The organism is Thiohalocapsa sp. ML1, assembly GCF_001469165.1.
Lineage (GTDB): Bacteria > Pseudomonadota > Gammaproteobacteria > Chromatiales > Chromatiaceae > Thiohalocapsa.
In genome coordinates this window covers 1-53,983 of record NZ_JABX01000042.1, presented here as the reverse complement: position 1 = coordinate 53,983, position 53,983 = coordinate 1, and the positions used below count along the sequence as shown (strand labels likewise).

Below are 53,983 nucleotides of genomic sequence, written 5' to 3'. Positions count from 1 at the left end.
GGCGTCTGAGCTGATCAGAGGCCACATGCGCGCTCGTCCGCCCGGCGACGCGTCATGGGCAACCGCCCGGCTCCCGCGCCGCAGATCGCGCGCCGGGGCATCGAGCCCCCGGCACGCGAAGCCGGCTGAAAGCCGGCGCTCCCAGCTGCTAAGCAAGCGCGACAGCGTCGGCGGCCTCGGGCGCATGCGCAAGCGCGCGCATCTCAGCCAGCGTGCCGGCGAGGGCGTCGCGCAGCTCGGCCAGCGCCGCCGGGTCGAGCGCCTCGCCGCGGCGCAGACCATCCTCCAGCGTGCGCGCCAGCGCCCCGGCCCGCACCGCGCCGAGCATCGGGGCGGTGCCGCGCAGCAGATGGAGCATGCGTGCCAAGGCCGCCCCATCGGGGCCGCCGACGGCGTCAAGCGCCGCGAGCTGCGGCTCGAAGCCGTCCACGAAGGCCCGCGCCAGCAGCAAGCGCTCGCGGCGGTCGCCGCGGGCGGCGTCGAGCAGCACCTGCGCGTCCACCCAAGGCACCGTCGCCGGGGGGCGCGCCGCGGGCACATCGCTCAGCCTCAGCGGCAGCCAGCGCGCCAGTGTCGCGGCAAAGGCGTCGCGCTCGAAGGGCTTCGCGATGTGGTCGTTCATGCCGGCCGCTTCGCAGCGCCGCCGGTCTTCGGGCAGCACATGGGCGGTGATGGCGACCACCGGCAGCTCTGCGAGCCGCGGCTCCGCGCGCAGGCGCCGCGTGGTCTCGAAGCCATCGAGGCCCGGCATCTGCAGGTCCATCAGCACCAGGTCGAAGTCGTCGGGTCCCGCCGCGAGGCGCGCCAGCGCGGCAGCGCCGCTCGCCGCGGTGTCGGCGGCGATGCCGAGCTCGCCGAGCAGGGCGCAGAGGATGCGCCGGTTCAGCGCGTTGTCCTCCACCACCAGCACCCGGCCGGACACGGCAGCGGTGGCCGGCCGCGCCGGATGGGGGAGCGTGGGCACGACGTTGCGCGGCGCCGCCGCGGCCGGCGCGCGCTCCAGCGGCATGAGCACCCGAAACCGCGCCCCCTGCCCGGGCGCGCTGTCGGCGGTGACGCTGCCGCCCATCAGCTCCACGAGCCGCTTGACGATGGCGAGCCCGAGCCCGGTGCCGCCATGGCGGCGCGCGAGCGAGCCGTCGCCCTGCTCGAAGGCCGCGAACAGCGACGGCAGCGCGGCGGCGTCGAAGCCGATGCCGGTGTCGCTGACCTCAAAGGCAATCATCGCGCGCTCCGCTGCGGCGGCGCTGTCCGGCGCCACGCTGATGCGGACTTCGCCTTGGTCGGTGAACTTGAGCGCGTTGCCGACGAGGTTAACCAGCACGCGCTCCAGCTTGTGGCCATCGCCGAGCCAGCGCCCCGCCAGCGTCGGCGCGAGCTCGGTCTCAAGGCGGAGCCCCTTGGCCTGCGCCAGTGGGCCGGCGATGAGAACGACACCGGCCAGGACCTCGGCCAGGTCCAGGGGCTCGCGCGCCACCGGCTCGGCGCGGCTCTCCAGCCGCGAGAAGTCCAGGATCTCGTTGACCACGCCGAGCAGCGAGCGCCCGGCGCGCTCGATCTCCGTCATCCACGCACGCAAGCGCTCGGCGTCGCCGCCGCGGCTGCCGAGGGCGGCGAGGCTCAGCACCGCGGTCAGGGGCGTGCGGATCTCGTGGCTCATGTTGGCGAGGAACTCGCCCTTGGCGCGGTCCGCGACCTCGGCGGCCTCCTTGGCGATGCGCAGCCGGCGGTTGAGCCGCCCGAGCTCCCACTGGCGGTGCCCGAGCACGGCCGCAACGACCGCGAGGACGGCGAGGATCTGCAGCAGCCAAGCGAGGTCGAGCCGCTGCTCGATGCGGAAGGTGGTGCGCCGCTCGGCGATGCGGTCGTGCTCGGCGGGTGTCGTGGCGTTCACGGCCTTCTGCAGGATCCCGAGCAGCTCGGGCTCGTCGTTGCGCACGGCCACGGAGATGGGATAGGGCTCGTCCAGCTTGCCGATGATGCGCAGGCGCCCGAGGCCCTCGTCGACGAGCTCCGCCGCGTTCTCCAGCGCCACCACGGCCGCATACATGCCCCCTTCGCTCAGCAGCCGCAGGCCGTCGGCCGGGCTGCCGAAGGCGACGAAGGGCTGCTGCGGATAGCGCGCCTTGAGCTGGGACTCGATGGCCGAGTCCAAGGGCACGCCAATGGGCTTGCCGGGCAGGCTCTCGATGCCGGCGACGAAGGGGGCATCCGCGCGCGCCACCAGCACGTGGGTCAGGCTGACGTAAGGCGACGTAAAGGCCAGGTAGCGCTCGCGCTCGGCAGTACGCACGGCGCCGGCCACTAGATCGCACCGGCGCTGCTCGGCGAAACCCAGCGTCTCGGTCCAGTCCTGCGTGGGCAGCGGCGTGAGGCTGACGCCGAGCTTGGCGGCGAAGAGATCCAGGTAGTCCTTGAAGATGCCCCGGTGCTCGCCGTTGTCCAGGTAGTCGTAGGGCGCCCAGTAGGGGTTCAGGCAGTAGGTGAGGCGCCGCCCCTTGCGCTCCAGGTAGGCGCGCTCGGCAGGGCTCAGGTCCGGCACGCCCGCCGGCAGAGCGGGATCGAGCGGCGGAAAGTAGCGCCTGCGGATGGCGAGGCGCCCATCCGGCCCCAGGGCGCTCAGCACCTTGTCGATGGCGCTCGCCAGGTGCGGGCGGTCCTTGCGGATCGAGAACACGAGCAGGACGGGGTCGGCAAACACGAAGGCCGGCTCGACGCCGGTGATGTTGCGCTCGCGCAACCAGAAATTGAAGGCGTTGCCGCCCACCAGCGCATCGACCGCCCCGGAGAGCAGGCCGTTGGCGGCATCGCTGCCCGAATCGAAGGCCACCGGCTCGGCGCCGGCGCTCTCGCGCACGCGCTTCTCTTCGCTCAGGTTGCCGCGGAAGATGCCGACCCGCCGCCCGGCGAGATCCGCGGCCGAGTGTAGCCGCAGCGGATTGCCCGCCTTCACGTAGACGGACTTGTTGGCCTCCGCGTAGGGCGCCGTGAACAGGAAGCGCTCGGCCCGCTCCGGGTGGTATGCCGACGAGGACAGTCCGTCGATCTCGCCGCGCTCGGCGCGCGCCACCATGTCGGACCAGCGCCCGACCTCGAAGCGGATGCGGGTGCCGAGCACGCGGTCGATGAGCGCTGCGGTGTCGATGTCGATGCCGGAGAGCCGGCCGTCGGCGCCGACGATGACGAGTGGGGCCCAGTCGCGGTCGGTGCCGAGCACCAGCTCCGGCGTGGCGGCGATCGCGGCGCGCTCGGCGTCGGTGAGGGTTACGCGCGCCTGCAGGCGGGCAACGGTGTCGTCGCCGCCGAACCAGCGCGTCCAGATCCGCTCGCGCTCGCTCGGGTCGAGGCCGTCGATGGCCCGATCGAGGCGTCGGGCCAGCACCTCGTTGTCCGCGTGCACCGCGAAGAAGCTCGCGCTGACCCAGAACCCGTCGCCAAAGTCCGCGGTCCCCGTTTCGGCGACATTGGGGACCATCCGCTCGGCGATGAGATGACGCCCTAGGCGCTGCTCGCTCACATGGGCGTCGGCGCGCCCGTCCGCCACCGCGCGCAGGGCCTCCTCGAAGTCCGGCAGCTCCAGGATCCGGGCAGCGGGGACCCGCTCGCGGAGCCGCGGCAGCAGGAATTGGCCGCGCGCGGTCGCGACACGCAGCCCGGCAAGGTCGTCGAGGCCGCGCGGGGCGTCGGCCCCGGGCCGGGCGAAGATGCCGAACTGGATGTCCACCGAGCGCCGGCCGAAGCGCAGAAAGTCCGGCGCCTCCGGCCAGCTCACGGCGTTCAGCATCAGGTCGGCGGTGCCGTCGCCAAGCCCCGCAAGCGCCGCGCCGAGGTCCAGCCGATGCAGGTCCAGCGCGAGTCCCGCGCGCGCCGCGGCCCGTTCGAGGAGCTCGACGCTGTAGCCCTCGGCACGGCCATCGACTTCCTCCGCATAGGGCGGGGCCGAGTAGTAGACCGTGCGCAGGGTGCTCTGGCGCCGCGCGTCGGCAAGCTCGGCGGGACTCGGCTCGGCAGCGGCGGCGTTACCTGCCGTGGCGGAACCGGCACCGACAAGGGTGGCGAGCAGAAGCCCGATCAGGGCGAGGGGCAATGCCATGGGCCAGGCGGAATGGGGGTGGATATTCAGGCGCCTGTCCCGCGCTCTGGGCGCTCTGGTGCGGCGTTGCGCGAGTCCCGAGGCGATCCGCGCCGTTGTCGGTCGTCAAGCGTCGTATTCGACGACGACAACGACCACGAAGCAACCCCCGGCTCGGCTTTTTCCGAGCGGAGCGCTTGGTGAGGCACGGAAATAACGCTCCGCCGCTCGGCCGTCAAGGCGGCGCACCGATTCCCGACATCGGGGCTCGTTCTCGGTTGCGTGCCGACGCCGACGCGGACGCCGGCGCCCGGGTCAGATCTCGGGCGATCAAGCCACTCGATTGCGCGCGTCGCCCGCGGCAAAGGCGCGGATATTCGCGGCAACGCCATCGATGAGCCGCTGCCGCGCGGCGCGGCTCGCCCAGGCGACGTGCGGCGTGATGGTCAGGTTGGGGATGTCCGGCGCGAGCAGCGGATGCGCCGGCGGCGGCGGCTCCCGGCCCAGGGTGTCGAGCGCCGCGGCGCCGAGCCGGCCGGTGCGCAGGGCCGTTGCGAGCGCCGGCTCGTCAACGAGCCCACCGCGGGCGGTGTTGATCAGGAGCGCATCTGGGCCGAGCAGATCCAGCTCGGCGGCGCCGATGAGGTTGCGGGTATTCTCCGCGAGTGGGCAGTGCAGGCTCAGCACGTCCGCGGCGGCGAGCAGCGCCGACAGCGGCAGGCGGCCCGGCGCGGGCGCCGCATCACCCGGGCGCTCTGCGATCAGCACGCGCATGCCAAAGACCGCCGCCGCGCGCGCGACGGCGCGTCCAAGCTCGCCGTAGCCGACGATGCCGAGCGTCAGCCCGGCCAGCTCGCGGATCGGCGCATCGCCCGCGGCGGTGCCCGTCGCCGCCCCCGGCAACAGGCAGAAATGCGGGCTCGCCGACCAGGCGCCAGCGCGCACGGCATGCACCCGCGGGCGCAGACCGCAGGCCCAGTCCAGCAGCAGCGCGAAGACGTGCTGCACCACCGATGGCGTTGCGTAGCCGGTGACATTGGTGACGGCCACGCCGCGCGCGCGGGCGGCGTCGAGGTCAATGTTGTTGGTGCCGGTGGCGGCGACGCAGATGAGCCGCAGCGCCGGCGCTGCGGCCAGCTCGACGGCACCGAGGACGACCTTGTTGCTGACGACGACAGCGGCATCGGCAATGCGCGCGGCGGTGTCGGTCGGGTGCGTCGCGTCGAAGTGCCGCCAGCCGGTGCAGGCGGCCTTGAGCGCGGCAAAGTCCAAGTCGCCGGCGTCGAGGCTGCCGCGGTCGAGCAGCACGGCCGGCCCGGGCAGGTCCGATGGCGCGCGTGGTGTATTCATCGAAACGTAAGACAAACAGTGTTTACTGCGGGTCCCCGCGTGCACAAGCGGCCGGAGGCGCTTGGTTCCGGCAACAGCATACCCGCGCGGGCATGGCCGAAGTCACCGCCTTCACGCCGGCCCCATGCCGAGCACGCATTCGGGGCTGCTGCTGATGACCGGCGTCAGCGCGGGTCTCGGCGCGCTCACGATGGCGAATGCGGCGACGGCGGCCTATGCGATCATCTTGAGTCTCGCGACGGGCGCGCCGCCGGCAGTGATCGTAAAAGCGACACTGCCCGAGGCCCAGCAACCCGGCCTGTCCACACCGGCGGGCGGCCGGCCAGCCGTGCGCTTTGGCAGGCGCGGGCTAACGGCCATGGCGACCAGCGCCACCCCGGAGGATGAAAGGCGCTGCTCGCCATGGCCGTTTCCCTCACCCCGGCCCTCTTCCAGGGGGACAGGGGGACAGGGGGACTAAGGAGCTCGCTGCGCGCGACTTTCATGGTAAGCGCCCGGACGGCGGCGCGATCGGAAGCAGCGTCGCGGCCGGTTCCCCGGGCTCGCCAGCCGGCGGGCCTTTTCACTGAGCAGATGTTCACTGAGCAGAGGTAGCAACATGAGTATTCTGGAGTTCGAAGACCGCCTGTCCGTTCTGGAGATGGTCACGGAGATCGCCTCCAAGGCAGCGCAGAACCCGAACGTGGAAGACATGGTCGGGTTCCAGGAAGAGCTCGTCGAGCGGCTGTACCGCAAGATGACGTCGCTGCTGGAAGAGGATGCGCTGGGAGACGACGACGACGAGGATGACGACTGACCCGAGGGCGCCCGCGCACCACCGCGGCGCAGAGGGCCGTGGTGGGCGCTGCCCCCAGCGCGCGCAGCAGTTCAGCGCTGCGCCCGCTGACCGGGCTGCCAGCGTCGCCACAGTTGGCAGACACACGTCCGCAGGCCGAAACAGCGCTCGTCCGGCCGCGGCGCATGGGAGTTTGCGGGGTCGCTCAGGATCAGATACGCGATATACGGATGCATGACTGGACTCCGGTTAGGGTGTTGCGGGGTCGAGGGCTGTTGACGGCGTGCCCTGTGACCAAAGCCTAATCGGCCGACGGCGCTTGTAACATAGCCGTAACAACTCGTACGGCCGTCGGCATGTCACAGCGCTTCGCTTAGGCGCGCCTCCCCACCCGCGCCGGCTGCGGACCGGCCTCGGGAGGCCCCGGACAGCCGGCGGGACGCAGCCGAGGGCATGTCCGCCGGCACGTCCAGCCGCGGCTTATCGGCGGCGGAGTAGACTTTCCGGGTGGTCGGCAACGCCGGAGACATCCATGTCCACGCGCAAGAAGCTGCCCATCGGCATTCAGACCTTCCGCGAGATCCGCGAGGGTGGGTACTACTACATCGCAAGACGGGCTTCGCGCTCCGGCTCATCGACGCGGGCAAGTACTACTTTCTGTCCCGGCCAAGGCGCTTCGGCAAGTCGCTGTTTCTGGATACGCTGGCGGATCTCTTCGCGGGCAGCGAGGCGCTGTTTACGGGGCTGGAGGCGCACGCGCGCTGGGATTGGTCGCGGCGGTTCCCGGAGGTGCAGCTCAGCTTCGGGGCGGGCGTGGTGCAGAGCCGCGCCGAGTTGGAACGGCGCATCCGCGCCCCGTTGGCGAGGAACGCGAGCACGCTCGGTCTCGCATGCAGCGACGCCGATGATATCGCCGGCTGCTTCGCCGAACTGATCGAGCAGGCCCACGAGCGACATGGCGCGCCGGTCGTCGTGCTGGTGGACGAGTACGACAAGCCGATCCTGGACAATCTCACCCGCCCCGAGGCCGCCCGCGACATCCGCGACGGGCTGCGCAATCTCCCGTCATCAAGGACAGCGACGCGCACATCCGCTTCGCGTTCCTAACGGGCGTGAGCAAGTTCAGCAAAGGTCAGCCTGTTCTGAAACGCCAGGTCGGTCTGCTGGAAGCGGGGCAAGGTCGTGCCCGCCTGCTGCAGGAACGTATGCCAGGGTGCGTGCGCGCGCCAGTGCGCCTGCAGTTGCGTCGCCACCGCATGGGAGATGTCGTAGGTCTCGACGCAGCGCCGCGCCTGTTGGCGGAACAGCGCAATGCCCTTGCGCAGATCGCTGCCATGGTCGCAGACGATCTGCACCGGCATGCCCGTGCGCGCGCTCACCTGTTTCAGCACCGCCGCCACCCGCACCCCCATACTGTTCGCCATCACCTCCACGGCCAGCACCGTCATGTCGCTATGGCAGGGCGAATACCCGGTCTCGGGAAACCGACTGGCGGGGATGCCGAGCACCACCAGACATTTCAGCGCGCCCAGGGCCACCGTATGGTCGATGACGAAAATCCAATCGTCATGCCGCGGCACGGGCCGCTGCAGGACGCCCAAACCCAACCGAAAGCACCAATTGAGCACGGTGGTCGCGGCCGGCACGCCCGGCGGCAGGTGGCCCGCCATCGCGCGCAGGACCGCGCCGACCCCGCGACAACCGAGGCCGACATGCAGATACAACTGCAAGCTGAGCCGCATCACCGCCAGGCAATGGCGGTGGTTGGCGACCCGCGTCGGCACCGGCGTCGCCATGGGGGAGGCTCCTCGTCACCGTCCTCGCCGTCGCCGCCGTCGGCTGCGGCGCGCGCCGACGCGCCGCCCTCAGCCGCCAACGCCCGCGTTTTCCAGTAGCTACGGCTGTGTTCCAAGTCGCGAATACGCACCTGCGCGGCACGCAGGCGCTGCTGGCGCTCCAGCGCTTTGTCTTTCCAGCCGTCGCGTGCGCTGCGGGCGAGCCGCAGCAGTCGCGCGACGGGGGTCTTCAGATCGTTCATGCCGGTCGAGCCTCAGGTCGCGTGTCCACCACGCACAGCGCAGTGGAATCCTCGCAGACCCAGGGACTTTCAGCGCTTCCGCCGGCTTCTTCAAGTCCGTCCTCGGCTTTGCCTGCCAAGCACCTGTTCTGCACGAACGATTGCGGGCGGTTCTGGGGGAGATTCAACTACCGAGCTCCGGGGTCAGCGGTAGTTCAGTAAACTGTGCCCGGATCTCCCATTTCTCCACTGGCGAATTAATGGTGGTCTGTCCCTGAGGTGTCCTCAATATCTCTGCCATGCGACGGTTCGGCTCCCGGCTCGGAGCAGTAGGACTTGGAGTGTTACACCATCCGGCTCCCGGCCCGAGCCTTTCGCCGTGGAACAGGGGAGCGAGTCCAGCGCCATATCGACTCCGCGCGTGCGGCTTCCGCCGCAGCGCCGAGCTTGCCGCGCACCGCCACAGGGCGGGCACGCCGACGGCGTGAAACGCGCGGGCATGGTGGTCACGGACTTAAGTCCTCGCGGTGTAGGGCCGTGTTTCACCCGCGCATTGTCTCGGGCCGCCACCCGCAATGCTGACCGCGCATGACCGGGCGTCACAGCTCGTATGGGTGGCTCCGACTTCCACGCATCACCGCCCGTGTCCTCGCTTTTACGCTTGTTCGCGGGTGCCCGCTTCCCGCGGACCGATGCGCGGATCTCCCTGGTTACCGCGTGTTCTCGATCTCAATATCCACACGGTCAGGCTCGACACGGCCTCGGACCCCGGGGAGTATCCGTGCCGCTCGCCAGAGCGCGACACGGATTGTTGCCTGCCGGCGGGACAAACCCGTCGGCACTCCCGACCGTTCTTTTCGGGGCTCAACACCTTCAGGGCCGGCTTCACCCGTTACCTTTGCACCTCGCCTGCGCATCAGCCGAAGCATCGACGCGCCTGTTACCAGTCACGCCGCAAGGCTCGATACTGGGCTCGCGGCTCACGATTACCCAGGCGGGACTCGCACCCGCTAGAACACGCGGCCTTGCCAGGCCGCACTGTCCCCATTTCTCCTTTGTCCCCATTTCTCCTTTCCATTTCTCCTTTCCATGAGATCGTCGCTGGGACGCGCGTATTGGAGCTGATTCAGAACCTTCCCGGCGGCTTCCAGTTCTTGGATCAGGATGGCGAGGTTGTCACTGAGGGCCTTGGGGTCCACCTGGGGCTGATGGTGCGTATCCATGTGCGTGCCTCAATCGTTGAGGTTGTTGTTTTGAGATCTGTTGTTCGACTGCCCCGGCTCGAGCGAGACAGGGCGCCTGATGCCATTCGTTGGCGCCTGGTAGCCTATCCCGCTTGTTGCCCGTCGGTGTCGCCGATCTCGTCATCAAGCGCGCTGGCCTCCAAGCGCCCATGATTGCGGAGTTGTCTCACGACGACGCGATCGGAGACGCCGAAGTGCTGCGTGGCGTCTTCTTGCGCGGATTCGGAGTAGTCGCCGTCGAGAAAAGCGTCAAGGGCGTCAAACGGGCACAACAGCTCGGCCGCAAACGCTCGCTGAAGTTTCTGGCGGTAGGTGTAGGAGCCGCTGACCAGTGTTAAGGGCTCGTCGTGGCGGATCGCGAGCTGGTCGCCGAGCAAGCGGGCCAGCTCGAAGCGACGACCGGTGCGGTAATTGGAGCGCAGAACGATCCGGGGCGGATTCCCTGTCCTCGCTGCTCAGTGCGAATGCTGTCGGCGGATGGTCGGCGGGATCAATGACCCGGGGTGACACGGCGCAGAGGTCTCCCAGGGTTTGGTCCGTGACCGGCTGCTCGCTGAGCCCGAGTTGGCTGCGCAGCGCCCTGGCGACGGCGTAACCCTTTGACCATGCAGGCATTGTCGACCCGTCGAACGTCAGACCGCTGACGGTTACCCGGTCGGAAGGGCGAGATTCGCTGCCGTAGCGGCCGGCCCAGTCGTTGAAGTCGGCAGCGCCGGGCGGAGATCGGCCCTGGCGATTCCCGGCGCAGACCTCCATGATGGCGTCGCGACCAAGTAGAGTGGCATCGTCGATGAGGCTCTGGATCACCGCCGCATCACTGTCGTCGGCGTCGAAACCCAGCAGTGCTTCCAACTGCCGCTGCGCGGCTTCCTCAGGCTCGGCACGCTCGGCCAAGATGTCGTTCCAGATGGCGTCGAGGCTCGTCGATGCGATGCCGGACCCGCGAAGCTTGCCCTGTATCTGGGTCATGAATTCGTCCGCGGCCGAGACAAGTTGACGGGTCGGGACCACGACGGCTTGGTCGGCCGTGAAGCGAAAGGCGCTGGATCCCTTCGGGTGAGTCGGTCTGGCGACCAGGGCAGTGCGCTCGCGGTCCGAATGAATCGTGACGTTCGGCCACAGGTAGCCGTCGCCGACCGTAGCTAGACAGTGTGCAGCCTGCCAAGCGTAGTCGGGTGCGTCTCGGCGGGGCTCGCAGGTGAGTCGCCACCAGTTCCAGGCGAGCCATTCGGCGAGTGGGTAACCGGAGACGAGCGGGTAACCGGAGACGAGCGGGCCGGGCCGGGTGCGCTCGACGAAGCCGTCTTGGCCTTCACTCAGGAGGATGTTGCCTAGCCGGATTCGAAGCTGGCCGTAGCAGGCGCGCTCCTCGTCCGGCCCTTGGTCGAGTCGCTCCCAATCCATGGTGAGTTGGAGGTGACTGCTTGTTGCTGTTTCCATGCTTGCAGCAGGTATTCCCGGCTCAGCGCGGCCGATGCGCTTCGCTTATCCAGCCTACGATTTTGGTCGTTTTCATCGATGGTGCCGAAGTCTGCCATCGCCCGTGCCCGCCGGTACTCCGATCTACCTTTGCATCAAGCGCCCCATTCCCGAAGAGGACGCAAAGTAGGCCGGAAACCGTTCGTCCAAGCTGAGCAGCGTTGCGTCATAGTGCATCGCAGTTGCGATGATCAGTCGATCCGCTGGATCACGGTGGTGTTGCGGTAAAGCTGCAGCGGCGTGCGCCGGTAAGCAGTCTACGGGAAGTACTTCGACATTGGAGCCGGTGGAAGCTTCTTCGATCCAAGTCGATGGCGGTACCGGCAAAAGCAGGCGACCTCGCTGTACAAGCATGGCCACTTCCCAGCAGGAGATGGCAGACACGGCAACGGTTTCGTCGGCCTCGATCCGTTGGACGAGACGTGCCGGAAGAGGGCTGTCGGGTAGCAGCCAGCGGACCCAGATATGGGTGTCGAGCAAGGTCAACGATTGCTTTCCCAGTCTTCGGCGTCCGAAATGGGACGGATCAAGTCGCCAACGATGCGGCCTTTGCCCGCGATTCGGGATGACGGACGTCGGCGACGCCCGTCCTCGCTGGTTTCTGCGTCGGTTACGAGACGGAAGGTCGCCTCGATGCGCGCGTTTGCGGGTAGCGCCGGTAGGTCGACGATGCCCCCGCCGTGGTCCGTGTGGATGATCTGCTTGATACCGTGCATGTGCCCGCTCCGGGTGATCGCTTGCGCAGGTTAGGGTCCACGCCCAACAGCGCTTATCCTACGCGTCGGCCATTTGGCGTCAAGCACTTACAGCAGCACTCGCTCCACCCCGCCATCCTTCACCCGCGCGATGAACCGCTCCTGCCAGCCCTCGCCGAGCAGGTGCTTGGCCATCTCGACGACGATGTAGTCGGTGCTGACGCCGGTCTCGTCGGTGTATTTGGCGAGACCCTGGTGGCAGGCGGGGCAGGCGGTGAGCAGTTTCACCTGGCCGGGGGCTGCCTTGTCGTGGCCGGTGAGGTCGCGTATGCCTTGGGTGATCTCCTCGGCCTTGCGGAAGCGCACCTGATTCGCGATGTCCGGGCGGGAGGTGCCGAGTGTGCCGGCCTCGCCGCAGCAGCGTTCCGAGAGCTTCACCGGCTGGCCCATGAGCTGGCTTGCGACCGAGGTGGGCTCGTAGGTCTTCATCGGCGTGTGGCAGGGGTCGTGGTACAGGTATTGGACGCCGGTGACCTGCTCCAGGTGCACGCCCTTCTCCAGCAGCAGCTCGTGGATGTCCAGGAGCCGGCAGCCCGGAAAGATCTGCTCGAACTGATACTGCAGGAGCTGATCCATGCAGGTGCCGCAGGAGACGACGACGGTGCGGATGTCGAGGTAATTGAGCGTGTTGGCGACGCGGTGGAAGAGCACGCGGTTTTCCGTGGTGATCTGGTGGCCGCGCTGCTCCAGGCCCGCGGAGCGCTGCGGATAGCCGCAGCAGAGATAGCCCGGCGGCAGCACGGTCTGCACGCCCTGATCGAACAGCATGGCCAGCGTCGCAAGCCCGATGTCGGAGAAGAGCCGCTCCGAGCCGCAGCCCGGAAAGTAGAAGACGGCCTCGGCGTCCTCGGGCAGGCTCGGCTCGCGCAGGATGGGCACGCGGGTGCGGTCCGTCAGCCCCAGCTCCTGGCGGAAGGTGCGCTTGGGGATGTCCACGCGGATGGACCGGCTGACGAGGTTCACGGCCTGCGCGACCGGATTGGGCTGGCCCGTGGTGGTGCCGGGCTTGTCGTTGCAGGGGGCGGTGAGCTTGAGCTTGCCGGCGATGCCGTTGGCGAGGTTCAGCCCCTGAAAGCCCCATTCCGCGAGGCCCTTGCGCATGACGTGGATCGCCCGCGGGCTCTGCACGTTCAGAAAGCGCATGGCCGCCGCGGCGCCGGGGCTGGTGCGCTTCTTGTGCCGATCCACCAGGATGCGGCGCATGCGCATGGTCACATCGCCGAAGTCGATATCGACGGGGCACGGGTTGAGGCACTTGTGGCAGACGGTGCAGTGGTCCGCCACGTCGTTCATCTCGTCGAAATGACGCTCGGAGAGGCCGCGGCGGGTCTGCTCCTCGTACAGGAAGGCCTCGATGATGAGTCCAGTGCCGAGGATCTTGTTGCGCGGCGAATAGTCGAGATTGGCCCGCGGCACGTGGGTCATGCACTTGGGCTTGCACTTGCCGCAGCGCAGACAATGCTTGATGTCGTCGTTGAGCGCGCCGAGCTCGGTCTCCTCCAGGATGATGGCCTCCTGCTGCACCAGGCGCAGCGACGGCGTGTAGGCGCCGTCCAGGCCCGAGCCGGCGGCGAGCTTGCCGGGGTTGAAGCGGTTGTTGGGGTCGATTTGCTGTTTGTAGCGCGCGAAGGCATCGATCTTTTCGGGCTCCAGATAGCCGATCTTGGTGAGCCCGATGCCGTGCTCGCCGGAGATGACGCCGCCCAAGTCGGTCGCGAGGTGCATGATGCGGTCCACGATGCGGTCGGCTTCGCGCAGCATCGCGTAGTTGTCCGAATGCACCGGGATGTTGGTGTGCACGTTGCCGTCGCCGGCGTGCATGTGCAGCGCGACGAACAGGCGCGAGTCGCGGACCTTGCTGTGGATCTCGGCGATGCGCTCGCGCACCGGGCCTAAGTCCTGGCCGGCGAAGATCTCGTCCAAGCGCCGGGCGACCTCCTTGCGCCAGCTCTGGCGCAGGTCGCGCCGGAGCATGAGGTCGAGCAGCGTGTCCTTCGCCGCGACGAGCTGCCGCTCGGGCTCGCGCAGCAGGTCCAGGTGCTCGATGGCGGGCTCATCGAGCAGCTCCCGGATGGCGTGCCAGCGGTTGCGGGCCAGCTCGACCAGCTCGACGGCGGCGGCGCGCTTGGCATCGAGAATCTGTCGGGCCTCGACGGAGGCGTCGGAGTCGTAGGTGCCGGCGGGCCTGGCCTCGTCGAGCGGACCGTTCAGGTAGTCCAGCACCGCGGCGAGGATGGCGTCCTTGTTGGCGATGGACTGCTCGATGTTGATGCGCTCGATGCCGCGGCTGTAGGCGCCGAGCTTGTCGAGCGGGATGACGACGTCCTCGTTGATCTTGAAGGCGTTGGTGTGGCGCGAGATGGCCGCGGTGCGGGCGCGGTCCAGCCAGAAGCGCTTGCGGGCCTCCGGGCTCACGGCAACAAAGCCCTCGCCGTCGCGGGCATTGGCGAGCCGGATCACGGCGTCGGTGACAAAGCTGACCGCCTCCTCGTCGTCGGACACCAGATCGGCGATCAGCACCATCTTCGGCAGCTCGCGGCGGTTGGCCTTGGTGGAGTAGCTGACGGCGCGCACGTAGCGCTCGTCCAGGTGCTCAAGGCCGGCGATCTGCACGTCCGGATGGGCATCGACATAGTCCTTCACCTCGACGATGGCCGGCACGGCGCGGTCCAAGTCGGTGCCGAAGAACTCCAGGCAGACGGTGCGCACGTGCGCCGGCATGCGGTGCAGCACGAAGCGGGCAGACGTGATCAGCCCGTCGCAGCCCTCCTTCTGCACGCCGGGCAGGCCGGACAGGCACTTGTCCGTCACGTCCTTGCCGAGGCCGAGCTTGCGGAAGGCGCTGCCCGGCATCTCCAGCAGCTCCGGGGCGGACTGCGGCGTCTTGCCGTCGGCGGCAAAGCGGGTGATGCGAAAGCGCACCGTCTCGGCGTCGTGGATCTTGCCGAGGTTATGGTCGAGGCGCTCCACCAAGAGCCAGTCCGCGTCCGGCGTCACCATGCGCCACGACACCAGATTGTCGAGCGCCGTGCCCCAGAGCACGGCCTTCTTGCCGCCGGCGTTCATCGCGACGTTGCCGCCGATGCAGGAGGCGTCCTGGGAGGTCGGGTCCACGGCAAAGGCCAGGCCGTTGGCATCGGCGAGGTCCGAGACCCGCCGCGTGACGACGCCGGCGCCGGCGCGCACCGTCGGCACGTTGGCAGGGCCGGCGCGGCCGCGGCTGCCGGGCAGGTCCATGTGCTCGACGCCGGACAGGGACTCCAGCTTCTCGGTGTTGATGACCGCGGTGCGGGCGTCCAGCGGCACCGCGGAGCCCGTGTAGCCGGTGCCGCCGCCGCGCGGGATGATGGGCAGGCCGCAGTCGATGCAGGCCGCGACGATGGGCGCGACCTCGTCCTCGGTATCCGGCGTGATGACGACGAAGGGCATCTCGACGCGCCAGTCCGTGGCATCGGTGCTGTGCGCGACGCGGGCGAGGCCGCCGAAGTTGATGTTGTCCTTGCGCGTGATGCTGGCCAAGCGCTGGCGGATGCGCCGGCGCAGCGCACGGTCGTGCTCGAACCCGGCGGCGAAGCGCTCGACGGCGGCGCGCGCGGCGGCCAGCAGGTTCGCCGCCTTGGCGTTGTCGTTCAGCCGCTGCTCGAACTGATCGAGCCGATGCATCAGCGCCTCGATGAGCAGGTTGCGGCGCCGAACATCCTCCAGCAGGTCGTCCTGGAGGTACGGGTTGCGCGTGACCACCCACATGTCGCCGAGGACCTCGAACAGCATGCGCGCCGAGCGCCCGGTGCGCCGGGTACCGCGCAGATCCTCGATGAGCCGCCAGTTGTCCTCGCCGAGGAAGCGGATAACGATCTCGCGGTCGGAGAACGACGTGTAGTTGTAGGGGATCTCGCGCAGCCGCGCGGTCGGCAAGCCCTGGTGCTGCTCTTGGGGTACCGGGGCAAGCCGCCCCGGGCTCAGTCTTGGCGGGTGATCGGCGGTAGGCGTGGAATGGCCGCGAGTATGGGCGATGGCGGACATAGGGAGGCTCTTACTTTGCTGCATTGCGTCAGTCTAACTGAGGCGGATGGACGACCGCGGTGGCGGGCAGCGACGGGCAACCACGTGTGGCGCGAGGTTTGCCGGCGTCGCGATTGGCGCATGGATTGCTGGGGTTTAAGCTCGGAGCCACCCGCACCCTTGCGCTGCGGGCGCATCTCACCTGCCTACAATTCTTGAGGGCGGCGCAAAATGCTTGCAGATGAGTCAATTCGCACAACGAAACAGCGGGGAAGAAGGGCCGAGGGCCAAGGACCGAGGGCCAAGGAAGCGCTTCCTCGGCCCTCGGCCCTTCGTTACGGTGCCATGACATGCTGAGCCGACACGCCGAGCTCCTGATGCACCGACACGCCGCCGCGTGGAAACCTGCGCGCGATGCGCTACCGGCACTCTGGATCTGGCCCGCACTGACGCTCATCGCCGGCCTCGGCGCCCTGCCGGCAACCGCCGCGGAGCCCGAACAGGTGCCCCGCATCGAACAGCAGGTGCTCGGTCTCGTCAACGAGTATCGCGACGAACAAGGCCTCCCGCGCCTGATATCAGCGCCGGCCATCACAGAGATCGCGCGCGGGCACAGCCGCGATATGGCCGACCGAGGCGCGATCAGCCATCGGGGATTCGAAGGCCGTTTCAAGGCCCTGCAGGAGGCGGTGAAGGCGTTCCGCGCCGCCGCGGAGAACGTCGCAATGAATCAGGGCCACGCCGACCCGGCCGAGCAGGCCGTTTCGGGTTGGCTGGGCAGCCCCGGACACCGCAAGAACATCGTCGGCGACTACGGCAGCACCGGCGTCGGTATCGTGCGCGATGCCGACGGCGCCGTTTGGATCACGCAGCTCTACGTCCGCACCCGCTGAGGGGCCCGACCGAACCAAACGAGGCCCGCGACGAGGCCCGCGACGAGAGCTGACCTTTTCCGATGCAACAAACGGCGTCGCCGCAGCCAAGGCGGCGGGGCTACCGCCGCAGGGCCAGCGGCGGCCCGAACGCGCGGCTCAGTAGCGAGAGGGCACGTAGAGTTCTTCCGGCAGCGTCGCCCGGTCGTAGTCCGGGTTGAAGATGCGCTCGGGCAGCGCGATGGTTTCCTGCGGGATGTCGTGGTAAGGGATTTGGTCCAGCAGGTGGTGAATGCAGTTTAGCCGTGCGCGCTTCTTGTCATTGCCCTCGACGATGTACCAAGGCGCCTCCGGGATATTCGTGCGGGCGAAGGTCTCCTCCTTGGCCTTGGTGTAATCCTCCCAGCGGACGCGGGATTGCAGGTCCATCGGGCTCAGCTTCCACTGCTTGAGTGGGTCATGGATGCGCATCAAGAACCTTAACTGCTGCTCCTCGTCCGTAATCGAGAACCAGTACTTGATGACGCGGATGCCCGAGCGCACCAGCATGCGCTCGAACTCCGGCACGTCCTGAAAGAACTGCTCCACCTGCGCAGCGCTCGCGAACTCCATGACGCGCTCGACGCCGGAGCGGTTGTACCAGGAGCGATCGAACAGCACGATCTCGCCGCCCGCCGGCAGATGCGGCACGTAGCGCTGGAAATACCACTGGGTCTTCTCCCGGTCGCTCGGCGCCGGCAATGCGACCACCCGGACCACGCGCGGATTCAGCCGCTGCGTGATGCGCTTGATGACGCCGCCTTTGCCGGCCGAATCGCGGCCCTCGAAGATCACCAGGACCTTCTCGCCTTTGGCCTGCACCCAATCCTGCAGCTTGATCAGCTCCGCCTGCAGCCTCAGCAGGGCGCGGAAGTAGGTCTTGCGGTCGATGCCGGACGGACGCCTGCGCTTGTAGATCTTGCGCAGCTCCATCGACAGCGCCGGCTCGGAAATCTCAAGCTCGTAGTCCTCATCCAGCGCGTCCTCAAGCTCGGCCTCCAGCCAATCCTTGATATCCGCGTCGTTGTTTACGTCGTTCATGCTTGCGTCACCTGGGGCGGGTTTCTCACGCGAGATGCCGCTGCGGGCAAGCGCCCGGGCTCGAACCCGGCCAGGCGCCCGACGGCACAGCGGTAGTCGGGCCGATGCTAGCACCGAGGGTTTGCAAGAAGATGACGATTCGTTTTCGCGTCGGTATCCGTGGCGCATGTCGTCGCTCTCCGTTACACCCAGGTGTTCTCCGCGGATTCGCTGGTCCCGCTCGGCATCCAACGACGCACTTGTCCAACCCGCGCGCAGCGCACCGCCACCAGCTCCGCCGCAATGGCGACGGCGATCTCGGCGGGAGTGCGACCGCCGAGGGGGAGGCCGACGGGTCCGTGGAGGCGCTCGGCCTGCTCGGGGGTAACGCCGAGCGTCATCAGTCGCTCTTTTCTGGCCTGCTGGGTGCGGCGGGAGCCCAAGGCGCCGACGTAGAAGGCGCTTGAGGTCAGCGCCTCCAGCAGCGCCATGTCGTCGAGCCTGGGGTCGTGGGTCAGTGCCACGACGGCGCTGTCGCGGTCGTCGGCGAGTGCGCGGACGCAGTCGTCCGGCATGCGTGGGTCGAGCTCGGCGCCGAGCGCGGCGAGGTCGGCGAGGCGCTCCCGGCGCGGGTCGCAGACGATGACGCGGTAGCCGAGCGCGCGGGCCATGGGCACCAGATGCCGGGCGATGTGCACGGCGCCGATGATCAGGAGTCGCAGTTGCGGGCCGAAGCAGCGCTCGGCGGTGCTGCCGTCGAAGCGGAAGCCTGCCGTGTCTGGCCGCTTTGGATCAACCGGGTGCAGGCTCGCCTCCCCGGTGGCGAGGCAGACCCGCCGGCGCAGGCTGCCGCGGGCGGCGACGCGCTGGTGCAGCAATTGCCAGGGGGCCGGGTCGTCGACGCGCTCGACCAGCAAGTCGAGCCGGCCGCCGCAGGGGATGCCGAAGCGCCGCGCGTCCTCGGCATCGACGCCGTAGCTGATCAGCCTCGGCAGCGCCTCGCCGTCGAAGTCGCCTGCCTGCACGCGCCGCACCAGGTCGGCCTCCACGCAACCCCCGGAGACCGAGCCGGTCTCGCGGCCGTCCGCGTCGATGAGCAGCAGCGCGCCGGGGGGTCGGGGCGACGCGCCCCAGGTGGCCGCCACCGTGAACAGCCAGCCGGGGCGCCCGGCGAGCGCGAGCACTGCCGCGAGCAGCAGCTCGTCGTCGCTCGCAGGCTCCGACGCGCCTACTGGAACGGTCTGCAGCGCGGCCACCTGCACGCGGTTGCGGCCGCTCAGAGGCGGATCGGCAGGCTGCGCACCGGCTCGCCGGTGGCCGCAAAAACAGCGTTGCAGACGGCGGGCGCGATGGGCGGCAGCCCCGGCTCGCCGACGCCGCCGGGCGACTCGGCGGACGGCACGATATGCACACTGATGTCCGGCATCTCGCTCATGCGCAACAGTGGAAAGTCGTGGAAGTTGCCCTGCTCGACCCGCCCCTGCGCGAGCGTGATGGCGCCCTTTAGCGTCGCCGTGAGGCCGTAGACGATGCAGCTCTCCATCTGTGCGCGAACCGTGTCCGGGTTCACGACCAGGCCACAGTCGATAGCGCAGGTGACGCGATGCACGCGCACTTGCCCCTCGGTGACGGACACCTCGGCCACCTGCGCGACAAAGCTGCCGAAGGACTCGGCGACGGCGATGCCGCGAAAGCGCCCGGCGGCGCAGGGCGTGTCCCAGCCGGCCTGGGCGGCGGCGAACTCGAGCACGCCCAAGTGCCGCGGCTGCTCGGCCAGCAGCCGCCGGCGCAGCGCGAGCGGGTCCTGCGCGCCGGCGGCGGCGAGCTCGTCCAGGAAGCACTCCGTGATCCAGGCGTTCTGCGAGCTGCCGACGGCACGCCAGAAACCCACCGGTACCGGCGTGTCTACCAGGCTGTAGTCGACGCCGATGTTCGGGATCGCGTAGGGCAGGTTCGCGGCGCCCTCCACGGAGGTGTGATCGACGCCGTCGACAACGGCCTCCGGGCGCACCCGGGACATGATGGACGGGCAGACGATGTGGTGCTTCCACAGGATCGGCAGGCCGTCCACGTCGAGCCCGCCGCGCAGCCGGTTGAGCCCGGCGGGGCGATAGAAGTCGTGGCGGATGTCGTCCTCGCGGGTCCAGACCACCTGCACCGGGCGTCTCAGCGCCTTGGACAGCTCCACCGCGTCGCGCACGAAGTCCACCTCGCCGCGGCGCCCGAAGCCGCCGCCGAGAAAGGTCGTGTGCACCCGCACCTGTTCCTCGCCGAGGCCGGTGATGTCCATGCCCATGCGCTGGGTGCGGGTCTGCGCCTGGGTGGGCACGTAGATGTCGCAGCCGTCGGCGCGCACGTCGGCGGTGCAGTTCATCGGCTCCATACAGGCATGGGCCTGGAACGGCACCTCATAGACCGCCTCCAGCGTGCGCGCAGCGCGGGACCACGCGGCGTCCGGGTCGCCCTCGCGTCGCACCGACACGCCAGGCTGGCCGAACTGCTGCTCAAAACGCCGGCGAAGCTCGGCGCTGGACAGGCTTGCGTTGGGCCCGAGGTCCCACTCGATGCGCAGCGCCTTGCGCCCGGCGAGCGCCGCATAGGCGCCCTTCGCGACCACCGCGACGCCCGCGCTCACCGGCAGCACCGCGATAACGCCGGGCAGGGCCTTGGCGCCCTCGGCGTCGAAGCCCTTGAGCGCGCCGCCGAACACGGGGCAGCGCTCGATGCTGCCGACCACCATGTCGGTGAGCCGCATGTCGATCCCATAGCGGGCACGGCCATTGATCTTGTCAGGCGTGTCGAGCCGCGGTGCCGGGGTGCCGATGAGCGTCCACTCATCCGGCTCTTTCAGAAACACGCCGGGCGGCATCGGCACCGCGGCGGCGGCCGTGGCGAGCTGGCCGAAGCGGAACCGCTCGCCGCCGTCCGGGTGGATCACGACGCCGCGCTCGACGCGGCAGCCATCGGCCGCCACGCCCCAGCGCTCGGCGGCGACCTGCACCAAGAGCCAGCGCGCGAGCGCCCCGGCCTCGCGCAGCTTGGTCCAGGCGTCGCGCACGGAGGTGCTGCCGCCGGTGAGCTGCTGGCCGACGAGATTGTTGAAATAGGCCGGCGCGGCCGACGCGAAGCGCACCGTAATTTGATCCAGCCCGACGCCGAGCTCCTCGGCGATCAGCATCGGCAGCGCCGTCATCACCCCTTGCCCCATCTCGGAGCGGGCGACGATGAAGGCGATGCCGCCGCTGGGCTCGATGCGGATCCAGGCGTTCGGCGCAAAGGGCGACTGCGGCTCCACGACGGTCCCGGCGACGCCCTCCGCCCGCGTCGGCAGGCCCAGGTGCAGGCCGACCAGCAGGCCGCCGCCGACGGCGACGCCCTTCAGGAAGCTGCGCCGGTCCAGCTCGATGTGGCGCGCCACCTCAGGTGGCCTCCAACGTCGGGCGCGCGGCGCGATGGATGGCCCGACGCACGCGGTTGTAGGTGCCGCAACGGCAGAGCACGCGGTCCATGGCGGCGGTGATCTGCTCGTCCGTCGGCTGCGGGTGCTGCACCAGAAGCGCCGCGGCGGCCATGATCTGCCCGGACTGGCAGTAGCCGCACTGGGGCACCTGCACGCCGATCCACGCCTGGCGGAGCGCCCGCGCAATGTCGTTGTTGAGCCCCTCGATGGTCGCCACCGCCTTGTCCACCGCCGCGCTCACGGGCGTGATGCAGGCGTTGACGGCGGCGCCGTCCAGGTGCACGACGCAGGACCCGCAACTGCCGATGCCGCAGCCGAACTTGGTGCCGGTAAGCCCCAGGTGGTCCCGCAGGACCCAAAGCAGCGGCGTGTCGTCCGGGACGTCGACCTCGCGCCGCTCGTTGTTGATGGTGAGGAGGATCATGTTGTCTCCGCGGCTGTCCTGCTGATGCAGCGGCGCCCGGGGGCGGGCGGCTCGCCTGCCGACTGCGCAGGGCGGGTCAGGTTGATGTCGTGCATTCCACCACACCGCCCCGGGTTTCCGTCAGCAATAGGCGGGCAGGATTACAGATAACGCGCCATCGGGAAAGAGACGAGCGCAACCTGGGTGCAGGGCGACCGCTCGGCGCATTGGACAAGCATGGCTGCTCCCGGTGCCATCCGTCGGCGCCCCGACGCTGGCGGTTCCCGAGGGCAGCGCCCCGACGCGGGCCCCGGTCGCTCCTGCAACCACTGTCGCCGCAGACTGACAGCGATGAGATTATTGCCCAAAGCGTGCGATCCGGCAGCCACGATGCACCATCGATATGACCCGACCCCAGAAGCCGCGACCCCAGAAGCCGTGCTCGTCTTGAGTCAGGCCCGCCGCCGGCGCGCTGACGATGCCTGAGCTGGCCGACGTCTACGTGCCGGCCGTGCTGACGCTCGCGGCCTTCGTGCACGGGCTGTTCGGGTTCGGCTTCCCGATGCTCGCAACCCCGCTGCTCGCCCTGGGCATGGCCCTGCCGGCCGCGATTCAGCTCACGCTCCTGCCCACCATCGCTACGAACCTGGGCAGCATCGCCGGCGAGCCCGGGCGCGGCGAGGCGCTGCGGCGCTTCTGGCCGATCCCGGTATTCACGTTCATCGGCAGCTTCACGGGCACGCAGATCCTGCTCACGGTGGACCCGGAGCCGTTTCGGCTGCTGCTGGGCGCGGTGCTGGCGTCCTATCTGCTCGCGGAGCGGCTGCCCGGGGTCGCACGGGAACGCAGGGTTCCGCGTTGGGGGCTCGCGCTGCTCGGGCTCGGCATGGGGCTGCTCGCCGGCGTCGTGAACATCTTTGGGCCGGTGATCATCATTTTCGCGCTCTACACGCGGATGCCGGCGACGCTGATGGTGGCCGCCTTCAATCTCAGCTTCGTCACCAGCAAGACGGGGCAGCTTGCGGGCTTTGCGGCACGCGGCGCGCTGGACCTGTCGTTGATCGGCCAGACGCTGTGGTTGCTGCCTCTGGTGCTGGCGGCGCTGTGGCTCGGCATTCGGCTGCGCCGGCGCATTCGGCCGGCGGACTATCAGCGGCTGCTGCGGCTCGGGCTCTGGGCGCTGGTGGCGGCGCTGGTGTGGGATGTGGTGCGGTAAGCCGGCGCGGCGCCGTCGGCAAGGCATTGCGCGAGAACGAAGGCGTCGGTCACGACGGCGAGACCGTCGCGGGCCAAGGTCAGGGTCGCACACAGCCCTGTGCCCTTTGACCTCCCGCGCCGGCAAGCCTATCATCCGTGACTGATATCAAACAGAAAGGATAGTTTCATGCGCGACTTCCTATTCCGGGAGGCCGAGGTCCAGACCGTCTGCAACACCCTGCGTGTGGGCGGCAGCGTGCTGATCTTCGGCGTGCGCCGCACAGGCAAGAGCTGGATCCTGCGGGAGGCCCAGCGGCGCCTGGCAGCCGCCGATCCGGCCGAATCGGGCCGGGTTGCGCCCTGCCTGATCGACGTGCAGACCCTGTCCACGCCGTCCCAGCTCTACAACGCCATCCTCGCCGCGCTGCCGCCGGGGGTGGTCTCGGGCTGGCGCAAGCTCGTGCTGGACGGTCAGACCCTGCCGAGCCGGCTCGCCGACAGCATCCAGAACCGGCTGAAAAAGGGCAGCTTCGGCGGCGCCTCGGTGGAACTGGACAAGGGCCTGATCGACTATTGGGAGCCGATCGCCGCCGCCACCGGCAAGGCCCTTGCCGGTGCCGACCCGCCCGTCGCCCTGCTCATCGACGAGCTGCTGCGTATTCCGGCCCATCGAGAACCTGCTGGAGCAGGGCTTCGAGCAGCGCTTCGCCAAGCAAGTCCTGTCCACCCTGCGGGTCTGGCGCGGCAGCGGCACGCCGATGGCCATCGCCGGCTCCATCAGCATGGACTTCCTGCTCGCCGATCTCGGCATCACGAGCCAGGTGATGAACAACGTCGATCGCCTGACCCTGCACCCGTTCGAGCCCGAGGAGGCCCGCGCGATGCTGCGCCAGCGCGGCCAGGGCTTCGGGCTCAAGAGCTGGGACGACGCCTGCCTGGACGCGGTGCTGGCCCGCCTGGACGACCTGCACCCGTTCTTCATCGACCTGATCGCCCGCAAGCTCTCCGGCGCCGACCGCTGCGACGCGGACTACCTGGAGCGCATCTTCGCCCGCCAATACTGGCCGGACCTGCGCAGCAGCTTCTTCCCCCAGTTCCAGGAGCGGCTTGCCAAGCACTTCAGCCCCGAGGAGCGCGCCGCCGCCGAGGCTCTGCTCAACGCCCTCGCCCGCGCCGACTCCGACACCTTAAGCCGCCCAGCCCTAGCCGAGCGGCTGCCGGACGCCGCCGTGCCCTTCGGCCCCCTGCTGGAGAAGCTCCAGCGCCAGGAGTTCGTCCATGCGCTCGCGCCCGGCGAATACGCCCTGGCCCTGCGCGTGCTGCGGCAATGGAGGATCGATCATGGGGCCTGAGGACATCCGCGCCACCGTCTACCGCTTCGACCCGCACAACATGGCCGACAGCACCGTGCGCACGCTCGCCACCGGCCGCGACTCGCCGCTCGCCGTCACCCTCAAGACCATCGACGAGAACCGGGCCGGCGGCGGAGCGAACCGCCACCTGATGCTCATCGGACCGCGGGGCATGGGGAAGTCTTTCTTCCTGCGCCTAGTGCAGGTGGCGCTCAAGGACCGCGGCAGCCCGGACCGCTTCCTGCTGCTGCCCGAGGAGCAGCCCAATCTCACCACCGCCGCCGCCCTGCCTCGGGAGCTGCACCGGCTGCTCACCGGCGCCCCGGCCGCCAGCCTGATGCCGCGCCTCGGCGGCGAGCCCGACGACGCCTGGGGGACGGCCGTCGCCGAGCTGGACGCGGCCATCGCCGAGCGGCTCGGCGCCGGCTCGGACGTTGGCTCGGGCGCCGGCACGCCGCCGCTCGCCATCGCCGCCATCGAGAACTTCGATCGGCTCTTGGAGCGGGCCTTCAAGTCCAAGGCCGACCAGTCCCGGCTGCGCGCCTGGCTCGACAGCGACCGGCGCGTGATGCTGATCGTCTCCACCCTGGCCGGCGACCTGGACCAGCGCTACGGCGACCGGCTCTTCCACAGCTTCGAGCACCTGCGCCTGGAACCCTGGGACACCGGCGAGTATCTCGACTACTTCCGTCGCCGCGCCGGCCACGAGCGCCGCCAGGAGGGCCACTGGCCCGAGGCCAAGGTGCGCGCCATCAGCGCCTTCACCGGCGGCAGCCCCCGCATGGCCGTGATCCTGGCCGACCTGCTGCGCGCCGACGGCGACCCGGTGAGCGCCGCCCAGACCCTCGACGCCCTGGTGGACAATCTGACCCCCTACTACCAGGACCTGATCTGGGAGCGCATGCCCGACGTGCCGCGCGCCCTGTTCGACGCCCTGATCCGCGGCGGCGAGCCCTGCTCCCAGAGCGAGCTGGCAGAGCGCGTCGGCCTGCCCCAGAACCGCATCGCCCAGCCCTTCAGTTGGCTGCGCGAGAACGAGATCGTCTTCGGCGAGCGCGAGCACAAGGGCCGCGCGACCCTGTATCGGGTCGCCGACCGGGTGCTGGTGCAGTTCTACAAGAAGCGCCACCTGGACCACCGTGCCCTGGAGACACCGCTTGCGGCCATGGCCGAGTTTCTCGCCACCTTCTATCGCGGGGACGAGCTGCGTGCCTTTGCGCTGAAGCTCTTCGCCCGGGGGCAGACGGCCGAGGCGAGCGTCTTTGCGCGGGTGCGGTTGGAGCAGAGCGGCCACAAGTTGGCCGACTGCCCGGCCCTTGCCGATCCGGCCCTGCTGCGGCAGCTCGTCGAGACGGACTCGTCACCGAACCAAGACCGCGACGACACGGCGCACCTGGAGGCGCAACTCGCCGACCTCCAGGCCCACCTGGACCGGGCCGCGGCCGAGGATCACGCGCTACGGGGCCTGCTGCTGCAGCCGATCGGCTGGCTCTCCATGAAGCTCGGGCGCGCCGAGCCGGCCCTGGACGCCCATCGCCTGGCCATCGCCGCCTTCGAGCAGGCCGGCAATGACCGCGGCGTGGCAAGGAACTGGCTGATCATCGGTTGGTATCTCGCGCGCGCCGAAGCGGAATTTGGCGGTTTCAGCAAAGATCCCGCCGGGGCCGAGGTTGCCTACCGGCGCGCCTGCCGGCTTGCAGCCGACGCCGATGCCCCGGACCTGGCCGCGCAGGCCAACTACTGGCTTGGCCTGCTGCACCTGGGCGAGGGCGAGACCGACAAAGCCAGGGCGGCCTTCACGGACGGGCTGGATCTCGCCCGCGCGGCCGATGACGGGCGCTGGCAGGCCGCCAATCTCGAAGGACTTGCCCAGTTGGCTGACCGCCAGGCCCGACCGGACGAGGCCCTGTCCCTGCGCCAGCAGGCCCTGGAGGCCACCCGTCGCAACGGTCACCCGGACGCATTGGCCGTCGCCCTCGGCAACCTCGGCTGGAACCATTGGGCGCTGGGGCAGCCCGGTGAGGCCCTGGCCGCCCATCGCGAGGCCCTGCCTTGGGCCGAGCAGGCCAAGCGCGAGGACCTGATTGACCTGAACCTGGAGGACATCGCCGAAGCGGCGGCCAAGCTCGGCGACGAGGCCGCCGAGGCGGATGCCTGGCGGCAGCGGCTCGCGCGGCTGGACAGGCGGCCGGCCGCGGCGGATTCCGATGCGTGGCGGTTGGCCCACCGCGCCGCCGAGCGGCTGCGCCAGTTCCAGGACCGGGCGCTGGCCAACGCCTGCGCCGAGGACGGCCTGGCCTCGGCCGTCGCCGCCGGCCTCGGCGGCTGGCCCTTGGGGCCGCTGCTTGGGTTCCTGCTACCGGCCTGGGAGGCCGAAGGGCTCGGCCCCGAGCAGTGCCTGGACCGCTTGGCGTCGCTCCGCCGGCCCGGGGCGGGCGCTGCCACCGACTGGGAATCCTGGGCCGAGGCCTTGGAGCAGGCCGACGCCATCGACCTGGCCCTGCTGGCCCATCGCCGGAGCATCGCCACCCTGCGCGCCGATCCGTCGCTGCCCGAGCATGACAAGGCCGGGCGCGAGACATGGCTCTGGGTGCGCGCGCATCTCATACTCCGCGATCGGCAGCGCTACGACGACGCCATCGCCACCCTGACCGATGCGCTGGCCTTCGCCGCGAACCTCCGCGACCGTGATCCCACGTTCGGCACGACGCTGCGGGGCCTGATCGCCGCCATGCACCTGCTGCGCGGCGCCGACGCCGAGGCCTGGCGCACCCTGGACGCGGCCCTCGGCGAGACCCCGGACCGGGCCGGCACCCTGTTGCAGGCCATGGGCAGCGCCGTCCCCACCGCCGAGCGCAACGCCGGCAAGCCCGCCGCCTTCGCCATCGGCCGTCGGCTGATCGGACACCTGCTCGATCCCCCAACCGACCGGAGCGTCCGCGAGCCGTCCGCCGCCAAGCCCAAGACGACCCCGCTCGCGGCGCTCACTGCCCTGTTCGTCGGCCTGCTCCAGGACCGCCCCTCCGACGACCTGCTCCGCGACCTGGCCCACGAGTTGAAGACCCTGTCTCCGGACGCGGCCCCCACCGCCGAGGCGGTGCTGTTGACGCTGGACTACCTGGCCCGGGACCGCAGCCCGGCCGTGCTGGAGCGGGCCGCGCCGGACATCGCCATCGCCGTGCGCGCCCTGGTCGCCGAGCTGGACGCCGCCGCCGGCGGCAGCGAGCCGGCCTGAGGAGGCGCTCGCTCGTCTCGTGACATCGCTCCCGCGGTGTCACGAATCCGTCGGCGCGGAGCGCCGGATACCCGCGTCACACCGCGGAGCGACGAGCACCCGGTGACGGGTACATTCGCGCACGCCGCGGCGTACCCGCCTGGGGCAGGCTCAGCTCAGCCGCCCTCGCGGGACATCTGCTCCAGCCGGCCCTTGGCGAGGCGGCCTTCGGTGGTGTCCGGGAAGCGCTCGTTCACGGCCTGGAGCATCTTGCGGGCCTGCTCGGTGTCCTGCTGGTCCTGGTAGATGTAGCCGAGCTTGAGCATTGCCGCCGGCAGTTTGGGGCTGCCCGGGTAGTCGCTCACGAGCCGGTTGAAGTGGGTCAGCGCCGCCGGGTAGTCCTTGGTGACATAGCCGATCTCGCCGAGCCAGTAGACCCCGTTGTCGGAATACTGACCCTGCGGATACTGCACCAGCATGGCGGCGAGCTCCTTCTTCGCGCCGTCGTAATCGCGGTCCTTCAGCAGCTCGAAGGCGCGCCGGTAGGCGTCCTGCTCGCCGCCTTCGAGCGTCTCCGGCGAGGGCAGCGCCAGCGTACCGCCCAAGTCGCCGCCGCCGCCGAGTGCGCCGACGCCGGTCTTCGGCGGCGGCGCGATGGGCACCGCGTCGGCGGCGACTGCGGCTGCATCGGTGCCTTCGGCAGCTTCCCCAGCAGCCGCGCCTTCGGCCGCTGCGGGCTCGCCGTCGGCGGCCTCGCCGGCCTCCGCCGCCGCCTTCTGCTCGGCATAGGACTGGCCGAATTGCGGCACCGTGATGCCGGCCTGCCGGAGCTGGTGCTGCTGCAGCTCCACGAGGCCGCGCAGCTCCTGCATCTCTTGCTGGAGCTGCTGGAGCTGGAGCACGAAGTCGGACAGGCTCCTTTCGTTCAGCATCCGCTCCAGCCTAGCGAGTCGCTCGCCCAGCTCCGCGGCGGGCACCGGCGAGTCGCCGTTGGCGGCGGGCGCGGCGGCCGGGGTCGGCGTCGGCGTCGGCGTCGGCGCCAGTAGCGCGTCGCTGCGCGACTGGGCGACGGCGTCGAGTGCAAGGCCGCTCGCGAGCAGGGCGGCGAGCGTGGCGGCGCCGGCGAGGCGCGGCAGCGGACGGGCGGGCATCGGCAACATGTCAGTACACCAGTTCGACGCGGCGGTTCAGCGCCCAGGCGCGCTCGGAGCTTTGCGGGTCCGCCGGGCGCTCCTCGCCATAACTCAGGCGGCTCAGCTTATCCGCGGGCACGCCCTCGGCGATCATGAAGCGCTGCACAGCGTCCGCGCGCCGGTCGCCCAGGGCAAGGTTGTAGTCGCGGGTGCCGCGCTCGTCGGTATGGCCTTCGAGCGTAACGGCGGCGCCCGGCGTGTTGTAGAGGTAGTTGGCATGCGTGCGCAGCAGGTCCGTGGCATCGGCGGGGATCTCGGCCGTGTCGTAGTCGAAGTAGACGACCTTGTTGTAGAGCGGGCTGTTCGGATCATCCAGCGGCGACAGCGGCCGCGCCGGCTCGAGCGCCACCTCCGGTGCCAGCGCGGGCTCGCGGACCTGGGAGTCCGCGCCCGGCGTCATCGCGTTCAGCTCCGCCGCGCTCGGCGGCCTGGGTTGCGGCGGTGGCGGCTGGGTCGCACAGCCGGCGGCCAGGGCAAGCAACGGCACAAGCAGGGTAGAAAGGAGGCGAAAACCAGGCTTCACGGGTGGGGCTCCTGAACAAAGACGGACGCAGCGGATCGGCGCGGCACCCTGGTCGGCGCTACATGCTGGCTCGGCATGGCGAGAGAAGCGGTTCGGCTCAGCGCAACAGCGGCGACCAGGCGGGCTCGCGCACCTCACCGGCGTCGCGCGACAACCGATGGCTCGCCCCGGACGAGAGGGGGGTGGCGGCCAGCACGCCGCGACCATTGTTCTGGGTCGCGTAAATTACCACGCTGCCGCTGGGCGCGAAACTTGGCGACTCGTCCAGGCTGCCGTCGCTGACGTAGCGCCGGGCGCCGCCGTTGGCGTCCGTCATGACCACCCGGAAGCGCCCGTTCTCGCGAGTGATCATCACCAGCGTGCCGCCGTCCGGCGAGTACGCAGCGGCGGCGTTGTAATCGCCCTCGAAGGTCACCCGCTGCGCCGGGCCGCCGGCGGTGCTCACCCGATAGATCTGCGGCCTGCCGCCGCGGTCGGACGTGAACACGACATGGCTGCCGTCGGGCGAGAAGGCGGGCTCGGTGTCGATGGCGTAGTGGTCCGTGAGCCGCGTCAGTTGTCGGCTCGCGAGGTCCAGCACGTAGATGTCCGCGTTGCCGTCCTTGGAGAGCATCATCGCGAGCTTGCCCCCGTCCGGCGAGAACGTCGGCGAGCCATTGATGCCCTCGTAGCTCGCGACGCGCTCGCGCCGGCCGCTTGCCAAGTCCTGCACATAGATCGCGGACTGGCGGCCCTCGAAGGACACGTAGGCGAGCTTGTTCCCGTCCGGCGACCACGCCGGCGACATGATGGGCTCGGCGGAATCGACAATGGTCTGGGCATTGAAACCGTCGGCATCGGCCACGCGCAGCGCCACGCGGGCGTTGTGCCCGGCGGAGGTCACGTACGCGATGCGAGTCGCGAAGATGCCGGGCTCGCCGGTGAGGTCCTCGTAGATCTTGTCCGCGATGCGGTGTGCGGCGTTGCGCAACCCCTTGGATGTGGACGAGACCGTATCGCCGAGGAGCTTCTTGCCGCTGAACACATCCAGCAGCTCGAAGCGGATGGCGTAACCGCCCGTGGCGTTCGGCATGACCTCGCCTACGACGAGGCTGTTCATCCCGAGCAGTTGCCATTCGCGAATGTCCACGTCCGCCTCCCGATGCGGCGTCACCAGCATCTCGCGCCGCGGCATGGGCTTGAACTTGCCGCTGCGGGCGAGGTCGGCGGCGATGATGTCGGCGATATCCTCGCCCGGCTTCGCGCCATCGACGTTGCCGAAGGGCACCACGGCGATGGGCTGGGCGCCCTCGACGCCGCCGGTAATCTCGATGGTGAGCTTGGCCTGGGCCACCCCGGCCGCGCACAGCAGGATCAGCAGCAGGAGCAGATCGGGCTGAAAAACGCTGAGTCGCATAATTCTGAAAACCTCATCAATCCGGTCTACGTCTGCGTCGCTATCGGAATCGGGGTCGGTGTCGGGGTCGAATTCGATCTGCTCCCGATCCCGCATGCCGGGCGGCGCCCGCTTGCGCCGATGCTGCCTGTTCCATCCCGGAGCAGCCCCATCACGGCCTGAACCTGAAATTGAAGTCCTGGAACATCTCGTTGAACTCGGCACCGTCCGGCACCGGCAGCGGCGAGGCCTTGTAGACGGCGGAAATCACCGACTGGTCAAAGGCCCCATTGCCGCTGCTCTGCACCACGCGGACGCTGCCCGGGATGACCTGCCCGCCCGGTTCGAGCCGCAGATTCACGACGGTCTCGATGTTGGCGGGGCTGCCCGCTGGCCGGACCCAAACGCCCTTGATGCGGCTCTGGATCAGCGGCACCCAGCGGCTTGCGATCTGCTTGCGCGCGGCGGCGAGCTGGGCCTCTTGCAAGGCGGTGCGCCGGCGGCGCTCCTCGGCCTGCTGGGCGGCCTCGGCGACGGCCGTCTCGCGCTCCAGCTCGGCCGCGAGCGCGGCCTCCAGCTCGCGCTCGCGGCGGGCGACCTCGTCCGCCACGCGCCGGGCGCGGTCTTGGGCCTCGCGCTCGGCCGCAAGCTCCGCCTGCCGGCGCGCCTCCGCCTCGCGGCGCGCACGTTCGTCGGCCTCGCGGCGGGCCTGCGCTTCGGCCTCGCGCTGCGCGGCCAGCTCTGACGCGCGGCGCTCGGCCGCTGCGCGCTCCCGCTCGGCTTGGGCGGCGGCCTCGGCCTCGGCGGCCAGCCGGCGGGCCTCCTGCTCGGCGCGGCGGCGGGCCTCCTCGGCGGCGCGACGCTCGGCCTCCTCGGCGACCTTGCGGCGGACCTCGGCCTCGGCCTCGCGGCGGGCTGCGAGCTCGGCCTGGCGCTCGCGCTCCAGCTCGGCCTGGCGCTGGCGCTCCAGCTCAGCCTGGCGCTGGCGCTCCAGCTCAGCCTGGCGCTCACGTTCCAGCTCAGCCTGGCGCTCGCGTTCCAGCTCGGCTTGGCGCTCGCGTTCCAACTCGGCCTGGCGCGCCGCCTCCGCCGCGCGCTCGGACTCGGCCCGCGCCTGCTCGGCGGCGGGGTCAGGCGGCGGCGGCTCGGGCGGGGGCGGCGGCTGGCGCGGCGGGGCCGGCTCCGGCCGCGCTGCGCTCGCCTGCAACGCCTCGATGCGCCGCTCGATGTCCGGCGTCGCCGGCAGGCTCGCCTGGACCATGTTGTCCACGGCGCCGAGGTCCCGGTCGGGCACCAGCCAGTCGGCGCCGAGCAGCAGCATGCCGGCCAACGCCAGATGCAGCAGGATCGACCAGAGGTAGGCCTTCGGATAACGACGCCAAATTTCCCACATGACGGCCCGTCAGCCCGGCCCGGGAGCGGATCCCACGCCGGGCGGCGGGCGCGTCACCAGCCCAACGCTCGGCGCGCCGGCCGCCTGCGCGGCGACCATCGCATCGACGACGAGGCCGTAGTCGATGGACGCATCGGCCCGCACCATGATCGGCGTCGCCGGCGCATCGCGCAGCACCCGCAGCAGCCGCTCGTAGAGGAGCTGCTGGTCCACCGGCAGCAGATCGTTCTCGCCGAGGTCCAGGTAGGTGTCGCCGAACTGGTCGATGTGGATCATCACGGGCAGCGGACCCTCGCCGGGCTGCGGCTGTGCGTTCGCCTGCGGCAGGTCCACCTTCACGCCCTGGGTGATGAGCGGTGCTGTCACCATCAGGATCACCAGCGGCACCAGCATCACGTCCACGTAGGGCACGATGTTGATGTCCGCCATCGGCTTGCGCCGCTGTCGGCGCACCGCGCGCTTCATGCCGCCTGCTCCCTGCCGTCGGTGGTGGCGACAGCACGGCCTTGGCGCTGCAACAGGGTCGAGAACTCTTCCATGAACTCTTCGTACCTGCTGTTCAGCCGCTCCACCTTGGTGGTGTAGCGGTTGTAGGCCACCACGGCGGGGATGGCGGCGAACAGGCCGACGGCGGTGGTCACCAGCGCCTCGGACAGGCCGGGGGCGACCAGCGCGAGGGTCGCCTGCTGCACGTTGCCGAGGGCCTGGAAGGCGTGCATGACGCCCCAAACGGTGCCGAACAGGCCGACGTAGGGGCTGACGGAGCCCACCGTGGCGAGGAACGGCAGGTTGTTCTCCAGACGGTCCAGCTCCCGGCTCAGCGCAACGCGCATGGAGCGCTCGGCGCCCATGATCACGGCCATGGTGTCGTCCGGGTCGGTCTTGCGCAGCCTGGCGTATTCGCGAAAGCCGTTGCGGAAGATCGCGGCCAAGCCGGTCAGGCCCTTTTTCTCGTCCTGGCCCAGCTCGCGGTACAGCGCGCTGAGATCGCCGCCGGACCAAAAGCGCGCCTCGAAGTCGTCGGCGGCATCGCTGGCGCGCTTGAGCACGCGCGAGCGCTCGAAGATGGCCGCCCACGACAGCACCGACACGAGGGCCAACAGCAGCAGCACGAGCTGCACGATCGGGTTCGAGCGCAGCATCAGCTCCAGCAGCGAAAACTCAGCGCCCATGGCGGGTCTCCGGCGGTAAGGCGGTCATGATGGCTTCCGGGATGCGGGCGGGCCGCAGGGCTAGGGCATCGAGGCAGGCGATGTTGACGGTGGCTTCACAGCAGCGCTTGGCGTCGGCGGCCCGCTGCACCCGCTGCGCGAAGTCCAGGCTCGCCCGGCCGGCGTGGGTCAGGCTGCTCTCCACCACCAGCAAGTCGTTGAACCGCGCCGGGAACAGAAAGGCCAGCTCCATGCGCCGCACCGCGAACAGCACACCCTGCTCGGCGCGCAGCCGATCCTGCTCGAAGCCCAGCGCACGCAGCCACTCCGTGCGCGCGCGCTCCATGAAGTGCAGGTAGCGGGCGTGATACACAACGCCACCGGCGTCGGTATCTTCGTAGTAGACCCGCACGGTGAGACGGAACGGGAGTGGCTGGCCTGCGTCCGATGCCATGCGCTGTCGAGTCGGCGAGTGAATCGGCGGCATGATAGCGCAACGCCCGGGACCGGGCAGCGCTCGGCAGCACCCGATCGGCCCGGCCGACGGCCATTTGCGGACATCGCCGGCCGACCGCCGGCCCTACGGCAGCACTTGCGCGGCGCGGCCCACAGTGCTGTCATCCGGCCCTGTCAGCTCCCCGCCCGAGGCGCGCCACCGCGTGAAACCACGAGCCCGTCAGCCGAGCCCCGCCCCGCGCGGACGGCTTGCCCCCCATGCACGGGCCGGCTTAGCCGGCACCCTGCTCGGTGCCATCGTCGCGGCACAGCCCGTCGTGGCCGAGGTGCCGGAGCCGCTCGGCCTGGTGCAGGCGATCGAGTTTGCCGAGGCTCACCCGCGCGTGCAGGCGGCGCCGGATGCCGTGCTGCCGCCGCGCCCGCAGCCGCTGTTCCTGGGCTGCCATACGCTCGCCTTCGGCGACGCCCGCGCCGCCGATCAACACCGCGATGTCGGCTGGAGTGCGCTGCTGCCACCGGCGACGGCGCAGCAGCTCGAGATCGTGCAGCGCTACTTCGACGTGCTGCTGGCTGACTTGAGCTTCATGCGCGACGACGAGGCCATGGCCGTCGGCTACATCCAGTACGACCGTGCCGACAATCGCCGCGAGCTGGGGCAGGTGTCACCCCTGAGGGTGGCCGAGCTGGAGGCCGCCTACCAGATTATCCGCCGCCAGCGCGCCGCGAGCGATGCGTCGCGGCGCCTCACCCGCTCGCTCCTCGCGCAGGCCATCGGCCAGCCGACGGACCTGCCGAAGACGCTCATCGAGCCGCCGCCGCCCGCGCTGCCCGACCCACTGCCGACCCTCGACGCCATCGTCGCCGCGGCGCTCGCCGACAACCCGCGGCTCGGCGAGCTGCTCGCGGCCGGCGATGACGCCGCCGACGCCGTGCTCGCCATGGCCGTGCGCCAGCAGGCGCTGGAGCTGTTGCTGCGGCTGGAGCTGCTCGGCGTCGCCGCGCAGCAGACCAAGATCGAAGCCGACTGGCGCGACCTCAAGCTCGACCAGAGCCGCACCATGTACGAGATGGAGGTCGCCGCCGACCTAGGCTATTCCATGAGCCAGCAGACCAAGGCCCGCCGCGACGAGAGCGCCGTGGCGCTCTGCACGGCCCTGACGCTCGCGGAGCTGAACGCCCTGCAAGGCAAGCCGCTCATCGGCGTCGGCGCCGGCGCCGGCGCCGGCGCCGCGCGCAACGACACCACCGAGCCATCACTTGAGGACACCGATTGATGCCCGCCGGAATCGCACCAAGCGCCGCGCGCGCCGCCGTCGCCGCGCTGCTGCTGACGCATGCCGCGGGCGCCCTCGCCCTGCAATTGAGCGGGCGCCTCGAATGGCTGCACCGCGTGGAGATGCGCGCCGTCGCCAACGGCGTCGTCGAGGGCGTCTACGTCAACACGGGCCAGCACGTGGACAAGGGCGACGTCCTGGTGCGCATGGACCAGCGCGAGGCGCAGTCCGCTCTGCTGGAGGCCCAGGCGCGGCTCGCCCGCGGCGCCGTCGCGCTCGAAGACGTGGAGCGCGAGCTGGAACGCTCGCAGGAGCTGTTCGACCGCGGCCTCATCGCCGCCGAGGAGCTGAAGGACTCCGAGCTCGCGCATGCAGCGGCCCTCGCCGAGCAGGAGTCGGACCGCGCCGCCGTCGCCGCGGCCGAGGTCATGCTCGAGCGCACGGAGCTGCGCGCCCCCTTCGACGGCATCGTCGTCGCCCGCAACACCTACGACGGCGCCGTCATCTTCACCAGCCTGCAGCCCGCGCCGCTGGTCGCCATCGCGCCGACCGACCGCATGCTCGCCCGCGCGCTGGTCACCGCCGACGTGCTGCGCCGTTACCGCCCCGGCCAGCCCGCGACCGTCCTCGTGCGCGGCGAGCGCCGCTCGGCCGAGGTCTACAGCCTCGGGGTGGAGGCGGTGCGCATCGACCCCGACGGGGCCGTCTACGAGATCGACGTCGTCTTCGATACCCGCCCGGACGAGATCCTGCGCCCGTCGGAGTTCGTGCAGGTGCTGTTGCCCTGACACCGCCGAGCCGCGGCCACCCATCGCTCGGACAGTGCAGCACGGCAGCCCGGCTCGGGCAGCCGACCACCGCACCCGATCAACGGATCAACACACGCGACGAGGGGCGCCAGCAGCTCAAGCGCGCGTTTGAATCGGGCGGAACCTATTTCCACCGACTACACTCTGACAAACAGGCGCTGATCGGCGCGGGTCCGTCGGGTTTCCCCCACCCGGCGGACCTTTTCCCGAGACCCTCGGGAAACGTTACCCCGGTTGCTTCCCCCCGAGCACCGGGGTTTTTCTTGCCTGAACGCAAGTCGACCGAAACCGGCACTGCCGATGCTGCATCGTCGCGGCTGGAAGCCGCGCCCGCGGGGAGGAGTCGGCCGCGGTGTCGAGCACATCAATGCCCACCAGGGTCTCGAACCCGGCCGATGTTCAGCGCAATCTCGTCATTGAGCCGCAGCGCGCGGCACTCGTGCGCGCTCGGCAGCAGCCGGATGCAGAGCGCAACGGTTTCGCTGTCGTAGCTGATCTCGATGACGGACTCGAAAAAGAACGGGTCGCAACGACCGTCGGGGGTCTTGCCAAGGTAGGCAAGCAGGCCGTTCGCCACGCCGCGGGCGATGGTCTCTTTGAGCTTCTCGATGACGAGCAGGCGCGGAAATCGGGGTGATGCGAAGAAGGCGTCTCTAACCGCCCGTGTGCTCCACTCGGTCAGCGCCGGCGGCCAGTTGCGCACCAGAAAGTTGGGATTCACGCCTTCCACCGCCTCGTCGTCCTGACGCAGACGCCCGAGGATCAGACCCGCCATGCTGTCTGCTGCGCTGGAATGCACCAAGCCCAGATCAATGGTGCGGATCGCGTTGTCGCGCCCCAGGAGCCCGATGTTCTTGTAGGTGCGCCAAACGGCCTCGCGCAGGTCTCGTTCCGATTTCTTGAGGCTCTGCGCGAGCTGGTGCTTTATGGCACCTTCCAGGCGATCCTCGCCAAGCTGCTCGAACACTGTACGGCGGAACAGCGGATCGGCGGAGCAGCGGATCATCAAGTGGGGCGGTACCGATGAGCCCATCCCGGTGCGCACCGCGGTAGCCTTGCTGGTAGGCGTTCGACACCCACTGGGCGAGCAACCGCGGCACGCCACGGGTCTGCTGGAAGCGGGGCAGCGTTTGCCACTTGCGCTCGAACACAGAGAGCACCACAGGATGGAACGGGTAGGTGTCCGCGAACTGCTTGCGCGCGTCATCCACCGGGAACCAGGCGGGAATCAGTTGCCGATGCTCCAGCAGCCAGTCCGCGTGCTCGTTGCAAGCGGCAAGCGCATCCTTGCTCAGCAGGACCCGCCCGTCCTGCGACACCGCCCGCAGGTCCCACTCGAAGAGCCGACGGCGGATGATCTCGGAGGTCTCCGCCTCGGCGGACATCACCACCGGCTTGCCGAGCCGGTCCAGCATCTTCTTGAAGCGGTCGTAATCCGACTGGTCTTCCGCGGTCATCTCCAGCTCAGAGGCCGGGATGGAGACCACCAGCACGACGCCGGGTTGGCCGCGCGCCGTCTCCGACAGGTTGTGCAGGAAGTCATAGAGCTGCGCGGACAGCCCGCTCTTGCGGCTGCGGCTGCTGTAGTTCATCAGCTCGTCCATCAAGGCAATATCTCCGCGCGCGTAACACCTGCCGCGACCATGTCCAGCACGTCGCCCACGCGAATGCGCATCCCGCGAATACAAGGCGAGCCACCGCAGACCTGTGAATCTGACATGCTGCGATCCAGCACGCTATCCTGGCTCACGATGCTGCCCTCCAGCCTCGCCAACAGCGGCGAGCGAACGATCGATTAGATCGATATTCGCAAACATCCCTTCGGCCACCAATCGCTCGACGATTGGCCGCGCCGCTTCGATCAGTCCCCGCTCTTTGGCCCGCAACGCGATTCCCAACGAGCCGATCATCAGCAAACCGAGGGAGCAAACGCACCGCCGAGCCATCTGGTCGTCCAGAACCGCCCAGCGCGCGCCCTGGAGACAGTAGGAGATCACCTGCGATTCGCCAGACCCGAGGTTCCAGCGCTCAACGCTGGCCGGTAACACAACATCAGGGACCCGGAATCGCGTCGCCCAATCAATCGCCTGGATCGCTGTTTCATCCTTGTGCATTCCCGCTCGAACCTCCTCAATAACCGATTCGGGTACCGCAACCGCGGGGGCGAGTCCCTCGATCAGGTCCAATCGACCGATGCGCGAGTAGAGTATCAGCGGCGAGGCGTTGATGACCCAGGCATCAACCGTCACGATGCACTTCCTCCATCAACTCATCGAAGGTCACCTGAATCACCGGAATACGCCGGCGCGCCAGCTCGTCGATCAGCTCGGCACGGGAGATACCCGCAATCTCCGCTGCCTTCTCCTGGGACACGCGCTGCTGGGCATACCACTGCACGGCTGCCTCGATCCTCATGTTTCTTGCCAGCTCGTCCGGTGCAACGTGGAGGGCAGGAAACACGCTGTCGGGTATGTCGATCGTCAAGGTGGCCATGGGTTGCACCTCCTAGAAGCCAAAGGATTTCTTCCGCGCCAGGACGCCATCGACCCAGCGCTTCTCATCGGTGCTGGAAGGGTAAAGGGCGGAGAGGGCCTGGGCGAGGGACCAGAAGCGCTGATCGCGGCCGGCGCCCTGCTCGACCAGGAAGCGCTTGAGGGCCTCGCCGCGGCCGGCGGCGAACAGGATCATGCCCTGGTGGATGCGGTCCAGCACGGTCTCGCCAGATTTCGGTGCGCCGGTCACACCCCATCCGGCCTCCGCCTCGGCCTCCTTGAGGTCGGCGAACAGATCCCCCTGGACCGGCTTCTTCTTGCCGCGTCCGCGCGTCGGTGCCTGCGCCTCCTCTTTACCGAACAGGTGCTTGGTGCGTTCCGCGACGGGGAGCAACCGGGCCTGATCGCCCTTGATCTCGACCAGATCCGACAGCTCCTCCAGGTGGGCGCCCAGGCCCTGGGCGATCTTGCGGGCCGCGTCGTACTCCAGGGTGAAGCCGCTCTTCGGGTTGGTCTTGCCTCCAGAGTCCTCGTCCTCCTCCTCGCTCCCCTCGCCCTCCGGGAGAGGGGCCGGGGGTGAGGGCGCCCCGGCGTTCAAGGTCCAAAGCCACATGGCGGTGAGCCGCGCATCCGGCTCGAAGGCCGCGGTATCGGCCCCCGAGAAGACCAGCGACAGGGCCTCCTTGGCGACGCCGGCCCAGACCTGCTCCAGATACTTGATCGGCAGATCGACCTCGATGAGACGCTTGGGGTAAGTAGGGCTCAAGTTTCGGCTCGCAGGTGACGTGTGCGGGGAGAGTCGGCTTGGTGAATGCGAATCTACGCCACCTGCTCCAGGGATTGAGGCCGGGCACGTTTGCTCACCGACAGGATCTCGATCCCGACCGGATGCCCCTTGGCCTCATAGTCGGCGATGATCCCGGGCTCGATTTCCTTGGTCGTCTCCACCTCGGCCGGGGAGATCTCAAAATAGGCGGCGTCCGCCGCGGGGTCGAATTCGAGCTTCATCGGTCTTTGACCTCGTCGTCGAAGTAGGCGGTCGCGATGGCCACCGGATCGACGGACTCGTTGTAGATGACGCGGAAGACCCGAAAGTATCGGTCGGTCCAGACCGTGGAATCCACGAGCATCATCGATCCGTCATCATCGCGTCCAGATCACCCTCCCAGGGAAGCGCCCGCAGGCGTTGGTCAACGCATCTCCGCGTCGACCAGCGATCAGCTCTTCGACCGCGGTTGGTACAAGGGCCTCCGAGCTCTCGATACCGGTGACCCGCAGGGCCTCGCTGATCAATTCGTCATCGACGACAATCTTCATCTGTATGCTCTTAGCTCCGAAATTCACTCAGCGTGCTCGGTCACATTCGTCAACCAGCGTTTCTACCAATCTTTCCGATAGCCAAAGCCCTGCTCCCTTGCAACTGATTCAATGCTTCCTCTACCGAGCCGATGAATCCCCTGCGCTTAGCGAGCACGACGACCCCAGCGGTTCCGATCACGGGTATCCTCAAGACATGCGCGCATCGCCTGGCCGCCCGGTCATCCACTACTGCTGTATAGCCAGGATTGCCCATGACCAAAGAGAGAACGGCGGTTTCGCCCGCGCCCAATCCCCACAATTGGACTTGCGGCTCGATGATGTCTGGCGTCCGCCGCGCCCAAGATGCCGTCGGAAGCCCTCGTGCTGCCGGGTCGTCATGGGTCCTGCTGACAACCTCGTTTCAGACCGAGTCGGGAACCAGCAGCTCGCGGAACAATTGCGGCAACAAGGGATGAAGGCGCGAGCGAAACAACGTAATGATGGGTGAAGCGTTGATGACCACCCGATCAGTCGGCATTGGCCAGCTCCGCGAGCACTTCTTCAGCCGAGTATTGGAACGGGCTCACCCGATACTGCCCGAGTGCGGTAATGAATTCGGCACGTGTCAGCCCGGCGATCTCCGCGGCCCTACCCTGAGAAACACGCTCGAGCTCATACCACTTGACCGCTGCGGCAACCCGCAGCTCGCGGGTAAACTCCGCCGGGTCTTTGTGCAACGAGGCGAAAACCTCATCGGGCATCTCTAGAGTCAGTTGGGTCATTGCAATCTCTTCGGTTCGTTAGCTGCTGGTTTCCTAGAGATCAGGTCAGCCGAGACTCCGGCGTTCGGCCGCGAGGATCTCCTCAGCACCCACATGATAGTGCTCGACCATGACGACTGGTTCCCACCCGAGCCGGGCGGGCTCCTGCACCAGGTGGACCTTCGGGTCGGCGGCACAGTTGAAGACGGCGTAGAGCCAATAATCCTTCTTCAGGCGCTCGGCGGTCTTGTACTCGTTGCTGGTCAACGCGATCTCGCCCACCGCGGCGCGCCCCCTTCACCTCGATGAAGCGCACCTCGATGGCCGTGGCGGGGTCTTCCGGATGCGGACGGCGGGAGATCAGGTCGAACCCGCGGTTGTCCTTCTCGACGCTTTCCACCACCCAGCCGCGGGCGTTTTCGTGGGCGATCACCGCCTCGCCGGCACGGCGCTCGATCTCGTCATCCCGCACCATCGGGGCGATGCCCGGTGACTTGCGCTCAGGGTGCAGCAATACCCAGGCCCACCCGTGGTGCTGGATGTCGGCGATGGTGCAGTGGCGCTCCTTGTCGAGATCCGCCAGGCGGGTTTCGAGCCGGTGGTTCAGCTCTTCGAGCCGGTCCTCGCTGCGCTTGAGGGCCGGGCGCAGGTTGATCTTGCCGGCCTCGACGCGCAGGTGCAGGTCCGCGTACTTGAGGTTCTCGCGGTTGATCAGCGCCTTGAGACTGATCGTGAGATGCCGGCGGACGGTGTCCGTCTCCCGGCGACGGCTGTCCGCTACCTCGGCGAGCAGGGGTTCGAGGGCCTGCTCGATCAGGACCTGCTTGAGCTGTGCCTCCGCGGGCAGGGCCGCGTCGTCCGGAATGAGGTCGTCGATCGCGGCCAAGGGAGGTACCTGTATCCCGGTTGATGTGTTTGGCGGGTCATGCGGGTGAGCGGCGCATCGCCCCATGCCCCGAGGGATCAGCCGGCCTGCTCCGGGTTCGCAGCGCACGGTGGCCCACCCGCGGCCTTATCCAGCAGCTCCAAGCCGCGCGCCTCTTTGCCCGCTCCCCGCTGTGCGCGCAGCCGAAACCGCGTCTCGGCGTCGTCCTCGGCGATGAGCAGGCTCGACATCTCGTCGAAGAGCTGGGCGACGCTGGTGCCGCGGGCACGGGCAACGACCTCCAGGCGCCTGAGTTTCTCCTCCGGCAGATTCAGGGTGACGGCGGTCATTTGCGCACCTCTCTGAGCAGTGATTCGGGTGTCATCGGTTTCAAGCCGGGGCAACGCAGTGCAATGTGCTCGAAGCCACGCAGATTGCGCGTGAAGTGGACCCCATGTCCAGGACAGTTTTCTCCCGAGTTTAAGCTGCGCTGGTTGCTTCAAATGCAGCGCCCTGGCGCTGCCCCGGCTCGGCCGCGGGCTCGTCCCCGGCGGAGCGTAGCCGGGGACGAGCCCGGCAGCAGGCGGATGCAGAGCGCAGCGGTTTCGCTGTCGGAGCTGAACTTCATCGCCTAAGCCCCGAGTTACACGGCGAGCTGCTTGAACACCGCATCGACCTGAGCATTGGACGTCACCGGCAGCACCTGCTTGCGCGCTGCCTCGCTATTCAACTCCAGCCGGAAGAAGCGCTCGCCGCCGGCCTTCGAGGGCAGTTTGCGGATGAGCTGGATGCGATGGAACAGGTGCCCGTGGCGCTCGGCAAAGCGGGCGAGACCCACGGCCTTCTCGAAGTTGTCCGCCAGACTCGGGTCGTGGGGCTCCAGGATGTCGAACTGGTAGTCGGTACTGCCGTCCGCGTCCACCTTGCGCACGATGAGCAAGTCCGGAAACATCGGCCGCTCGGCACCCGCGGTCGGATACGGAATCTCCAGGGACCAGGGCTTGCGGTCCAGGTTACGCAGCCAGCCGACCACACCCGGGTCGGCCAGCTCCTCGGCGAGCAACTCCCGCTCCCAGGTTCCGAGATCGGCCCGGAAGCGACCGTCCTCCTCCAAGTAGAGGTGGCGCTCATAAGCCGGGGCCTTCTCGGTGCGCCGAAACTCGATCCGCTCCGGCAAGCGCCATTCGACCTCCACCGGCTTTGCCGTCGCCAGCCGCAGGCGCTCGTAGCGGATACGCTCCTTCTCCTTAAGTTTGGCCGTAGCGTGCTTGTGCTTGTCGTAGAGGGCGTTGAACGCCGCCTCGGCCTTGGCCTCCAGCCGCGCCATGACCGCGTGGCTGCGGGCCAGCACGATCGCCTCGGCCTTCACGTCCAGCGCATCGCGATCGGCATTGGCCGTCCAGTACGCCTTATGCAGCCCTTCGCCCAACCGCTGGCCCGCCTCGTCGAACTGGCGCTCGATGTCGGCCTCCGATGCCTCGATCTCGTACTCGCGCACCGGCGTCACGTAATCCCCGTTCTCATCACCGCCGGTCCCGACCGTCGTGGTCGAGATCTTGACCCACGTCATCTCCCGCAACAGCTTGTCGAGGGTGCCGCTCGCTTGGAGTCCGGCCAACTCCGTGCCGAGCCAATCCACTACCTGCGCCGTCGCCGCGGCCCAGGCCGCGGGCTCGATGTCATCCAGGTTGAGCCGTCGCGCGAGCTTGATATAACGCCGCAAATGGCTCTGCGCGCGGGCCGCATCGACCCGATACGTGACCAGCCCGACCATCGCCGCGAAGATCTCGGCGGCATCGGCCCGGCGCTTCAAGATCACCAGCTCGCGGCTGGAGCCCGTCTCCGCGGGTGGCGCGTTCTCCACGTCCTTCAGGTCCTCCACCACAGTCTTGACCGCGTCCGCATCGAAGTACGGCAGAAAAAGATGCACGTCGTTCAGCGCCGCGTCGCGCTCGATGCGCCGCGCGAGCGGGGTGCGGATCATGCGGCCCAGGAGCTGGGCGATGTAGGTGTGATCCTCGGCCCGGCGGAAGGACATCATCACCTCCGCCCGCGGGCAGTCCCAGCCGGTGGAGAGGCTGGTCTTAAAGAAGACCACGCCGATGCCTTTGTCCTCGTCGATGCGCGAGGCATCGACCCGGCGCAGCGTGCGCCCGCCAAGTTGCAACTCGCCGCAATCGTGCAGCGCGTGCACCGCCTCGCCCTCGTGCAACGGCCGGTCGATGGCCTTCTCGATCACGTCGAGCGCCACCTTGAGGTCGGTCCGCGAGACCTGCTGCTCGGTCCCGTTCTCCACCTGCACCACCAGCACCGGCCACACCCGCGGCTCCTGCTCGGCGGCGCAATAGGCATCCCATGCCTGACTCATGCGCACCCAGGCCCGTGCCGCCTCCTCCAGCAGCGACATCTCGGCAGGCGTAGCCGCCGCGGGGTGATGAATCGGGATACGGTCTTTCAGCAACCCCGATGCGCGCACGTCGTCAACCGGCACCGGCACCTTGTGGACGGTCTTCGCCGCCTTCTCATGGTTGAGCAGGTCGTTGAACCGCTTCGGTGTCGCCGACACGCCGATCACCAGCGGCATCCGGACCAAGCCGGACTCGGGGTGGCCGAGCAGAAAGCGCTGAATCAGCGTCCGCGCCTCCTTGGCCTGTTTGGCGCCGGTCATGCCCCGGTGTGCCTCGTCGATGACGACGTAGAAGCGGTCCGGAATCGCCCTGGCCGTGTTCGAGAATGTCTCCCAGATCGGCCAGGTGCGCCCGTCCCCCTGACGAGTCAGGCGCTTGTCCTGCCCGAGCTTCTGCACATTGATGAAGTGAATAACCCCCGGCTCAAGCCGCTCCCGATCGAAGCCCGCGTCGATGCTGACCAAGCGCCCCATACCGATCCGATCCGACACCTGATTGACCCGGCGCAGGGTCTGCTCATTCAACTCGGGCATGTCCGAGATCCACAGGATCGCGGCATCCGGCTGCGCCGGCAGGCCGACGGCGCCGAACAGGATGTCCTCGAATAGCGCGGCCATTATCACCGTCTTGCCGCTCCCCGTCGGCGCGGAGAACGAGATGGCGCGCGGATCACGGCTGGACGCCTGTTCGCGCGCCGCCAGCACGGCCTTGCGAAGCTCGGCGACAGCCGCTTCCTGGAAATCGAACAGCTCGGCCTTCATGATCGCTCTATCCCTCGGCGGCAATCCGAGAGAACGCCAGCTCCCGCATGTCGGCCTGGATCGACGCATGCTCGATGGTCATGTTCACCACATTGCCCTGGGCGTCCAGATCGATCGAGAGGTTCTCGTTGATCTCGCGGGTTTCCACCACGTCATGATCGGAAAACTCCATGTGCGCCGTGTCGGTATCCTCGAAATATTTAATCTTCATCGCTTGGCTCCTGAAAATTGCGGTCAAAGAAGGCATTGTGCAAGGTCGCGCCATCGGCCAGCAAAACGATCCGCAGATACTTGCCGACGTCTTCCACGTAGCCCCACTTGCGAATCCGTCCGTCCTGCTGGACCTGAGTGGCCAGGGGCCGGCGATCAACCGCCTCGATCCACTCCATCTTGATGGCTGCCCGGTCAGGTCGCGTCCGGGTGTAGAGAAAGTATTGGGTGAACTTCATCCAACCTCTCCAATGTTGATGACGAAGTTCTCAAGATAGTCCCGGTAGAGCTGAATCGTCTCCAGATCTGGGCTGCCGGCCCGCAACGCGGCCATGGCCTCCGCCGACAGATCCTTGAAGGCGTCCTCGGAGTCCGTGACGATGAAGAGACACCTAAGCCCCGGGCGATCATCGAGCGCCGCCAACAGGGCCTTGAGCCGGCCCTCGTCGAGCAGCACGGCGAAGGGATTGGCCGGCGGGGCGAAGAAGGCCGGCTCCTCGCCCCTCGGCAGCTCCGGCCGCGGCCCGATGGCCCCGGCCTTGAGCCACAGGAGCGGCAGGATCTCGCGGAAGGCCCGCTTCAACGCGACCCGGTCCTTATCGAGGAAGTCCAGCTTGAAATAGGCCAAGTTCGCCGGGAAGCCGTCGGCCAGCGGGCACTTTTCCTCCTCCGGCACGAGGATGGGGCCGAGCAGCTCGTGAACCTCGGCCTTCAGGATATCGAAGCGCTTCTTGTCGGGGGTGACGATGTAGAGATCGGTGATGTGGCTCTGGCCGTCCAGCGCCGCGAGCCAGTCCTCGGCCGCACTCTCGTCGAACAGCACGCTGGCCTTGTGGTCCTCGGAGACGATGAAGGGACAGGGGTCCGTGACCAGGGTTTGCGGCAGGCCATCTATCAGGGCTAGGAGCTGCTTCTTCGCCGGCCGGTTGAGTGCGCCGGGGTCGACGAAGCCAATCTGGACGACTTTCCGCGACTTCTCTTTCTTAACGGTTCTTCCTCCGAAATACTCGCCGGGCAACGCTGCCCCAGCGTCGGTACGCCCGAGAATGGAAAACTTTGCCCGCGGCCAGGTTACTGACCGACAAATACCCTGTTGATCCCAGTCTTCATCACCAGGAAGAAGACCGCGAGAGCGCAGGCTATCAGCTTCTTCTCCGGACACCTCGTTGTTGGTGACCAGGATGCATTGCCTACCACCCTCGTTCAACGCGTTCAATCGCATCAGTGCATGGAGGGTTGTACCTGAGCCGGCAAAGAAATCTACGACAATTGCATTTGGCTTATCCTCCACGAACAAGCGCAGCGAATCTTCCACGGTATAAAGCGACTTTGGGAAAGGGAACTTACGACCCGGCAGCATGGTTCTAATCAAGCCGGTTCCGTAAGCACCTGCATCGTGTCTGGCTTCCCGCCAAACCGTGGTCGGAAGCGCCCGCCGTCCGCCGGGAATCACGACAATCTTGGAACCATCAGGCCGATCTCCTACGATCTCGTAGGTGCCATTTTCGACCTTCTTGATATTCGGTGCCGTGAGATAGGCGAAGGTGAAGGGTTGGTTTGGGTGCGAACCTGCCGTCACGCGGACATAGCCATTCTCCAACGCCCGTTGGAGGCTCGGCCCGGTGATCCCCCAATTCATATGAACTCCGTCCTCGCGTACCGGAAACACCGTTATCGTGTCCCGGAGACGCGGGGCTGCGCTAAGTGACTCATCGGGTCGTAGTGGCTTGCCAATTCCAACGATCTTCAATTGCGAAGGATCGACATAGATAGGATAGAACTGGTTAGGTCTCGTGGGCCGCGCTGATTCGATGTCATTTCGACGTAGGTATCTCCATCTAACCTCCCTGTCGTCACCATCGCCGCCAAGCCTGGCTACACCGGCTGCTCCGAAGTAGAGAACCAAAAGATACTCGTCCACTTGGGAAAAGCGTCCTTCACGGCTTTTTCCGCGTGGACTGATCGTGATGCTGACGACCTGCCGCTCGCAGCCGGGGAATAGTTCATCCAGCAGAAGCCCCAAACTGCACAGCTCATTGTCGTCTATGGTGATGAGCAGAACTGAGTCATCAGGGCGAAGAAGCCGCTTCGCCAACTGCAACCGCTTCTCCATAAACGACAGCCACTTCGAGTGCCGCCAGGTGTCGTTGGCATCGACGTAGTCGTTGTTGTACTTCCAGTCGCGGGCGCCGGTGTTGTAGGGCGGGTCGATGTAGATGCAGTCGACCTTGCCGGCGTAGAGATAGCCCAGCAGTTGCAGGGCGTGGAAGTTGTCCGCCTCGATCAGGCAGTGCCAGGGGGCGTCGGCCGGCCCGTTCTGAACCTGATCCATCGGGATCAATGCAGGAAAGATCGGCTCACCGAACCGGCGAACCACAACCAGCTCATCCAGCTCCAGGTCCCAAGGCTCGCCGGCGCCTGGGGTGCCCTCTGGCCGCACGCAATGGGCCATCCCGCCAATCACGCGCCGCACCCGCCAGAGATCGGTCAACGAGCCGCCCTTTCTCGCCACCAGGTCGCCGCGGCGCGGCTTCGCCTTCGGGATCGGCACCAACTCCGGCAGGTGCCGATGGAACACCAGGCCAAACTTCTTGGTCTTCTGCGCCTCGGCCCATTCGCGCTTGAGCTGCTCGCGCAGCCTGGGCTCGTGGATCTGTGCAATGAGGTCGTCGATCGCGGACAAGGGAGGTACCTTTTCCCGGTTGATGTTTTGGCGCGAGTCGCGCGAGCGGGGCGCGCTCAGACCTAGGACCTTAGCTAGGCGTCCCGCGACGAACCCGCATCCGTCGGCGCGCTCGCGCACAGCGGAGGCTGTTCCTCGCGCTCGGGGAAGTCGGGCGCGGCACCCCAAGCGCGGCGCAGCCAGGACGGCGACCACGCAAGCGGGGTGACCGGCGTCTTGGCGTCGTTGTCGCCTCGTCGCGGGCCAGCCCCTCGGCGCAGAGCGATGCAGTGACGCGGCCAGCGAAGGCCCCGGCCCCGGGTGATGAGCTTGAACATCGGCGGTTTGCGGATGGCGCTTGGACGCTTGCGGATGGCCACGCGGCGCATCGTACCGTCACTGCGACGCCTTCACTCCCCCCGTCTCCCCCCCGGCAGCTTGAACCCCGCAACGGAGTGGCGGAGCTCGACGGCGAGGGCGGCGAGGGCGTCGACGGCCTCGGCGGTGGCGCGGGTGCCGCGGGTGTTCTCTTGCGTGATGCGCTGGATGGACTTGACGGTCTCGTTGACCTTGGCGGCCTCGCGGGATTCGTGGCCGGCGGAGTCGGCGATGCGGCGGGTGAGGTCGGCGATGTAGTTGGAGACCTTTTCGATCTCCTTGAGCGCGTTGCCGGCGTGCTCGGCCACCATGGCGCCGCTGTCCACGCCGGTCATGCTGGCCTCCATGGAGCGCACGGCCTCGACGGTGTCGCGGCGGATGGTGCGCACGATGGCGTCGATCTGCTTGGTGGCGCTGCCGGAGCGCTCGGCGAGGCGCTGCACCTCGTCGGCGACGACGGCGAAGCCGCGGCCCGCCTCGCCGGCCATGGCGGCCTGCATGGCGGCGTTCAGGGCGAGGATGTTGGTCTGGTCGGCGATGTCGTCGATGAGCTCGACCATCTCGCCGATCTCCTGGGAGCTGTCGCCCAAGCGCCGAATGCGCTTGGAGGTCTCCTGGATGCGCCCGCGGATCTCGTGCATGCCGGCGATGGTGTCGCGCACCGCCTGGGCGCCGCGGCCGGCGACATCGACGGAGCGGTTGGCGACGGCGGCGGACTCGGCGGCATCGCGGGCGATGCTGTCGATGGCGCTGGCCATGGAGCTGATGGCCCCGCTGGCCTGCTCGATCTGCCGCGCTTGGGCATCGCTGCCCTCGGCGAGCTGCTTGGCGATGCCGCGGGTGCGCTGGGCGGAGTCGTTGACGCGGGCGGAGGTGTCGTTGATGGTGGCGACGAGGCCGCGCAGCGCCGTGACCACGTAGTTGACGGTGTCGGCGATGGCGCCGGTGACGTCGGAGGTCACCTGGGCCTCGACGGTGAGGTCGCCGTCGGCGAGCCCGCTCATTTCCTCCAGCAGCCGCTCAATGGCCTCACGGTTGGCGAGGTTCAGCGCCTGCGACGCCCGCGCCCGCCGGCGCGACTGCAGCAACTGTTGCAGCCCGAGCAGGCCCAGGCAAACCACGGCGAGGGCGCCGAACAGCACGGCCGACTCGGACCCGGACTTGAGTCCCAAGAGCGAGGCCCATCCGGATTCGCCGCGCAGCCCCATGATGATGCCGTCCAGCGCGCCCTCCAGGCGGCGCGCGTCCTCGGCGGTGGCCGCTGCCGCCGCCACCGCGGGCTCGACCCGGGTCAGCGACGCCACCAGTTGGTCTGCCGACGCGCGCATGGCCTTGTAGAGTGTCCAGGTGTCTGCGAGCGCGGCGGCGAGGGCGGTGGCAGCGGCGCTGTTCGCGGCCGGCGGCGGCAGCGCTCGCAGCGCGTCGAGCGCCACCTCGAACTCGTCCGCCGCCGCGGTGCCCTGTGCCACGGCGGCGGCGCCGTTGCCGCCATGCTGCACCTCGCGCAGCGCGGCCTTCATCTGGCGCACGCGCGCCACCTGCAGGCCGGCGTCGAGAACGACGCGGGAGCGCGCACCGGCGGCCACCAGGAGCTCGGCGACGCGCTGGGACTCGGTGGCGAGCTGGCACAGGCTCTTTTCTGTCTCCGCGGCGAGGGCATGGAAGCCGAGCAGCACCTCGCGCGCGGACTGGACCACTTCGGCATCCTCGCGCAGCTTGCGCCGGGCGGCATCCGCGCGCTCGGCCAAGTCGCCCCGATCCGCGTCCAGCCCACGGCCGAGGACGCTGCTGCGTAGCGCGACCATCTCGTCATGCAGCCGCTCGAGCTGCGTCTGCTGCTCCGCAAGCTGCGGAAAGGCGTCCGCGCCGCCCTGCACCGCGGCGGCGGCGGCGTCGGACAATTGGCGGGCGCGCAGTTGCTCCTCGGACACCAGGCGCAGGTAGCGCTCGCTGTTCTCGCCGCGGTAGCCGTGATCGACGATGCTGAGCAGCACGAGCAACAGCGCCAGGGCCAGCGCGCCCATAAGCACCAGTGTGATGACTCGGGCCAGACGGTCGGGCTTGCCCTCGTCGGCGCGCTGCGGCGGCCCGACGCCGAGGCGGGGGGTAGGGCCGGCGCTCATCCCGGGCTCAGGCCGGTACGGCCGGCGCGGCGGCGGGTGCCGGCCACAGCCCGGCGCTGCCGAGCCCGCCGGCCAGGAACGCAGGCAGCCGCTCCACGGCGCCGAGATCCACCACGTGGACGGCGCCGTCGTCGCAGTTGCTGATACCCGTGATCAGCGCGGCCAAGTCCGGCGGCAAGTCCGGCGGCAGCGGCGGCGGCGCCTGCCAGGTGGTCCGCCGCAGGCCGATGACGGCATCCACGACGACGCCGAAGGGCCGCTCGGCGCCGGGCAGGATCAGCGCCATGCCGCGGCGCTGCAGGCCCTCGTAGTCTGCGAGCAGGAGCCCGCGCAGGTCGAACAGCGGCAGTAGCTCGCCGCGGTTGCTGGCGACACCGAGCAACCAGCGCGCGGTGCCCGGCACCGTGGTCAGCGCGCGCGACAGCGGCCAGACGCCCTGGAGCTGGTCCACGGGCGTCAGCAGGCGGTAGTCGGCGAGCCGAAACAGGAGCCCGTGGCAGGTGACCTGCGGCGCATCGGCCCGCCGCAGCGCCTCGGCACGGGCACCGCCGCGCTGTTCCAAGTCGCGCAGGATGGCGATGAGGCGGCTCGCGGCTTCGCTGCTGTCGGCAGGCATGATGCGGGTGGGGATGTGCGGCGGGAATGGTGCAGCGGGAATGGTGCAGCGGGAATGGTGCGATTCCCTTAGTGATTCGAGAATAACCGGTACATCGTTGCGGCGGAATCCAAGGTTGGCGGATCGGTATCGGTATCGCTGCTGAGCGAGATCGCACCACACAAGGGTTCGATCTTCGACGTGGCTTGAGGAACTTCGATTTCGATTTCGCTTTCGATCCCGATCTCGATTTCGACGGACGGCTGGCGCAACCTGAGTGGCGGAGATGAGTGTGTTTCAGTTGTTTTTGGAACGGTTCCTAAGGCCTCCGCTGAGCGCGCCTGGGGGATACCCCCTGGGCTCGACGCCGGGACATTAGCAGCCGGCTTGCCGGGCCGCAACGCTTCGGTGACGCACCGCAGCGGGGCCGAGCACGCCCGGGCCGGTAGCCGCGCGCGGCCGCTGAATGCTGCCCGGCTTGGGGTAAACTCCGCGCATGAAGCGAAACATCGGTGTCGTCATGGACCCCATCGGGTCCATCAAGATCGCAAAAGACAGCACCTTCGCGATGCTGCTGGCAGCAGCGCGGCGGGGCTGGGACCTGTTCTACATGGAGCTGGGCGACCTGTGCCTGCTGGACGGCATGGCGCAGGGCGTGATGCGCCCGCTTGCCGTGCAGGACGACCCAGCGGGCTGGTTCACCCTCGGGGAGCCCGAACGGCGCCCGCTGCACGCGCTCGATGCGGTGCTGATGCGCAAGGACCCGCCCTTCGATATGGAATACGTCTACGGCACCTACCTGCTGGAGCTGGCCGCGGCGGCGGGCTGCCTGGTGGTCAACGACCCGCGCACGCTGCGGGACGCGAACGAGAAGGTCTTCGCCGCGCACTTTCCGGACTGCGTGCCGCCGCTCAGCGTGACGCGCAGCGCGGCACTGCTGCGCGAGCTCATCTCCACTTGGGGCGATGCGGTGCTGAAGCCGCTGGATGGCATGGGCGGGCGTTCGATCTTTCGCGTGCGCGCCGGCGACCCAAACACCGGCGTCATCATCGAGACCCTGACCGACCACGGCCGGCGCTTCTGCATGGCGCAGCGCTTCATCCCCGAGATCAGCGCGGGCGACCGCCGCGTGCTGCTGGTGGACGGGGAGCCCGCGCCCTACGTGCTGGCGCGCATCCCGTCGCCGGACGATGCCCGCGGCAACCTGGCCGCCGGCGCCCGCGCCGAGCCCGCGCCCATCTCCGCGCGCGAGCGCTGGATTGCGGGCCGCGTCGGCCCGGAGCTGCGCCGGCGCGGCGTGCTGTTCGCGGGGCTCGACGTCATCGGCGACTGGCTCACCGAGATCAACATCACCAGCCCCACCTGCATCCGCGAGATCGACCGCGCTTACGGCACCGACATCGCTGGCGACCTCATGACCTGCATCGCGGAGCGGCTCGATGCGCGCTGAGCTCACCTGCCGCGGCCGGTGCCGCGCCCCGGCCCTGCTCGCGCTGCTGGTCGCGCTGCTGCTCGCGGGCTGCCGCGGCGCCGAGACGCCGGTCTACACCATGCAGTTCATCGCTTTCGATTCCGCGGTGGACCTCAGCATCGTCGGCAAGCTCAAAGAAGACGCGGAGGCGGCCGCGGCGGAGGTGGAGCAGGATTTCCTGTTTCTGGACTACGCGACCCACGCCTGGGAGCCCGGCCCGATGGTGCGCGTCAACGAGCTGCTGCCCTCCGGCGAGCCCTTTGCGGCACCGCCGTCGCTGCTGCCGCTGCTGCGCCAGAGCCAGGCGCTGGCGTTGCAGAGCCAGAACCTGTTCAACCCAGCCATCGGCCATCTGATGCGGCTCTGGGGCTTCCACGTAGAGGAGCCGGAGTGCCGCCCGCCGCCGTCGGACGGGGCCATCGCCAGGCTCGTCGATGCCGCGCCGAGCATGGCAGACCTGTACCTCGATGGTTTCATGCTGCAAAGCGACAACCCGGCGGTGCGGCTCGACTTCAGCGGCATCGCGCTCGGCTACGCGATGGACCTCGCCATCGACAACCTGCGCGCCCGCGGCATCCGCCACGCGCTGATCAATCGCGGCAGCGATGTGCGCGCCATCGGCAACCGCGCCGGACGGCCCTGGCGCGTGCCGGTGCGCCGCGGCAGCGGCAGCGGCGTGCTCGGCATCATTGAGGTGGCGGGCGACGCTACAGTCTTCACCCGCGGCGAGCACCAGCGCAACTTCATCTACGACGGACAGGTGTATCACGCCCTCATCGACCCGCGCACCGGCCGCCCGGCCACTGGCCTGCAGGCGGTGACCGTGCTGCACGACGGCTCCGCCGCGGTCGCCGAGGCGGCAGCGACCGCGCTGATGATCGCCGGCCTGGACCAGTGGCAGGAGGTCGCCAAGCGGCTCGGCCTGCGTTATGTCCTACTCATCGACGACTCCGGCACCCTGCACATGACGCCGGACATGGCCGCCCGCATCGAGCTCATGGATCAGCACGCCGATGTCGCCATCAGCGCCCCCCTCGTGCCGGCAGACGCGCCGGAGCCCGGTGCCTGATGCCCCGGACGGCGCGCCGTCTCCGCCGCGGACGCCCGCGTCCGCCCCGGCGTCCAGCAAGGATGCGGCTCCCCCGCTGAGTCACGCCCGCATGCAGAACTCTGCCCCGGGCATCGCGCGACCGGCCCACGGCGCCTTGCGCGCACCGATGCCGGTGGCGGTAGCCCTGGCCCTGGCCGTCCACGCCACGGTGCTGCTCGGCATCGGTTTCAAGCTGCCGGAGCCGCCGCCGCCGCCGGTGCACACCTTCGAGGTCATGACCGTCCAGCAGCCCGCCGGCGAGACCCGCGCCCCGCGCGCGGACGCGGCACGCGCCCAGGCCGACCGCGCCGGCGAAACGCAGGTGCCGCTGCCCGAGCTGGACTCCGGCACGTCGCTCGACGCCGAGACGCCCGAGCCGTCCGTGGACGCGCTGGAGGTGGCCGACACGCCTGCCGCCGAGCCGCCCGAGCAGGTGTTGGACCCCGCCGAGCCGCTCGTAGCGGGCCTGGGTAGCGACAAAGCACCGCAGACGGGGCCGGAGCTGATGGGCGCCGAGACAGCGCCGCTCGCCCCCGCCAGCCGCCCATTGCTGCTGACCCCGGACCCGGAGGCCATGGCCGAGATCCTGACCGGGGGCGGCCGCGGCATCGAGCTGCCGGATCTCACGGCGCCGGCCGCACCGCCGGCGAGCGCGCCACAGGCCGACGCGACGGACATCTTCGCGACCCGCGGCGACGAGATCGCCGCCATCAGCGCCCGCATCAACGCCCGCACGGCGGAGCGCGCCAGCCGCGAGCGGCGCAAGGCCATCAGCACCGACACCCGCGAGTACCGCTACGCGTCCTACATGGAGGCCTGGCGGCGCAAGGTGGAGCGCATCGGCAACCTGAACTATCCGCAGGAGGCCAAGGAGCGCGGGCTCTACGGCAGCCTGATCCTGCACGTCGCCCTCAAGGCCGACGGCAACCTGGAGGGCATCCGGGTGGTGCGCTCCTCCGGGCATGCGGTGCTGGATCAGGCGGCGGTGCGCATCGTCGAGCTGGCGGCGCCCTACGCGCCCTTCCCGGCGGACATCAAGACGGAGACGGACGTGCTGGACATCACCCGGGTCTGGCACTTCCAGCCCAACCACAGACTCGGCTGGGGTGATTGACGGGATCAGGATCGGGATCGGAATCGGAATCGGGATCGGGATCGGGATCGGGATCTGGGCTATCCCCGGGTTTTAGAACCAAATAGCAGCGGCTTAGTGCATCCTTCCGACCTGAAATCGGGACCGGAATCCCCGCCGTCTCGCCGACGCGCGGCTGACTGGGACCGCCGGCTTTCCAGCCGGCTCGGTGCCGTCGCGGCTGACTGGGACCGCCGGCTTTCCAGCCGGCTCGGCGCCGTCGCGGCTCGATGCCGCGTCGGCGTCGCCCGGGCTGGCACAAGGGCACAAGCGCAATCGCCCGCCCGGCGGCGCGATAGGGGCAGTCGCCC

49 protein-coding genes and 2 pseudogenes are annotated in these 53,983 nt (G+C 68.9%); 11 read left to right on the top strand and 40 right to left on the bottom strand.

Translation table 11 applies throughout. The features are described from left to right. Positions 1 to 148: 148 nt before the first annotated feature. Together ML01_RS21220 and ML01_RS21215 are read right to left on the bottom strand one after the other, a co-directional pair. Complete coding sequence (locus tag ML01_RS21220) at positions 149 to 4,093, bottom strand: transporter substrate-binding domain-containing protein (protein ID WP_058557393.1); 3,945 nt, start codon at positions 4,091 to 4,093, stop codon at positions 149 to 151. 309 nt (positions 4,094 to 4,402) lie between these two features. Continuing rightward, the gene (locus tag ML01_RS21215) at positions 4,403 to 5,422 is read right to left on the bottom strand and encodes an NAD(P)-dependent oxidoreductase (RefSeq protein WP_058557392.1); all 1,020 of its coding nucleotides are present in this window, start codon (positions 5,420 to 5,422) and stop codon (positions 4,403 to 4,405) included. A 598-nt stretch (positions 5,423 to 6,020) separates the two neighbouring features. Between ML01_RS21215 and ML01_RS21205 the strand changes: the two genes are divergently transcribed. Then, the gene (locus tag ML01_RS21205) at positions 6,021 to 6,218 is read left to right on the top strand and encodes a hypothetical protein (protein WP_058557390.1); all 198 of its coding nucleotides are present in this window, start codon (positions 6,021 to 6,023) and stop codon (positions 6,216 to 6,218) included. A 71-nt stretch (positions 6,219 to 6,289) separates the two neighbouring features. On the opposite strand, the gene ML01_RS29160 is transcribed toward ML01_RS21205, so the two are convergent. After that, positions 6,290 to 6,433, bottom strand: a complete 144-nt coding sequence (locus ML01_RS29160; protein WP_156427893.1) for a hypothetical protein — start codon at positions 6,431 to 6,433, stop codon at positions 6,290 to 6,292. A gap of 296 nt (positions 6,434 to 6,729) precedes the next feature. Here ML01_RS29160 and ML01_RS30810 point away from each other — a divergent pair. Continuing rightward, positions 6,730 to 7,327: pseudogene (locus ML01_RS30810) on the top strand (AAA family ATPase); the annotation flags it as partial. On the opposite strand, the gene ML01_RS30805 reads toward ML01_RS30810, so the two are convergent. From ML01_RS30805 to ML01_RS21165, 7 genes are all read right to left on the bottom strand, one after another. After that, the gene (locus ML01_RS30805; RefSeq protein WP_058557388.1) at positions 7,301 to 7,993 is read right to left on the bottom strand and encodes a hypothetical protein; all 693 of its coding nucleotides are present in this window, start codon (positions 7,991 to 7,993) and stop codon (positions 7,301 to 7,303) included. The pseudogene ML01_RS30810 and the gene ML01_RS30805 overlap by 27 nt on opposite strands. Then, a complete protein-coding gene (locus tag ML01_RS30800; protein ID WP_058557387.1) occupies positions 7,939 to 8,235 on the bottom strand; it encodes a hypothetical protein in 297 nt (98 codons plus the stop codon). Before ML01_RS30800 ends, ML01_RS30805 begins: the two co-directional genes overlap by 55 nt. A gap of 989 nt (positions 8,236 to 9,224) precedes the next feature. Continuing rightward, positions 9,225 to 9,437: a hypothetical protein gene (locus ML01_RS29150; protein ID WP_058557386.1), complete on the bottom strand. Its 213-nt coding sequence runs from the start codon at positions 9,435 to 9,437 to the stop codon at positions 9,225 to 9,227. A gap of 279 nt (positions 9,438 to 9,716) precedes the next feature. After that, on the bottom strand, positions 9,717 to 10,898 hold the full coding sequence (locus tag ML01_RS21175; RefSeq protein WP_156427892.1) for a hypothetical protein: 1,182 nt from the start codon (positions 10,896 to 10,898) through the stop codon (positions 9,717 to 9,719). A 123-nt stretch (positions 10,899 to 11,021) separates the two neighbouring features. Continuing rightward, positions 11,022 to 11,423: a type II toxin-antitoxin system VapC family toxin gene (locus ML01_RS27735; protein WP_082674506.1), complete on the bottom strand. Its 402-nt coding sequence runs from the start codon at positions 11,421 to 11,423 to the stop codon at positions 11,022 to 11,024. Next, on the bottom strand, positions 11,420 to 11,653 hold the full coding sequence (locus tag ML01_RS21170) for a hypothetical protein (RefSeq protein ID WP_058557383.1): 234 nt from the start codon (positions 11,651 to 11,653) through the stop codon (positions 11,420 to 11,422). Before ML01_RS21170 ends, ML01_RS27735 begins: the two co-directional genes overlap by 4 nt. An 87-nt stretch (positions 11,654 to 11,740) precedes the next feature. Continuing rightward, positions 11,741 to 15,607, bottom strand: a complete 3,867-nt coding sequence (locus tag ML01_RS21165) for a DUF3683 domain-containing protein (protein WP_058557382.1) — start codon at positions 15,605 to 15,607, stop codon at positions 11,741 to 11,743. Between the two features lie 437 nt (positions 15,608 to 16,044). On the opposite strand from ML01_RS21165, the gene ML01_RS21160 reads away from it, so the two are divergent. Beyond that, entirely contained in the window at positions 16,045 to 16,587 is a 543-nt protein-coding gene (locus ML01_RS21160) for a CAP domain-containing protein (protein ID WP_058557381.1), read from the top strand. Between the two features lie 138 nt (positions 16,588 to 16,725). Here the strand turns inward: ML01_RS21160 and ppk2 are convergent, their stop codons facing one another. From ppk2 to ML01_RS21140, 4 genes are all read right to left on the bottom strand, one after another. Then, on the bottom strand, positions 16,726 to 17,646 hold the full coding sequence (gene ppk2 / locus ML01_RS21155) for a polyphosphate kinase 2 (RefSeq protein ID WP_058557380.1): 921 nt from the start codon (positions 17,644 to 17,646) through the stop codon (positions 16,726 to 16,728). Positions 17,647 to 17,828: 182 nt separating this feature from the next. After that, positions 17,829 to 18,887, bottom strand: a complete 1,059-nt coding sequence (locus ML01_RS29730; RefSeq protein ID WP_216819248.1) for an XdhC family protein — start codon at positions 18,885 to 18,887, stop codon at positions 17,829 to 17,831. A 14-nt stretch (positions 18,888 to 18,901) separates the two neighbouring features. After that, on the bottom strand, positions 18,902 to 21,043 hold the full coding sequence (locus ML01_RS21145; RefSeq protein WP_058557379.1) for a xanthine dehydrogenase family protein molybdopterin-binding subunit: 2,142 nt from the start codon (positions 21,041 to 21,043) through the stop codon (positions 18,902 to 18,904). A 1-nt stretch (position 21,044) separates the two neighbouring features. Further along, complete coding sequence (locus tag ML01_RS21140; RefSeq protein WP_058557378.1) at positions 21,045 to 21,509, bottom strand: (2Fe-2S)-binding protein; 465 nt, start codon at positions 21,507 to 21,509, stop codon at positions 21,045 to 21,047. 457 nt (positions 21,510 to 21,966) lie between these two features. Between ML01_RS21140 and ML01_RS21135 the strand changes: the two genes are divergently transcribed. The 3 genes from ML01_RS21135 to ML01_RS21120 all read left to right on the top strand — a co-directional run bounded on the left by ML01_RS21135 (position 21,967) and on the right by ML01_RS21120 (position 27,272). Beyond that, positions 21,967 to 22,704 (top strand): sulfite exporter TauE/SafE family protein, encoded by a 738-nt coding sequence (locus ML01_RS21135; RefSeq protein WP_058557377.1) that lies wholly within the window; start codon positions 21,967 to 21,969, stop codon positions 22,702 to 22,704. Positions 22,705 to 23,293: 589 nt separating this feature from the next. Further along, complete coding sequence (locus ML01_RS21125) at positions 23,294 to 24,037, top strand: hypothetical protein (protein WP_156427891.1); 744 nt, start codon at positions 23,294 to 23,296, stop codon at positions 24,035 to 24,037. Next, positions 24,027 to 27,272, top strand: a complete 3,246-nt coding sequence (locus ML01_RS21120) for a tetratricopeptide repeat protein (protein ID WP_058557374.1) — start codon at positions 24,027 to 24,029, stop codon at positions 27,270 to 27,272. Before ML01_RS21125 ends, ML01_RS21120 begins: the two co-directional genes overlap by 11 nt. A 155-nt stretch (positions 27,273 to 27,427) precedes the next feature. Here ML01_RS21120 and ybgF read toward each other — a convergent pair whose 3' ends face one another. The 7 genes from ybgF to ybgC form a co-directional block, all read right to left on the bottom strand. Then, positions 27,428 to 28,411: a tol-pal system protein YbgF gene (gene ybgF, locus ML01_RS21115; protein ID WP_058557373.1), complete on the bottom strand. Its 984-nt coding sequence runs from the start codon at positions 28,409 to 28,411 to the stop codon at positions 27,428 to 27,430. 1 nt (position 28,412) lies between these two features. Then, complete coding sequence (gene pal, locus ML01_RS21110; RefSeq protein WP_058557372.1) at positions 28,413 to 28,967, bottom strand: peptidoglycan-associated lipoprotein Pal; 555 nt, start codon at positions 28,965 to 28,967, stop codon at positions 28,413 to 28,415. Between the two features lie 97 nt (positions 28,968 to 29,064). Next, the gene (gene tolB, locus ML01_RS21105; RefSeq protein WP_058557394.1) at positions 29,065 to 30,363 is read right to left on the bottom strand and encodes a Tol-Pal system beta propeller repeat protein TolB; all 1,299 of its coding nucleotides are present in this window, start codon (positions 30,361 to 30,363) and stop codon (positions 29,065 to 29,067) included. Positions 30,364 to 30,514: 151 nt separating this feature from the next. After that, complete coding sequence (tolA, locus tag ML01_RS21100; RefSeq protein WP_058557371.1) at positions 30,515 to 31,735, bottom strand: cell envelope integrity protein TolA; 1,221 nt, start codon at positions 31,733 to 31,735, stop codon at positions 30,515 to 30,517. A gap of 9 nt (positions 31,736 to 31,744) precedes the next feature. Next, on the bottom strand, positions 31,745 to 32,200 hold the full coding sequence (locus tag ML01_RS21095; protein WP_058557370.1) for a biopolymer transporter ExbD: 456 nt from the start codon (positions 32,198 to 32,200) through the stop codon (positions 31,745 to 31,747). Next, complete coding sequence (gene tolQ, locus ML01_RS21090; protein WP_058557369.1) at positions 32,197 to 32,907, bottom strand: protein TolQ; 711 nt, start codon at positions 32,905 to 32,907, stop codon at positions 32,197 to 32,199. The genes ML01_RS21095 and tolQ overlap by 4 nt, the downstream gene beginning before the upstream one ends. After that, on the bottom strand, positions 32,897 to 33,340 hold the full coding sequence (gene ybgC, locus ML01_RS21085; RefSeq protein ID WP_058557368.1) for a tol-pal system-associated acyl-CoA thioesterase: 444 nt from the start codon (positions 33,338 to 33,340) through the stop codon (positions 32,897 to 32,899). The genes tolQ and ybgC overlap by 11 nt, the downstream gene beginning before the upstream one ends. A 205-nt stretch (positions 33,341 to 33,545) precedes the next feature. On the opposite strand from ybgC, the gene ML01_RS21080 reads away from it, so the two are divergent. Then, positions 33,546 to 34,616 (top strand): hypothetical protein, encoded by a 1,071-nt coding sequence (locus tag ML01_RS21080; RefSeq protein ID WP_216819247.1) that lies wholly within the window; start codon positions 33,546 to 33,548, stop codon positions 34,614 to 34,616. Further along, positions 34,616 to 35,404 carry an efflux RND transporter periplasmic adaptor subunit gene (locus tag ML01_RS21075; RefSeq protein ID WP_058557366.1) on the top strand — a complete coding sequence of 263 codons (789 nt, stop codon included), beginning with the start codon at positions 34,616 to 34,618 and terminating at the stop codon, positions 35,402 to 35,404. The genes ML01_RS21080 and ML01_RS21075 overlap by 1 nt, the downstream gene beginning before the upstream one ends. 385 nt (positions 35,405 to 35,789) lie before the next feature. Here the strand turns inward: ML01_RS21075 and ML01_RS30305 are convergent, their stop codons facing one another. From ML01_RS30305 to ML01_RS20995, 19 genes and pseudogenes are all read right to left on the bottom strand, one after another. Continuing rightward, positions 35,790 to 36,200 (bottom strand): hypothetical protein, encoded by a 411-nt coding sequence (locus tag ML01_RS30305; protein ID WP_058557365.1) that lies wholly within the window; start codon positions 36,198 to 36,200, stop codon positions 35,790 to 35,792. A gap of 34 nt (positions 36,201 to 36,234) precedes the next feature. Further along, positions 36,235 to 37,029 (bottom strand): DUF499 domain-containing protein, encoded by a 795-nt coding sequence (locus tag ML01_RS21065; RefSeq protein ID WP_058557364.1) that lies wholly within the window; start codon positions 37,027 to 37,029, stop codon positions 36,235 to 36,237. Further along, complete coding sequence (locus ML01_RS31475) at positions 37,029 to 37,100, bottom strand: DUF433 domain-containing protein (protein WP_254045345.1); 72 nt, start codon at positions 37,098 to 37,100, stop codon at positions 37,029 to 37,031. Before ML01_RS31475 ends, ML01_RS21065 begins: the two co-directional genes overlap by 1 nt. Before the next feature lie 61 nt (positions 37,101 to 37,161). Next, a complete protein-coding gene (locus ML01_RS21060; protein ID WP_058557363.1) occupies positions 37,162 to 37,674 on the bottom strand; it encodes a DUF3368 domain-containing protein in 513 nt (170 codons plus the stop codon). Next, positions 37,664 to 37,918, bottom strand: a complete 255-nt coding sequence (locus tag ML01_RS21055; protein WP_058557362.1) for a UPF0175 family protein — start codon at positions 37,916 to 37,918, stop codon at positions 37,664 to 37,666. Before ML01_RS21055 ends, ML01_RS21060 begins: the two co-directional genes overlap by 11 nt. A 12-nt stretch (positions 37,919 to 37,930) precedes the next feature. Continuing rightward, positions 37,931 to 38,683 (bottom strand): hypothetical protein, encoded by a 753-nt coding sequence (locus tag ML01_RS21050; protein WP_058557361.1) that lies wholly within the window; start codon positions 38,681 to 38,683, stop codon positions 37,931 to 37,933. A 53-nt stretch (positions 38,684 to 38,736) separates the two neighbouring features. Further along, on the bottom strand, positions 38,737 to 38,925 hold the full coding sequence (locus ML01_RS21045; protein ID WP_058557360.1) for a DUF2283 domain-containing protein: 189 nt from the start codon (positions 38,923 to 38,925) through the stop codon (positions 38,737 to 38,739). Further along, positions 38,922 to 39,050, bottom strand: a complete 129-nt coding sequence (locus tag ML01_RS31095; protein ID WP_256363664.1) for a hypothetical protein — start codon at positions 39,048 to 39,050, stop codon at positions 38,922 to 38,924. Before ML01_RS31095 ends, ML01_RS21045 begins: the two co-directional genes overlap by 4 nt. A gap of 10 nt (positions 39,051 to 39,060) precedes the next feature. Next, positions 39,061 to 39,234 (bottom strand): type II toxin-antitoxin system VapB family antitoxin, encoded by a 174-nt coding sequence (locus ML01_RS27725; protein ID WP_082674504.1) that lies wholly within the window; start codon positions 39,232 to 39,234, stop codon positions 39,061 to 39,063. A gap of 49 nt (positions 39,235 to 39,283) precedes the next feature. Next, positions 39,284 to 39,490 carry a DUF3368 domain-containing protein gene (locus ML01_RS31470; RefSeq protein ID WP_371258230.1) on the bottom strand — a complete coding sequence of 69 codons (207 nt, stop codon included), beginning with the start codon at positions 39,488 to 39,490 and terminating at the stop codon, positions 39,284 to 39,286. A gap of 253 nt (positions 39,491 to 39,743) precedes the next feature. Further along, positions 39,744 to 39,998: a UPF0175 family protein gene (locus tag ML01_RS21040; RefSeq protein ID WP_058557359.1), complete on the bottom strand. Its 255-nt coding sequence runs from the start codon at positions 39,996 to 39,998 to the stop codon at positions 39,744 to 39,746. 45 nt (positions 39,999 to 40,043) lie between these two features. Continuing rightward, positions 40,044 to 40,452, bottom strand: a pseudogene (locus ML01_RS31465) (DUF3883 domain-containing protein). Between the two features lie 488 nt (positions 40,453 to 40,940). Continuing rightward, entirely contained in the window at positions 40,941 to 41,171 is a 231-nt protein-coding gene (locus ML01_RS21025; RefSeq protein ID WP_082674507.1) for a hypothetical protein, read from the bottom strand. 314 nt (positions 41,172 to 41,485) lie between these two features. After that, positions 41,486 to 44,011 (bottom strand): DEAD/DEAH box helicase, encoded by a 2,526-nt coding sequence (locus ML01_RS21020; protein WP_058557355.1) that lies wholly within the window; start codon positions 44,009 to 44,011, stop codon positions 41,486 to 41,488. A 7-nt stretch (positions 44,012 to 44,018) separates the two neighbouring features. After that, the gene (locus tag ML01_RS21015; RefSeq protein ID WP_058557354.1) at positions 44,019 to 44,222 is read right to left on the bottom strand and encodes a DUF2283 domain-containing protein; all 204 of its coding nucleotides are present in this window, start codon (positions 44,220 to 44,222) and stop codon (positions 44,019 to 44,021) included. Next, positions 44,212 to 44,460: a hypothetical protein gene (locus ML01_RS21010; RefSeq protein WP_058557353.1), complete on the bottom strand. Its 249-nt coding sequence runs from the start codon at positions 44,458 to 44,460 to the stop codon at positions 44,212 to 44,214. Before ML01_RS21010 ends, ML01_RS21015 begins: the two co-directional genes overlap by 11 nt. Continuing rightward, positions 44,457 to 46,904, bottom strand: coding sequence for a site-specific DNA-methyltransferase (locus ML01_RS21005; protein ID WP_058557352.1), 2,448 nt, complete (start codon positions 46,902 to 46,904; stop codon positions 44,457 to 44,459). The genes ML01_RS21010 and ML01_RS21005 overlap by 4 nt, the downstream gene beginning before the upstream one ends. A 389-nt stretch (positions 46,905 to 47,293) precedes the next feature. Continuing rightward, complete coding sequence (locus ML01_RS21000; RefSeq protein WP_058557351.1) at positions 47,294 to 49,384, bottom strand: methyl-accepting chemotaxis protein; 2,091 nt, start codon at positions 49,382 to 49,384, stop codon at positions 47,294 to 47,296. Between the two features lie 7 nt (positions 49,385 to 49,391). Beyond that, the gene (locus tag ML01_RS20995) at positions 49,392 to 50,000 is read right to left on the bottom strand and encodes a chemotaxis protein CheW (RefSeq protein ID WP_058557350.1); all 609 of its coding nucleotides are present in this window, start codon (positions 49,998 to 50,000) and stop codon (positions 49,392 to 49,394) included. 475 nt (positions 50,001 to 50,475) lie between these two features. Here ML01_RS20995 and gshB point away from each other — a divergent pair, with 475 nt between their 5' ends. The 3 genes from gshB (at position 50,476) to ML01_RS29130 (ending at position 53,654) form a co-directional block, all read left to right on the top strand. Next, positions 50,476 to 51,429, top strand: coding sequence for a glutathione synthase (gene gshB / locus ML01_RS20985; protein ID WP_058557348.1), 954 nt, complete (start codon positions 50,476 to 50,478; stop codon positions 51,427 to 51,429). Continuing rightward, positions 51,419 to 52,519: an FAD:protein FMN transferase gene (locus tag ML01_RS20980; protein ID WP_058557347.1), complete on the top strand. Its 1,101-nt coding sequence runs from the start codon at positions 51,419 to 51,421 to the stop codon at positions 52,517 to 52,519. The genes gshB and ML01_RS20980 overlap by 11 nt, the downstream gene beginning before the upstream one ends. Positions 52,520 to 52,610: 91 nt before the next feature. Beyond that, the gene (locus ML01_RS29130) at positions 52,611 to 53,654 is read left to right on the top strand and encodes an energy transducer TonB (RefSeq protein WP_058557346.1); all 1,044 of its coding nucleotides are present in this window, start codon (positions 52,611 to 52,613) and stop codon (positions 53,652 to 53,654) included. The last annotated feature ends 329 nt before the right edge of the window (positions 53,655 to 53,983 follow it).

Bases quoted from the DNA above. Each gene is read 5' to 3' on its own strand.
- ML01_RS21220 (WP_058557393.1), bottom strand. From the start codon at position 4,093: ATGGCATTGCCCCTCGCCCTGATCGGGCTTCTGCTCGCCACCCTTGTC.
- ML01_RS21215 (WP_058557392.1), bottom strand. From the start codon at position 5,422: ATGAATACACCACGCGCGCCATCGGACCTGCCCGGGCCGGCCGTGCTG.
- ML01_RS21205 (WP_058557390.1), top strand. From the start codon at position 6,021: ATGAGTATTCTGGAGTTCGAAGACCGCCTGTCCGTTCTGGAGATGGTC.
- ML01_RS29160 (WP_156427893.1), bottom strand. From the start codon at position 6,433: ATGCATCCGTATATCGCGTATCTGATCCTGAGCGACCCCGCAAACTCC.
- ML01_RS30805 (WP_058557388.1), bottom strand. From the start codon at position 7,993: ATGGCGACGCCGGTGCCGACGCGGGTCGCCAACCACCGCCATTGCCTG.
- ML01_RS30800 (WP_058557387.1), bottom strand. From the start codon at position 8,235: ATGAACGATCTGAAGACCCCCGTCGCGCGACTGCTGCGGCTCGCCCGC.
- ML01_RS29150 (WP_058557386.1), bottom strand. From the start codon at position 9,437: ATGGATACGCACCATCAGCCCCAGGTGGACCCCAAGGCCCTCAGTGAC.
- ML01_RS21175 (WP_156427892.1), bottom strand. From the start codon at position 10,898: ATGGAAACAGCAACAAGCAGTCACCTCCAACTCACCATGGATTGGGAG.
- ML01_RS21170 (WP_058557383.1), bottom strand. From the start codon at position 11,653: ATGCACGGTATCAAGCAGATCATCCACACGGACCACGGCGGGGGCATC.
- ML01_RS21160 (WP_058557381.1), top strand. From the start codon at position 16,045: ATGCTGAGCCGACACGCCGAGCTCCTGATGCACCGACACGCCGCCGCG.
- ppk2 (WP_058557380.1), bottom strand. From the start codon at position 17,646: ATGAACGACGTAAACAACGACGCGGATATCAAGGATTGGCTGGAGGCC.
- ML01_RS21140 (WP_058557378.1), bottom strand. From the start codon at position 21,509: ATGATCCTCCTCACCATCAACAACGAGCGGCGCGAGGTCGACGTCCCG.
- ML01_RS21135 (WP_058557377.1), top strand. From the start codon at position 21,967: ATGCCTGAGCTGGCCGACGTCTACGTGCCGGCCGTGCTGACGCTCGCG.
- ML01_RS21120 (WP_058557374.1), top strand. From the start codon at position 24,027: ATGGGGCCTGAGGACATCCGCGCCACCGTCTACCGCTTCGACCCGCAC.
- ybgF (WP_058557373.1), bottom strand. From the start codon at position 28,411: ATGTTGCCGATGCCCGCCCGTCCGCTGCCGCGCCTCGCCGGCGCCGCC.
- tolB (WP_058557394.1), bottom strand. From the start codon at position 30,363: ATGCGACTCAGCGTTTTTCAGCCCGATCTGCTCCTGCTGCTGATCCTG.
- tolA (WP_058557371.1), bottom strand. From the start codon at position 31,735: ATGTGGGAAATTTGGCGTCGTTATCCGAAGGCCTACCTCTGGTCGATC.
- ML01_RS21095 (WP_058557370.1), bottom strand. From the start codon at position 32,200: ATGAAGCGCGCGGTGCGCCGACAGCGGCGCAAGCCGATGGCGGACATC.
- tolQ (WP_058557369.1), bottom strand. From the start codon at position 32,907: ATGGGCGCTGAGTTTTCGCTGCTGGAGCTGATGCTGCGCTCGAACCCG.
- ybgC (WP_058557368.1), bottom strand. From the start codon at position 33,340: ATGGCATCGGACGCAGGCCAGCCACTCCCGTTCCGTCTCACCGTGCGG.
- ML01_RS21075 (WP_058557366.1), top strand. From the start codon at position 34,616: ATGCCCGCCGGAATCGCACCAAGCGCCGCGCGCGCCGCCGTCGCCGCG.
- ML01_RS30305 (WP_058557365.1), bottom strand. From the start codon at position 36,200: ATGGCGGGTCTGATCCTCGGGCGTCTGCGTCAGGACGACGAGGCGGTG.
- ML01_RS21065 (WP_058557364.1), bottom strand. From the start codon at position 37,029: ATGGACGAGCTGATGAACTACAGCAGCCGCAGCCGCAAGAGCGGGCTG.
- ML01_RS21055 (WP_058557362.1), bottom strand. From the start codon at position 37,918: ATGGCCACCTTGACGATCGACATACCCGACAGCGTGTTTCCTGCCCTC.
- ML01_RS21045 (WP_058557360.1), bottom strand. From the start codon at position 38,925: ATGAAGCTCGAATTCGACCCCGCGGCGGACGCCGCCTATTTTGAGATC.
- ML01_RS31095 (WP_256363664.1), bottom strand. From the start codon at position 39,050: ATGATGCTCGTGGATTCCACGGTCTGGACCGACCGATACTTTCGGGTC.
- ML01_RS27725 (WP_082674504.1), bottom strand. From the start codon at position 39,234: ATGAAGATTGTCGTCGATGACGAATTGATCAGCGAGGCCCTGCGGGTC.
- ML01_RS31470 (WP_371258230.1), bottom strand. From the start codon at position 39,490: ATGGGCAATCCTGGCTATACAGCAGTAGTGGATGACCGGGCGGCCAGG.
- ML01_RS21040 (WP_058557359.1), bottom strand. From the start codon at position 39,998: ATGACCCAACTGACTCTAGAGATGCCCGATGAGGTTTTCGCCTCGTTG.
- ML01_RS21020 (WP_058557355.1), bottom strand. From the start codon at position 44,011: ATGAAGGCCGAGCTGTTCGATTTCCAGGAAGCGGCTGTCGCCGAGCTT.
- ML01_RS21015 (WP_058557354.1), bottom strand. From the start codon at position 44,222: ATGAAGATTAAATATTTCGAGGATACCGACACGGCGCACATGGAGTTT.
- ML01_RS21010 (WP_058557353.1), bottom strand. From the start codon at position 44,460: ATGAAGTTCACCCAATACTTTCTCTACACCCGGACGCGACCTGACCGG.
- ML01_RS21000 (WP_058557351.1), bottom strand. From the start codon at position 49,384: ATGAGCGCCGGCCCTACCCCCCGCCTCGGCGTCGGGCCGCCGCAGCGC.
- ML01_RS20995 (WP_058557350.1), bottom strand. From the start codon at position 50,000: ATGCCTGCCGACAGCAGCGAAGCCGCGAGCCGCCTCATCGCCATCCTG.
- gshB (WP_058557348.1), top strand. From the start codon at position 50,476: ATGAAGCGAAACATCGGTGTCGTCATGGACCCCATCGGGTCCATCAAG.
- ML01_RS20980 (WP_058557347.1), top strand. From the start codon at position 51,419: ATGCGCGCTGAGCTCACCTGCCGCGGCCGGTGCCGCGCCCCGGCCCTG.
- ML01_RS29130 (WP_058557346.1), top strand. From the start codon at position 52,611: ATGCAGAACTCTGCCCCGGGCATCGCGCGACCGGCCCACGGCGCCTTG.